Genomic DNA, 41,061 nt, shown 5'->3' on the forward strand with positions numbered 1-41,061 from the left:
CCCCCCGTGACCCGCCGCTGCCGCCGCGTTGGCCGCCGCCGGCAGGGCGGCGGCGATCTGCTCCAGAGCGGCGTCGTCCAGTGCCGCCGACACGAACCACGCCTCGAACGCGCTCGGCGGCAGGTAGACGCCGCCGGCGAGCATCGCGTGGAAGAACGCCTTGAAGGCCGGCACCTGCTGGGTGCGGGCGCTGTCGTAGTCGACCACGTCGGCATCGGTGAAGAAGATCGAGAACATGCTGCCCGCGTACGACAGCCGGTGCGGGACCCCGGCGGCGGCGAGCGCGTCGGCGGCGAGCTTGCTCACGACGGCGGCCGTCTCGTCGAGCCGGCGGTAGAGCGCGTCGTCGGCCAGCCGCAGGGTGGCCAGGCCGGCGGCGCAGGCGAGGGGGTTACCGGAGAGCGTGCCGGCCTGGTAGACGGGCCCGGCGGGGGCCAGTCGCTCCATGATCTCCGCGCGCCCGCCGAACGCCGCGGCCGGCAGCCCACCCCCCATGACCTTGCCGTACGTCCACAGGTCGGCGTCGGAGGCGTCGAGGCCGTGCCACCCGGCGCGGGAGACCCGGAACCCGGTCATCACCTCGTCGACGATGAGCAGCGCGCCGTGCGCGTGCGCGATCCGGGCGAGCTGCTGGTTGAACCCGTCGCGCGGGGCGACCACGCCCATGTTGCCGGCGGCGGCCTCGGTGATGATCGCGGCGATGTGCTGGCCCTCGGCGGCGAACGCCTGCTCCACGGCGGCGACGTCGTTGTACGGCAGCACGATCGTGTCGCCCGCCGCCGCTCCGGTCACGCCGGGCGAGTCGGGCAGGCCGAGGGTGGCCACGCCCGAACCGGCGGCGGCCAGCAGCGCGTCGGAGTGCCCGTGGTAGCAGCCGGCGAACTTGACGATCCGGGGGCGGCCGGTGAAGCCCCGGGCCAGCCGGATCGCCGACATGGTGGCCTCGGTGCCGGAGTTGACCAGCCGGACCTGCTCGACCGGGGTGCGGTCGACGATCTCGGCGGCCAGCTCGACCTCGCCCGGGGTGGGCGTGCCGAAGCTGGTGCCCCGGGCGGCGGCGGCCCGGATCGCGTCCACCACCTCGGGGTGCGCGTGGCCGAGGATCAGCGGGCCCCAGGAGGAGACCAGGTCGACGTAGCGCCGGTCGTCGGCGTCGTAGAGCCAGGGCCCCTCCCCCCGGACCATGAAGCGCGGGGTGCCGCCGACGGCACGGAAGGCGCGCACGGGGGAGTTCACCCCGCCGGGCACGATGGCCTTGGCGCGGTCGAACAGGGCCTCGGAGGCCGGCGCGTCGGCCGGGTAACGGCCGGATCCGGCGGGAAACATATCGGTCACGATGCCGCCATTGTGTCAGCGCCGGGCGGCGAATCGGCAGGCACCCCGCACCGGGGTTACCAGGCTCACCCGCCCCGACCGCCCGAGCGGTCTCGCCGGGCCCTTCCAGGGCTGCGGGTCGGCGGTGCTCCCGCTCGATGGGTGCGGCACCCCGGCTCGACAGGCCGGGTCGCCGGGATCGCGCTAGGCTGACCCGGTGGATCGTGCCGAACTGTCCATCACGCTACACCGGACGGGCGACGAAGCTGTGCTGCGCCTGGCCGGTGAGATCGACATGCTCACGGCCACCCAGCTGTCGACCGTCGTCAACGAGGTGCTCGCCGATCCGCCGCCGCGGATCGTGCTCGATCTCGGCGGCGTCACCTTCTGCGACTCGCAGGGCCTGGGCACCCTCGTCGTGCTCAGCCGGAAGGCCAGCCACGCGCAGAGCCTCCTGATGCTGACGAACGTCGGCGACTTCCTGCTCCGCGTCCTGGACATCACCGGCCTCCGCAGCGCCCTGATGATCCGCAACGACCAGACCACCGCCTGACCCACTCCCCCACCCCGCCCGCCCCGCCCCCGCCCCGGTGTCGGCCCCGGCGATCTTGCACTTTTGGCCCTTGAATTGTCCGCTTTTACGCTCTTTACCCGGGCAGGAAGTGCAAGATCGGCGCGGGGCCGGGGGGTGTGGGGGTGGCGAGATCGACGCGGAGGGGCCCCGGGGGGAAGGGGCGGAGTGGGTCAGGGGGTGTTGCCCCAGCGGGCCTGTTCGAGAAGGTCGACGGCGCGGTCGCGGGCGTCCGGGTCGTCCGTCCGCAGCATCGCGGTGGCCTCGTCGACCGCGTCGGTGAGCACCCGCCACTGCGCGTCGCGCTCTCGCACCAGATCCGACTGGGCCGCGAGCTGCCGGGTCTTCACCCACAGCTCCACGAATACCGACACCTTGGCCCGCAACACCCACGGGTCGAACGGCTTCGTGAGGTAGTCGACCGCGCCGACCGCGTAGCCGCGCAGCGCGAGCTGGGCGTCCCGGTCCGCGGCGGTGAGGAAGATGATCGGCACGTGCCGCGTACGCTCGCGCCGCTTGATGTGGCTCGCCGTCTCGAAGCCGTCCATGTCCGGCATCTGGGCGTCGAGCAGGATCACCGCGAAGTCGTCGACCAGCAGCTGCTTCAGTGCCGCCTCGCCGCTCTCCACGGCGACGGACTGGACCGGCAGCCCCTGGAGGATCGCCTCCAGCGCCATCAGGTTCTCCCGGCGGTCGTCCACCAGGAGCGCTTTGGCCATCTGGGTCACGAACTCTCCTCGGTTCGGCTGCCGCTGATCCAGGACGCCATGAGTTCGATCAACTCGTCCAGGTCGACGGGCTTGGTGATGTAGTCGGTTCCCCCGGCCGCCAGCGCCGACTCGCGGTCGCCGGGCATGGCCTTGGCGGTCAGGAAGACGATCGGCAGGTCGGCGAACCGGTGGTTGCGCCGGATCTGCCGGGTCGTCTCGTAACCGTCCTGGTCGGGCATCATCGCGTCCATCAGGACGATGTCGACCTCCGGATGCTCGGCCAGGAGGCGGACGCCGTCCGCCCCGTTGTCCGAGTACAACACGGTGAGCCCGTGCAGTTCCAACGCGCTGGTCAGCGCGAAGACGTTCCGGACGTCGTCGTCGACGATCAGCACGGTGGCCCCCTCCAGCCGCCGGGTGGCCGGCGTGGAGGCCGGCTCGGGCAGCTCCGGCGGCGGCATCAGCAGCGACGACGGCAGCCCGGCCCGGGCCGGCGACGGCGGCAGCGGCGCCACCACCGCGTCCGGCGCTAGCACGTCCGGCACGAAGAGGGTGAACGTCGAGCCCTGCCCGGGCGCCGACGACACGGCGATGCTGCCGCCCAGCAGCCGGGCCAGGTCCCGGCTGATGGACAGCCCCAGCCCCGTGCCGCCGTAGCGGCGACTGGTGGTGCCGTCGGCCTGCTGGAACGCCTCGAAGATCAGCGACAGCTTGTCGTCGGAGATGCCGATCCCGGTGTCGACCACCGTGAACGCGATGACCTGTTGCGCGTTGGTCAACGCCGGCACGTCGAAGGCCGTGTTCTCGGGCGCCGGCGCGATCCGCAGCGTCACCGCGCCGTTGTCGGTGAACTTGACCGCGTTGGAGAGCAGGTTGCGCAGGATCTGCTGCAGCCGCTGGGCGTCGGTGACCAGGGCCGGCGGCAGGTCCTTGCTGATCCGCACCTGGAAGTCCAGGCCCTTCTCTTCGGCCTGCGGCGCGAACGCCTGCTCCACGTAGCCGCGGATCTCGTCGAACCGCACCTCGGTGGGCTCGACGTCCATCCGCCCCGCCTCGATCTTGGACAGGTCCAGGATGTCGTCGATCAGCGACAGCAGGTCGGAGCCGGCGCCGTGGATGGTCCGGGCGAACTCGATCTGCTTCGGGGTGAGGTTCTGTTCCGAGTTCTCGACCAGCAGCCGGGCCAGCAGCAGCAGGGAGTTCAGCGGCGTACGCAGCTCGTGGCTCATGTTGGCCAGGAACTCCGACTTGTACGCCGACGCCCGGGTGAGCTGCTGGGCCTTCTCCTCCAGGCCGAGCCGGGCCAGCTCGATCTCGCGGTTCTTGGTCTCGATGTTGCCCTTCTGCTCGGAGAGCAGCTGCGCCTTGTCCTCCAGCTCGGCGTTGGTGCGCTGGAGCTCGGCCGACTGCTCCTGCAACTCGTGGGCGAGCCGCTGGGACTGCGCGAGCAGTTCCTCCGTACGCCGGTTGGCCTGGATGGTGTTGACGGCGATGCCGGTGGTGAGCACCAGCCGCTCCAGGAAGGACAGGTGCAGCTCGGAGAAGGGCGTCACGCTGGCGAACTCGATCACCCCGAGCAGCTCGCCCTCGAAGAGCACGGGCAGCACGACCAGGTCGGCCGGCGGGGTCTCGGCGAGCCCGGAGCGGAGCATCAGCCTGCCGTCCGGCGTCCCGCCCATCCGGATCGTCCGGCGGGAGAGGGCGGTCTGGCCGACCAGCCCCTCGCCGGGCCCGAAGGTGACGTCGTGCCCCCGGGCGACGTAGCCGTACGAGGCGGTCAGCCGCAGCCGCATCACGCCCTCGGAGGTGTCCGCCAGGAAGAACGCGCCGAGCTGCGCGTCGACCAGCGGGGTCACCTCCATCATGATCATGCGGCAGACCTCGCCGAGGTCGCGCTGGCCCTGGAGCAGTCCGCCGATGCGGGCCAGGTTCGAGTCGAGCCAGCCCTGCTCGGCGTTCTTCTTGGTCGTCTCCCGGAGGGTGACGATCATCTGGTTGATGTTGTCCTTCAGCTCGGCGACCTCGCCCTGCGCCTTGACCGCGATCCGCTGGGTCAGGTCGCCCCGGGTCACCGAGGTGGAGACCTGCGCGATGGCGCGCAGCTGGGTGGTGAGGGTCGAGGCGAGCTGGTTGACGTTCTCGGTGAGGTCCCGCCAGGTGCCGGAGACGCCCTTCACCTGCGCCTGGCCGCCCAGCTTGCCCTCGATGCCCACCTCGCGGGCGACGCGGGTCACCTCGTCGGCGAACGACGAGAGCTGGTCCACCATCGTGTTGACGGTGTTCTTCAGCTCCAGGATCTCGCCCTGCGCGTCGACCGTGATCTTCTGCGACAGGTCGCCGTTGGCGACGGCCGTGGTCACCGAGGCGATGTTGCGCACCTGCGACGTCAGGTTCGACGCCATCGAGTTCACGTTGTCCGTCAGGTCCCGCCACGTGCCGGAGACGCCCTTCACCTGGGCCTGACCGCCCAGCTTGCCCTCCGTACCCACCTCGCGGGCCACCCGGGTCACCTCGTCGGCGAACGACGAGAGCTGGTCCACCATCGTGTTCACGGTCGACTTCAGCTCCAGGATCTCGCCCTGCGCGTCGACCGTGATCTTCTGCGACAGGTCGCCCTTCGCGACGGCGGTGGAGACCTGGGCGATGTTGCGCACCTGGGCGGTCAGGTTGGACGCCATCGAGTTCACGTTGTCCGTCAGGTCGCGCCAGGTGCCGGCGACGCCACGCACCTGGGCCTGGCCGCCCAGCTTGCCCTCCGTACCCACCTCGCGGGCCACCCGGGTCACCTCGTCGGCGAACGACGAGAGCTGGTCCACCATCGTGTTGACCGTCGACTTCAGCGCCAGGATCTCGCCGCGGGCGTCCACGGTGATCTTCTGGGACAGGTCGCCCTTCGCCACCGCCGTGGTCACCGAGGCGATGTTGCGCACCTGCGACGTCAGGTTCGACGCCATCGAGTTCACGTTGTCCGTCAGGTCGCGCCACGTGCCGGAGACGCCCTTCACCTGGGCCTGACCGCCCAGCTTGCCCTCCGTACCCACCTCGCGGGCCACCCGGGTCACCTCGTCGGCGAACGACGAGAGCTGGTCCACCATCGTGTTGACGGTGTTCTTCAGCTCCAGGATCTCGCCCTGCGCGTCGACCGTGATCTTCTGCGACAGGTCGCCCTTGGCGACGGCGGTGGAGACCTGGGAGATGTTGCGCACCTGGCTGGTCAGGTTGCCCGCGAGCTGGTTGACGTTCTCCGTCAGGTCGCGCCAGGTGCCGGAGACGCCGCGCACCTGGGCCTGGCCGCCCAGCTTGCCCTCGATGCCCACCTCCCGCGCGACGCGGGTCACCTCGTCGGCGAACGACGAGAGCTGGTCCACCATCGTGTTGACGGTGTCCTTGAGCTCCAGGATCTCGCCCTGCGCCGCGACGGTGATCTTCTGCGACAGGTCGCCCCGCGCCACCGCCGTGGAGACCTGGGCGATGTTGCGCACCTGCGACGTCAGGTTCGACGCCATCGAGTTGACGCTGTCGGTGAGGTCCTTCCAGGTGCCCGCCACGTTCGGCACGTCGGCCTGGCCGCCCAGCTTGCCCTCGGTGCCCACCTCGCGAGCCACCCGCGTCACCTGCTCGGCGAAGAGCCGCAGGGTGTCGGTCAGGTAGTTCATCGTGTCGGCCAGCTCGGCGACCTCGCCGCGCGCCCCGACCGTGATCTTCTGCGACAGGTCGCCCTTGGCCACCGCCGTCGCCACCTGGGAGATCGACCGCACCTGGCCGGTCAGGTTCGACGCCATGGTGTTCACCGAGTCGGTGAGGTCCTTCCAGGTGCCGGCGACGCCGCGTACGTCGGCCTGGCCGCCCAGCTTGCCCTCGGTGCCCACCTCGCGGGCCACCCGGGTCACCTCGTCCGCGAACGACGAGAGCTGGTCCACCATCGTGTTCACGGTGCGCCCGATGCGCAGGTACTCCCCGCGCAGCGGCCGGCCGTCGATCTCCAGCGCCATGTGCTGGGACAGGTCGCCCTCGGCGACCGCCACGATGACCCGGGCGATCTCGGTGGTGGGCCGGCCGAGGTCGTCGATCAACGAGTTGACGGCCCGCTGGCCCTCCGCCCAGGAGCCGTCCAGCCCCTCGTCGTCCAGGCGCTCGGTGAGCCGGCCGTCCCGGCCGACGATCCGGCTGATCCGCCGCAGGTCGAGGTACTGCCGCTCCTGGAGCGAGACGACCTCGTTGAAGGCGTCCGCGACCTCACCGGCCCGGCCCGCCCGTCGGGGCAGCCGGACCTTGAGGTCGCCGCGGCCGACCCGCCGCAGCGCCTCGGTCAGTTCGACGAGGAGCGCCTCGTGGTCGGGCGCGGACGGATCCGCGGTCGCCGACTGTTTCGCCGTGGTCATCATTCCTCGCTCAGCTCGGGGCCACCGACTCCTGCGACGCAGGCCATCCCATCATTGTGCCCGCGACGTCGCCCGCGCCACGTCTGCGCGACCGCTCGCCACGCGCGGCAACCGTCCCGCCCGTCCCGTTCCGCCCCGTCCGCGCGGCGGATCGCCGCGCGCGACGACCATCCCCGCCCATCCGTTCCGCCCCGTCCGCGCGGCCGGTCGCCACCCGCGGCAACCGTCCCGTTCCGCCGCCGGCCGCCACGCCGGCCCGGCGCCCTCCGCTCCGCTCGTCCGGCACCGGCTTGGCAGCCGAGCGGACGGCGGTGGAGGATACGGGGGTGTCAGCGGAGACGGGGCCCGCGGAGACCAGGGGCCGAGACGAGCACGTCCGGCGCGTCCGGCTCCCCGCCGACCGGCGTACGCCCGCGGCGGCGCGGGCGCTGGTGCGGTCGGTGCTCACCGAGGCACACCTGGACGAGCTGGTCAACGAGGCGCTGCTGCTGACCACGGAACTCTCCACCAACGCGGTGGAGCACGCCCGCACCGAACTGGACATCGAGGTCGTCGCCGACCCGGACGGGCTCACCGTCACCGTCTCCGACTTCGCGGCCGGCCCGGTGGACGAGCTGACCGTCGGGGTCCGCAACGACACCACGGACATCGACGAGGTCTCCGAGCGCGGCCGGGGCCTGCTGCTGGTCGACCACTTCGCCAGCCGCTGGGGCACCACCTATCTGCCGACCGGCAAGGGCGTCTGGTTCCGGCTGGACCGGCCCGACCCGGGCGGCGACTGGGAGACCCACGCCGGGCGGGGGACGGCGCCGAGCGCCGCGGCCGCCGGGGGTGGCGCCGCCGCGACGGCGGAGAGCTCCGCGCCGAGCGCGGGGGCGATGAGCGAGTTGATGCAGACCACCCCCGACCCGTACGCCGAGGACCCGCTGCCCGACTTCGCGACCGGCCTGCTCACCCGGGTCGCCGAGATGGTCGGCGCGGCCGGCGGGGTGGTCCGGCTGGACCGGGGGGACGGACAGGGCGCACAGGTACTGGCCCGGTACGGCCGCCAGCCCCGGCCCGGCAACGAGCTGCTCCGGGTGCCGCTGGCGGTGCACCGGCCGTACAGCGGGGAGCTGGAGCTGGACGCGGCGCCGTCGGCGTACGCCCGGCCGCTGGCGGTGCTGATGGCCGAGCGGCTCTCGCTGCACCTGGAGAACGACCGGCTGCGCCGGGCGGACGTCCGCCGCCAGGCCTGGCTGACCTTCCTCGCGGAGGCCAGCGAGCTGCTCGCGCAGTCCCTGGACGTCGAGCTGACGATGGCGCTCATCCCGCAGCTCGTGGTGCCCCGGCTCGGGCAGTGGTGCGCGGTGCACACCACCGACGAGTGGGGCCGGCTGCGCCTCGCGGCGGCCAGCCATGCCGACGAGTCGGTGCTGCCCCACCTGCACAAGGTGCTCCAGGAGACCGGCCCGGAGTCGGTCCAGGCCCGGCTGCGGGAGGCGTCCCGCAACGGCACGCAGATGCCGCTCGGCGCGCCGATGGAGGGTTTCGCGGTGCCGCTGATCGCCCGGGGGCAGCGCCTCGGCACCCTGGCCGTCGGCCGGCACCAGCGGCACCGGCACGACCCGGACGAGGTCGCCGTGCTGGAGGATGTGGCGCGGCGGGCGGCGCTGGCGATCGAGAACGCCCGGATCCACGCCGAGCGCCGCCGGGTCGCGCAGACCCTCCAGCAGTCGCTGCTGCCGCCGGTGCTGCCCGTGGTCGAGGGCATCGGCTTCGCCGCCGAGTACGTCCCCACCGGTGACGACGCCGACGTCGGCGGCGACTTCTACGACGTGGTGCCGCTGCCGGACGGGCGCTGGCTGGTGGTGGTCGGCGACGTCTCGGGCAAGGGGGTGCAGGCGGCCACGGTGACCGGTCTGGTCCGCGACGTCATCCGGGTGCTGGTCGGCGACGGCAAGCCGCTGCCGGAGGCCCTGGCCCGGGTCAACGAGACGCTGGTCGAGCGGGGTGGCGGGCGGTACTGCACGCTGGCCCTCGCGGCGGTCGGGCCGGGCGACGGCACGCAGCTCGACGTGTCGTTGCACCTCGCCGGCCACGACCGGCCGGTGCTGCTGCGCTCCGGTGGCGGGGCCGCCTTCGTCGGCGCCGGCGGCACGGCGCTCGGGCTGCTCGACTCGATCACCTCGCCGACGGCGGAGATCCCGCTCGAACCGGGCGACTCGCTGGTCTTCTACACCGACGGGGTCACGGAGCGGCGGCGCGGCCGGGAGCTGTTCGGCAGCGACCGGCTGCGCGACGCCGCCGCCCCGCTCGCCGGCTACTCGGCCGACGTGGTGGCCGCCCGGCTGCGTTCGACCGCGCTCGGCTTCTCGGCCGAGGCGCCCCGCGACGACATCGCCATCCTGGTGCTCCGCAACGACGCCGCCTGATGGCGCGCCGGGCAGGATCGACACCGGTCGCGGCCGGGTCGCGGCACCCGGGGCGGATGTCCGACACCGCATGTTCGACGACCCGCCACGGGAAGGGCCGACACGACGCAACCGGGTCGGTCCCACCGTCCCGGGCGGATCGGGGCGGCCCCGGTCGGCGGACTTCGCTAGTTTGACGGCATGTCGAGCGTCGTCCATGAAGCCGCCGAGCGCCCGCCGCTGCTGCGTACCGTCGTCGCCGCCCAGTCGGCGCTCACCGCCGCCTTCGTCGTCGTCCTCACGCTCTGGGTGGGCCGGATGGTCGCTGCCGGGGTCGGCCCCGACGAGATGCACACTGGGGCGTACGACCCGAAGGATCTGGTGCCGTTCGGACTGAGCGGGGCGAACCCGTTCACCTGGCTCTACGGCGCCGTGTCGCTGCTCTACCTCTGCGGCCTGGCGGCCGGACCGCTGCTGGCGGTCTACTCCGTGGCGCTGCTGACCGGCTCTCGGCCGTCCATCTCCCGGCGCACGTGGCGGGTGCTGCTCGCCCTGACCGTGACTGCGGTGATCGTGGCCGCGATCCGTTTCGCGCCGATCGGTACCGACATGCAGCGCTGGTGGTTGGACTGAGGCCGGCTGGACGGTCACAGGCCGCCGGGGAGGCGGCCCGGGGCGAGGCGGTGGTGGGGGTCGAGGTGCTCCTTGGCCGCGCGCAGCCGGGGCAGCCCGGCCAGCTCGCCCCACAGGTCGACGGCCCGCCGGACGGCCGGCGGCGCGGAGAGCACCACGCACCGCCCCTGCCGGGCGAGGAGCACCCCGCGGACGGCGGCCAGGATCGAGGCCACCCGGTCGGGAGCCATGGCGCCGGGCAGGGCCGCGTGCACCACGCCCAGGCCGGCGGAGCCGCGCACCGGGACGGGAGCGCCGGCGGCGTCGCGCAGCGCGTAGACGGCGGCGTGCAGGTCGGCGATCGGCACCTCGATCCGCAGCGCCGTGTCGCCCGGGCCGAACGGGTAGCGACGCCACCACTCCGGCGCCGAGTGGCTGACCCCGGACCTGCCGCCGAGGAGCGTGACCAGGCGGTCGGCCCGCTCGGCGACGTCGGCCGGGCCGCCCTCCAGCAGCACCGCGAGCCGACCGGCACCGGCCGGGCCGAGCGCGGCGCGCCCCGCCATGGACGGGTGTCGTGCCATCGACTCGGCCCGGCCGTCCTGGCGCGGCCGGGGTCCCGCGCCGGCCGGCAGGTCCAGCTCGACCGCGGCCGGGTCGAGGCGCGCGGCGAGCACCCTGCGGACGAGGTCGTGCACCTCGAGCGGGGTCCAGACCGGCCGGGTGACCCAGATCCGGCCGGCCGGCACGGCCTGCACCCGCAGGGTCGCGGAGACCAGCACGCCGAGTGCCCCCTGCGAGCCGCAGAGCAGCCGGGCCAGCTCCAGCCCGTCGACGCCGCCGCCGGCGTTGACCAGCTCGCCGTCGGCGTCCAGGTAGCGCACGCCGAGGAGCTGGTCGCACGGGCTGCCGTGGCGGTGCCGCAGCGGGCCCGCCTCGCCGGCGGCGAGCACGCCGCCGAGGGTCGCGCCGGGCGAGGGGGCGTCGACCGCGAGCCGCTGCCCGGTGCGTTCGAGCGCGGCCTGCACCGCGCGCAGCGGGGTGCCCGCGCCGACCTCGGCGGTGGGCGCGCCGGTCGGCTGGTGCCCGATCCCGGCGAGCCGGCCGGTGTCGAGCATGATGTCGACCCGGTCGGGGGCGGCACCCCAGTCGATCTTCGTGCCGGCGCCGCGCGGCACGACGGTCAGGTCGTGCCGGGCCGCCAGCCGCAGCACCTCGGCGGCGGCGTGCGGACCGCCGGGCACGGCCACCCAGCGGGCCGGGCGCCCGGCCACCTCGTCGGCCGGGCCGGCGAGGCGGGCGAACGGCGGGCCGCAGATCTCCGTCAACCGCCGGGTGATGTCGAGGGCTCCGGGTCGGTCGGTGGAACTCGCTGCTGCCGCCATGCCGGTCATCGTACACATGTTCGAAAGATGTGGCGGCGGGTCGACCGACGAGACCACCCGGAGGGTGACCCGCGCCGGTAACGTGACGCCGTGACCACCGAGACCCCCGTGCCCACGGCGAAGCGGGTGCCCAGCGAGCGCACCCACCACGGCGACACCGTCATCGACGAGTACGCGTGGCTGGCCACCAAGGACGATCCGGCGACGATCGCCTACCTGACCACCGAGAACGCGTACACGGAGGCCCGGACGGCGCATCTCGACGGGTTGCGCGCCGACCTGTTCGAGGAGACCCGCCGGCGCACCCAGGAGACCGACCTGTCGGTGCCCAGCCGCAAGGGCGGCTACTGGTACTACACCCGCACGGTCGAGGGGCAGCAGTACGGCGTGCAGTGCCGCCGGGCCGTCCGGGACGGCGAGACCGACCCGCCGGTCAGCGCGGACGGCGCGCCGCTGGAGGGCGAGGAGGTGCTGCTCGACGGCAACCTGCTCGCCGAGGGGCACGACTTCTTCGCGCTCGGCGCGTTCGACGTCAGCCCCGACGGGCGGTGGCTCGCATACTCGACGGACTTCTCCGGCGACGAGCGGTTCACGCTGCGGGTCAAGGACCTCTCCACCGGCGAGTTGCTGCCCGACGAGGTGCCCGACACCTTCTACGGCACCGCCTGGTCCGCCGACGCCTCCGTGCTGTTCTACGTGACCGTCGACGAGGCGTGGCGGCCCAACCGGGTCTGGCGGCACACCCTGGGCACCCCGTCGAGCGAGGACGTGGTGGTCCACCAGGAGGACGACGAGCGCTTCTGGGTCGGCGTCGAGCTGACCCGCTCCGAGAAGTTCGTCCTCGTCGACATCCACAGCAAGATCACCAGTGAGGTGCTGGTGATCCCGGCCGGCAACCCGACCGGCGCGCCCGCGTCCGTGACGCCCCGGCGGCAGGGCGTGGAATACACCGTCGAGCACCACGGCCACCGCTTCCTGATCCTGCACAACGACGGCGCCGAGGACTTCGCGCTGGCGTACACCTCGGCGGACGCGCCCGGCGACTGGGTGCCGCTGATCGAGCACTCGCCCGGCACCCGACTGGAGGCGGTGGACGCCTTCGCCGACCACCTGGTCGTCTCGCTGCGCAGCAACGGGCTGACCGGGCTGCGGGTGCTGCCGATCGGCGGCGGCGACGCCTTCGACATCGACTTCCCGGAGCCGCTCTACAGCGTCGGCCTGGACAGCAACCCGGAATACCAGACCAGGCAGATCCGGCTGCGCTACACCTCGCTGGTCACCCCCGACTCGGTCTACGACTACGACCTGGTCACCCGGCAGATGGTGCTGCGCCGGCAGAAGCCGGTGAAGCCCGGGCCGGACGGTCGGGCGTACGACCCGGCCGACTACGAGCAGCACCGCGACTGGGCACTCGCCGACGACGGGACGCGGGTGCCGATCTCGCTGGTCTGCCGGGCCGGCACGCCGAAGGACGGCTCCGCCCCCTGCGTCATCTACGGCTACGGCTCGTACGAGGCGAGCATGGACCCGTGGTTCTCCATCGCCCGGCTGTCCCTGCTGGACCGGGGCGTCATCTTCGCCGTGGCGCACATCCGCGGCGGCGGCGAACTGGGCCGCCGCTGGTACGACCAGGGCAAACTGCTGGCCAAGAAGAACACGTTCACCGACTTCGTCGCCTGCGCCCGGCACCTGGTCAAGGCCGGCTGGACGGCGGGCGACCGGCTCGTCGCCCGGGGCGCCTCGGCCGGCGGGCTGCTGATGGGCGCGGTGGCCAACCTCGCCCCGGACGCGTTCGCCGGGATCGTCGCGCAGGTGCCCTTCGTGGACGCGCTCACCTCGATCCTGGACCCGTCGCTGCCGCTGACCGTCACCGAGTGGGAGGAGTGGGGCAACCCCCTCGACGACCCGGAGGTCTACGCGTACATGAAGTCCTACACCCCGTACGAGAACGTGCGGGCGGTGGACTACCCGGCGATCCTGGCGGTGACCAGCCTCAACGACACCCGCGTGCTCTACCACGAGCCGGCGAAGTGGATCGCCCGGCTGCGGGCGGTCGCCCCGCAGGGCGACTACCTGCTCAAGACCGAGATGGGCGCCGGCCACGGCGGGCCGAGCGGCCGCTACGACGCGTGGCGCGAGGAGGCGTTCATCAACGCCTGGATCCTCGACCGCCTCGGCCGCGCCTGAGCCACGGCGGAGTGACCGGAACGCACGGGAGCCGGGCGGCGGACGATCCGCCCGGCTCCCCGGACGGAGACGGCGACCGGGGCGATGCGGCGGCGGAGCCGGGCGTGGCCCGGCGCGGGCCGACCTGGGTGATCCTCGCGGTGGTCGCCGCCGCGCTGCTGGTCTGCTGCTGCTCGGCGGTGCTCGGGCTGGCCCTCTCCTGGTCCGCCGGCCTGTTCGGTCCGCGCTGACGGTCCGGGCGGCCGGCACGCCGCCGGATCACCGTCTCCGCCCGCCGGTCTCGGTCGGGCGGGTCAGCGGGGTGTGGGGAGCAGGGCGGCGGCCTCGCCGGTGCGTGCCATCCGCTGCCAGCGCAGCCGGTTTCCGATCAGCGCGGTGACCACCGACTGCACCACCACCAGGTACATCAGCTGCCGGTAGATCAACTGCTGGAACGGCAGGCTCCACAGCGGGCCAAAGCGTTCCCGGTCCAGCCGCAGCGCGTACGCGGCGGTGGCCCCTTGGAGCAGCAACAGCCCCGCCCAGGCCAGCACCAGCGTCGACCAGGGCAGGAACAGCAGGCCGTAGACGGCGTAGACGTCCACCGCCGGGGCGGCCAGCGGCAGCACGATCTGGAACACGGTCAGGTACGGCAGGCCGCGCCGGCCGAGCTTGCCGCCGGCGCCCCGCTCGCGCAGCGCGTGCCGGTGCTTCCACATCGCCTGCATGGTGCCGTAGCACCAGCGGTAGCGCTGCCGCCAGAGCTGCCGCAGCGAGGAGGGCGCCTCGGTCCAGGCGATGGCGGCCTCCTCGTAGACCACCCGCCAGCCGGCCCGCAGCACCTTCATGGTGAGGTCGGTGTCCTCCGCCAGCGTGTCCGCGGGCACCCCGCCGACGGCGAACAGCACCTCGCGGCGGAACGCCCCGATCGCGCCGGGGATGGTCGGCATGCACTCCAGCACGTCGTACATCCGGCGGTCGAGGTTGAAGCCGATCACGTACTCCAGGTGCTGCCAGCGGCCGAGCAGCCGGCGCCGGTTGGCGACCTTGGTGTTGCCGGAGATCGCGCCGACCGTCGGGTCGGCGAAGCCCTGCACCAGCCGGTGGACGGTGTCGGGCTGGAAGACGGTGTCGCCGTCGACCAGCACCAGCAGGTCGGCGCGGGCGGCCCGGATGCCGGTGTTCAGCGCCGCCGGCTTACCGGCGTTGGCCTGCCGGATGACCCGCACCCCGCGCAGCCCGAGCCGCTCGACGATGCCGGCGGTGTCGTCGCCGGATCCGTCGTCCACGACGATCACCTCCAGCGCCGGGTAGTCGCTGGCCACCAGCGACCGGACGGTCGCGGCGATGTTCGCGGCCTCGTTGTACGCGGGCACGATCACCGACACCGGCGCGGTGATCGCCGGCCGTGCCCGCCCCGGTCGGCGGACCCGCCGCACGTGCACCTGGGCGCAGACCACCTGCACGACCAGCCGGGCCACGCCCAGCACCAGCGCGAGCCCGAGCAGCACGTCCATCGCCCCGGCCAGCCAGCCGGCGCCGGCCTGGGTCCACCGGAGGGCGTGGCCGCCGAGCCGGCTGCCCCCGCCCGCCGGCACCATGGAGGCCGGTGCGTCGATCCCCTCCGAGACCGTGGTGAACCGGTAGCCCTGCCGGGTCAGCGCGGGCAACAGCCGGTCGAGGGCGGCCACCGTCTGGGCCCGGTCGCCGCCCCCGTCGTGCATCAGCACCACCGCGCCGCGCCCCCGCTCCGGGGTGGCGGCCTCGACGATGGCCGGCACGCCGGGCCGCTGCCAGTCCCTGGTGTCCCGGTCGGCGAGCACGGCGACGTGGCCGGTGCCGGCGGCAGCACGCAGCGCGGCGTACTCGGGGCCGGTCAGCGCCGACGGGTGCGACGAGAACGGCGGCCGGAGCAGGGTGACCTCGCGGCCGGCCGCCCCGGCGACGGCCTTGCGGGTGAGCGAGAGTTCCAGGTCCCGCCGCCAGTCGGCGGCGGCGCCGAGGTCGGCGTGGGTGAAGCTGTGCGAGCCCAGCTCGTGTCCCTCGGCGAGGATCCGGCGAACCAACTCGGGGTGCTCGTTGACCCGGGCGCCGACCACGAAGAAGGTGGCGCGCGCGCCGTGCCGGCGCAGCACGTCGAGCACCTGCGGCGTCCACCGCGGGTCCGGCCCGTCGTCGAAGGTCAGCGCGATCGTCCGGTCGGGCATGACCCGGCTGACCGGCCGATCCTGGTCGAGCCGCAGCACCGGCCCGCCGGTGGCGACCTCCTTCGGCACCGCCGGCCCGGCGGACGTGTCGGCCCGCGCCCCGCCGGAGCCGCCGGCGAGCCCGGTCACCAGGCCGTTGACGGTGAGCGCCGCGAGCAGCAGCGCCAACCCGAGCAGGAGCAGGATCCAGTGCGCCCGCGGGTCACGGCGGGCGACGTGCCGCGCCACCGCTAGCTCGGCTTGCCCGGGGAGCGGCTCGGCTTGGCGGTCCGCCGCTCGTCGCCCTGGCCGGGCTGCTCGGACCGGCTCGGCCGGGCGGCGGGAGCGCCGGTGGCCGGGGTGGTGCCGATGCCGGCCGTGCGGGTGGGCGCCGGGGCCGAGGTGCTGGTCGCGGGCGACGGGCGGGGGCCGGTCGGCGACGCGCCGCCCAGCTCGCCGCGACCGTCCACCTCGGCTTCGAGCGGTGCCGCCGGGCGGCTGTCCGACCAGCCGGGCAGCGACACCGACGAGTCCATGAAGAGGCCGGCGGCGATCAGGCCGAGGCTGGTGAGCAGGCCCAGACCCATCGCCGTGCCGGCGATCACCGTGAGCCGGCGGCGACGCCCGGTCCGGTCGACGAACACCGGCGGCGAGCCGCCCGGCTGGTTGTGCATCTGTTGAACTCCCGCTGCCACGCGCGACGGGCCTTCCGGCCCGGGCCAGGGCCCGATCCGGCCGGGCCTCCAGGGCGAACAGCGCCCACGTCGCCACCGGCGTTACACAGCTCAGGTTCCCCAAAGTTTCTCCACCGCCGGGCACCGAGGAACAGCAGGCCGGAGGCCCGTGCGGCGGCGAGCCGCGCAGCCGGTGTTGCTCAGGCGGCCGGGGGCCAGCCGGGGTCGCGGCCGGTGTGGCAGAGCAGCCGGTCGAACTCCGGCAGGTCGGCGGCGCTCGACACCGGTTCCGCGAAGACGCCCATCTTCCGGGCCTGCGGCCCGAGCTGCCCCACCAGCTCGTGCAGCGCGGCCGTCGCCTCCGGGGCGGGCCGGAACGGCTGGCCGGTGGCGACGGCGAGGTCCCAGCCGTGCACCGTCAGGTCCAGCAGCACCATGCCGCCGACCGTGCTCTGCGGCAGGCCCATCCCCGGCGAGACGCCTTCCAGGGCGGACGGGTCGGACCAGGCGTCGACCAGCCGCCGCGTCTCGGCCTCGAACCGGTCGCGCCAACCGTCCGTGAGACGGCCGGGCTTGTCCGCCCATTCGACGGGGCGCTTCGCCGCGAGGGCCTGGAAGTTCACCACCACCTGGAACAGGTGGTCGAGCAGGTCGCGCACCGCGTACTCGCGGCAGGGCGTCGGCAGGTCGAGCTGGTCGTCGGCGATGCCACGCACCACCGCCACGGTCGGCGGCGCGGCCGCCGCCAGCAGGTCACTAGTCTGGGTTGCCATACGGCCAGCGTATGAGGATGGTCTTGAAGAAATGCGACAGCAGCCGCGCGGGGACAGCCGGGGCATCCTGGACCCGGCCCGGCTGCTGCGCCAGGTCCGCTTCCGCCGGCACCTGCCCGCCGTGGCGCTCCGGCCGTACGTCGAGCACTACTGGCTCGTCGACTGGGAGCTGACCGAGCCGCTCACGCAGCAGGTCGTGCCGCACCCGGCGGTGAACGTGGTGTTCCGGCGCGACGGCGACGGCCCGGAGACCGCCGAGGTGGCCGGCGTGGGGCGGAAACTGTTCTCGATCACGCTGTCCGGCGTCGGCCGGGTCAGCGGGGTCCAGTTCCGGCCGGGCGGCTTCCGGCCGTTCTGGCGCGGGCGGTCGGTCGCCGAGCTCACCGGGCGGCGGTGGCCGGTCCCGTCGCTCGCCGACCGCTGGCCGCCGGCCGCCGCCCTGGTCGCCGCCGCGTCGGCCGCCGAGGGGCCGCCGCCCGCCGGCCGCTGCGACGGTACGGACGCCGAGCGCTGCCGAGCGCTGGACGACCTGCTGCTCGGCTGGGCGCCGGCGGCCGACCCGGTCACCGACGAGGTGATCGGCCTGGTCGAGGCGATCCGCGCCGACCGGACGGTGCTGCGGGTGGACGACTTCGCCCGGCGGCACGGGCTCTCCGTCCGCCGGCTGCAACGCCTGTTCCTCGCGCACGTCGGCGTCGGCCCGAAGTGGGTGATCCGTCGGTACCGGCTCCAGGAGGCCGTCGAGCAGGCCGCGGGCGGCCCGCCGGACTGGGCGGCGCTCGCGGCGGACCTCGGCTACAGCGACCAGGCCCACCTGGTCCGCGAGTTCACCGCCGTCATCGGCGTGTCGCCTGCCGCGTACGCCCGCTCGGTCGGCTGACCCGGGCGCGGCTGCCGGAGTTAGGAAGGGCCCCTTCCACAGCGCCAGGCGTTAACAAGGTGCCCTTCCTTACACGTCAGCGGCGGCGGAGGGCGACCACGGCGACGTCGTCCTGGATCTCCGGCGGGGCCAGCTCGACCAGGAGCCGCTCGCAGAACCGGTCCAGGTCGTCGTCGATCCGCCCGGCGGCCACGGCCAGGGCGGCCAGCCCGTCGTCGATCGTGGTGTCCCGCCGCTCGATCAGGCCGTCGGTGTAGAACACCAGCGTCGCCCCGGCCGGCAGCACGAACTCCAGGTCGGGCGGTCGCTGGGCGCGCACCCCGAGCAGCGGCGCCGAGTGCTGCACGAACTCCACCTTGCCGTCCAGGCTGAGCACCGGCGGCAGGTGCCCGGCGCTGGCCAGCCGGACCCGGCCGGTGGGCGGGTGCAGCAGCAGCAGGCAGATCGTGGCCAGCTCCGTGGGGAGCAGGGTGCGCATCAGCTCGTTGACCCGCTCCAGGATCTCGCCCGGCTGGTGTCCCTCCACCGCGTACGCCCGCACCGCGTGCCGCAGCTCGGCCATCACGGTCGCGGCGTGCAGCGAGTGGCCGGCCACGTCGCCGATCGCCAGCAGCAGGTGGCCGTCGAGCATCACCAGCTCGTAGAAGTCGCCACCCACCTCGGTCTGCGCGCTCGCCGGCTCGTAGCGCACGGCCAGGTCGAGCCCGTTGATCTCGGGAATCCGGCGCGGCAGCAGGCTGCGCTGGAGGGTGACCGCGATGCGGTGCTCCTCGTCGAAGGAGCGCTGCGCCTCCACCGCCGACGCGACGGCCTGGGCGAGCTGCACCAGCACGGGGGTGCGGGCGGTCTGCGTCGCGGTGGGCACGACGACGTAGAGCGGCGGGCGGTCCTCGCGGAGCCGGGCGGCGGCCACCGTGACCGTGTCCCCCGCCGGCCAGTCGACCAGGCCCCAGCCGGCCGGGTCGTCCACCCGGACCATCGTCCCGATCGGCACGCCGCTGTCGTCCACGAGCCACGGGACGATCGTGGCCGTGCCGCCGGGGCCGCCCGCGACCCCGGCGACGCAGTCGCCGTCGAACGTCTCGGCGACCACCGCGGCGGGGCTCTTGAAGATCTGGGCCGCCCCGGCCGCCGCCGTCTCCAGCAGCCGCGCGAAGTTGGGCGCGGAGTGCATCGCCACTGTGGTGTCGGCCAGCCCGAGCAGCCGTTCGGCGAGCAGCTCCGCCCGCTGCCGCGCCCGGTAGTAGCGCAGCACCGCGTGCGCGGTGGCGACCAACTCCTCCGGCTCGATGGGCTCGGCCAGGTACGCGTCCGCGCCCCGGGTCAGCCCCTGCGCCCGGTCCACGACGTCGACCGCGTGCGCGGACACGTGGATCACCGGCATCGCCGGGTGCGCGGCCTTGATCCGTTCGCAGACCTCGAACCCGCTCAGGTCGGGCAGCCGCACGTCGAGCACCACGAGGTCGATCGGGTCCACGCCGACGCGGGCCAGGGCCTCGCCGCCGGTCTCCGCCTCCAGCACCGTGAAACCCGCGCGGGAGAGCCAGCTGACCAGCAGGTACCGCTTGGTGCGACTGTCGTCGACCACCAGCACGGTCGCCGGGCCGACCTCCACCGTCACGCTCCGCCCACGGGCAGGCTGACGGTGAACGTGCTGCCCCGCCCGGGCTCGCTGGCCAGCTCCAGGGTGCCGCCGAGCAGGGTCACCAGCCGCCGCGCGTACGGCAGGCCGAGGCCCGTGCCGCCCACCCGGGTCGCGCCGGGCACCTGGTAGAACTCCTCGAAGATCCGGTCGTGCTGCTCGGGCGCGATGCCCGGGCCGGTGTCCGAGGCGGACAGCAGCCAACGGTCGCCCCGCCGCTCCGCCCGCAGCCGGACCTCCCCGCGCTCGGTGAACTTGAGCCCGTTGTGCAGGAGGTTGCGCAGCACCTGGGCGAGCAGCACCTCGTCGGTGCGCAGCGTGGCCGGGGCCGGCGGCTCCTCCACCACCAGTTCGACCTCCGGCCGGGTGGCCAGGGCCCGCAGCGTGCCGCGCAGCTGGCCGAAGATCGGCCGCAGGTCCACCTCGGCCCAGTCGGGCTCGATCCGGCCGGACTCGGCCTTGGCCAGGTCGAGCAGCTCGTTGACCAGCGTGAGCAGGTCGCTCGCCGAGGAGCGGATCAGCCCGACCTGGCGGGCCTGCTCGGCGGTGAGCGGGTCGGAGGCGGAGTCGCCCAGCAGCCGGCCGAGTCCCATGATCGCGGTGACGGGGGCGCGCAGCTCGTGGCTGACGTTCGCCAGGAACCGGCTCTTCGACTCGCTGGCCGCCCGCAACTGGGCGGACTTCTCGTCCAGCTCGGCGTAGAGCGCGACCACGCCGCGGTTGGTCTCCTCCAGCTCCTCGGTGAGCTGGTTGTAGAGCGCCATCACGCCGCGGTTGGTCTCGGCCAGTTCCTCGTTGAGCACGGCCAGCTCGTCGCGCTGGCTGCGTACCTCGTCGAGGGCTGCGATCAGTTGCGCGTTCTGCGCGGCCAACTCGTCGAGGGCGCTGCCCGGGGCGTTCCGGCCGAGTTCGGCGCGCAGCTCGGCGAGACGCTCCGGGGTCAGCACCTCGGCGGTGACCGGGACACGTCGGGACATCCTCACGACCGTATCCCCCTCCCCGGTCACGACGCCCAACATGTCCACCAACCGCGCCACCGCACCCGACTGCGGCTCGTACCGCCCGTCGGGCAGCGGGCGCACCGGGAGGAGGTCCACCCGCAGGTGCCGCCCACCACCAACGGCGTCGTGGACCAGGGTGAATGTCACGTCCGCCCCGCCGACCGCGCGCAGCAGGTCCCGGGCCACCTCGCTGAGCGCCGTGGCGACGCGTACCTGGTCCTGGTGCTCCAGCCCGACCGCGGCGGCGACCTCGCGGCCCCGCTGCCGGACCACGAAGATGTCGTGTTCGACCCGCAGCACCATCTGGAGCAGCGGCACCGCCCCGGTCGGCCCGGTCACGACCACGCCCGGGCGACCAGGACGCACGCGTCGTCGCGGCGGGTGCCGGCGTCCCGCAGCAGCGACGCGGCCACCACGACGGGCGACCGGTCGGCGAGACCGGGACAGTCGGCGAGCTGCCAGCGGTCGACCACGCCGTCACTGTGCATCACCAGCAGGGCGCCGGCCTCGAAGGGGTAGTCGTACTCCCGGACCGGGGGACGCTGGTGCCCGGCGATGCCGGGCAGCGAGACCAGGCCCCGGCGCTGGCCGGCCGCGCCGACGACCGCGGCGGAGATGTTGCCCAGCCCGGCGTAGCGCAGCACCCCGGCCGACGGGTCCGGCTCCGCGACGGCCAGCGCCGCGCCCCGGGTGTGGGTCATCGACCGGTGCAGGTGCTGGACCACTGCGGCCGGCGGCCCCGCCGGCGCCCGGCGGAACGCGTCGAGCGCGGCGTCGGTGGCGGCGGCGGCGAGCGGCCCGTGCCCCAGGCCGTCGCAGACCAGCACCTGCCGCCGGCCCTCCACGATCCGCCAGGCGTACCCGTCGCCGCTGACCGGTTCCCCGGTCAGCGGCCGGGTGAGCGCGCCGGCCCAGGGCCGCTCCCGCCCACCGGCGCGGTCCGGCCAGACCTGGACGGCGAGGACCGTGCCCCGCCCCGGCCGGGAGTAGCCGTCGAACCAGCTGGCCTGCCGGACGATCGCGCCGAGACCGATGCCGAGCGTGCCCGTGGTGGAGTGCCCGTCCTGCGAGGAGACGGTCAGGTCGGCCATCCCCGGCCCGGCGTCGATCGCGATCAGCTCCACGCCGGCCTCCCGCTCGTGCCGGGCGGGCCGCAGCAGCAGCATGCCGTCCTCGGCGTGCTTGACCAGGTTGCTGGTCAGCTCGGCGGCGACGATCGCGAGGTCGGCGGTGCGGGCCTCCCCCAGGTCGAGCTGGTCGCCGAGCCGCTCGGCGGCCCGGCGCACCGCGCTGGCGGCGCTGCCGGTCTCCACCCGGAACCAGATGCCACGGTCGGGGACCACGTCCTCGGTCATCTGGACCACTTGGTGACCGTGATGCGGGTGCCCTCACCCACCGCCGTCTGGATGTCGAACTCGTCGACCAGCCGGCGCGCGCCGCTGAGCCCGAGGCCGAGCCCGCCCCCGGTCGTGTAGCCGTCGGTCAGTGCCAGGTCGAGGTCGGCGATGCCCGGGCCGCGGTCGGCGAAGACGATGCGTACGCCCCGCCGCGTCCCGTTGTCCACCGTGCCCACCTCGACGGTGCCGCCGCCGCCGTACACCAGGGTGTTGCGGGCCAGCTCGCTCGCCGCGGTGACCACCTTGGTCTGGTCGACCAGCGAGAGCTTGACCGCCACCGCCACCGTACGCACCAGCTGCCGGACGCGCACCACGTCCTCGTCGCCGCGGATCGCCTGCGCCTGCGGCTGGCCCAGGTCGACGCCCGCGGTCATGAGGAGGCCGTCGTATCGGCGTCCGGTTCGTCGTCGAACGCGAACTCGTGCTCGTCCGCGCGCGCCGCCGCGATCAGCTCCATGCCCCGTTCGACGTTGAGCGCCGTCCGGATGCCGTTGAGGGACAGGCCCAGCTCGACGAGGGTGATGGCGACGGCGGGCCGCATTCCGACCACCACCGTCTCGGCGTCGAGCACCCTGGAGATCGAGGCGATGGTCGACAGCATCCGCCCGACGAAGGAGTCCACGATGTCCAGGGCGGTGATGTCGATGATCACGCCGTGGCAGCCGGTCGCGACGATCCGCTCCGCGAGGTCCTCCTGGAGCTGGACCGCCGTCTGGTCGGACATGTCGACCTGGATGGAGACCAGCAGGATCTCGCCGATCTTGAGGATCGGCACCCGCTCCATCACGCCTCCCGGCGCGGCAGCCGGCGGGCGGTCTCGACCCCGGTGAGCCGGAGCACGTGCCGCAGCGCGTCGGCGAGGCTGGCCTTGGTGGCGATGTCGCCGAACTCGATGCCCAGGGCCACGATGGTCTGCGCGATCTGTGGCCGGATGCCGGAGATGATGCAGTCCGCGCCCATCAGCCGGGCGGCCACCACGGTCTTCAGGATGTGCTGGGCGACCTGGGTGTCCACCGCCGGTACGCCGGTGATGTCGATGATCGCGTACGGCGAGCCGGTGTCGACCAGGGTCTGGAGCAGCCGCTCCATCACCACCTGGGCGCGGGCCGAGTCGAGGGTGCCGACCAGCGGCACGGCGACGACGCCCTCCCAGAGCTTCACCACCGGGGTGGAGAGTTCGAGCAGTTGTTCCGCCTGGTCGGCGATGAGGCTCTCGCGGGTGCGGACGAAGCTCTCGAAGGTGAACAGGCCCATCTGGTCGATCAGCCCGGAGAAGGCGACGTAGTCGCGGAGCGTCCCGGAGCCGCCCTCGGCCTCCATCAGCTCCAGCAGCGCCTCCTTGACCGCGAACACGCTGATCGCGGTCTCGGAGGCGGAGAAGCCCTGTCGGGCCCGGCCCCGCGACAGCTCGGCGAGCACGGCGCGCAGCTCGGTGGCCTGCTCGGCGTCGAGGTCGACGGCCCCGTGCTCGGCGGCGGTCACCATGCTGCCGTGCAGCTCCTGCACCTGCCGGCGCAGTTCCCCCTGGCTGAGTCGCCCGCGCAGCGACCCGGCGACGATCTCTGTCCAACGCTGCGTGATCCGCTCGGCATGACCTGTCAGCAGACTCGCGAGCCGGCCGCTCTCCTCGGCGCTCAGCGCCATGGCAACCCCCTTCGACCTGGACCGGCGGACTCTATCACCGGAGGCCGGGTCGCTAGTTGCTGCACGGCAAGCGAATGACGGTGACCACCGGATACCGGTTCCCGTTCTGCGTACCACCCCGATCGTGGGATACCGTTTCCCCGATAACGGGAGGTCTGGCGAATGTCCTTGACGGTGCACACGGAACAGCGCGGCGACGTGGTCGTCGTGTCGGTCGCGGGCGAGTTGGACATGGCGACCGCACCGCAGTTGCAGGACCAGATCACCGACCTGCTCGACAAGGGCCGCAGCCGGCTCGTCTTCGACCTGGCGAACGTCTCGTTCTGCGACTCCACCGGGTTGTCGGTGTTCGTCCGCGCCAAGAACAGCTGCGACGAGGCCGGGGGCGTGGTGCGGCTGGCCGCCCCGCAGCGGGGGGTGCTCCGCATCCTCGAGGTGAGCGGCCTCGTCGAGGTGCTGCACACCTACCCGACGGTCGACCAGGCCGTGGCGGGCGACCCCACGCCGGCCTCCTCCTGACCGTTCCTCCTCACGCCTCGTCCTCGATGTGCCGGGGGCGGGCGATCACCAGGCCCGCGGCGGTCTGCACGGCCAGCGCCGCCAGCAGGAACCCGATCGGGGCGGTCCATCCGCCGGTCGCCTCGTAGAGGATGCCCACCAGCAGCGGCCCCAGCGCGGCGATGACGTAGCCCGTGCTCTGCGCGAAGGCCGACAGCGCGACGGTTCCCTCGGCGGTCCGGGCCCGCAGGCCGATCACCGTCAGGATCAACGGGAACGCGCCCTGCCCGATCGCCAGCAGGGCCACCCAGAGCAGCGCCGCGCCGTGCGGGGCCAGGGCGAGCCCCAGGTAGGCCAGGGTCGACGCAGCGGTCAGCGAGAGCACCAGCGGGCGCAGCGTCCGCAGCCGGCCGGCCAGCGTCGGCATCAGCAGGGCGATGGGCACGCCGAGGGCGGTCACCCCGGCGAGCAGCAGCCCGGCCGTCTCGGGGTGGTAGCCGGCGTCCCGGAACAGCTGGGCCAGCCAGCCCATGATCGCGTATCCGCTGAGCGACTGCGCTCCGAAGTAGACCGCCATCGCCCAGCCGAGCCGGGTGCGGCCGGGCCGGATCCGGGTGCGGGGGGCGACGGCCTCCGTCGGGGTGGCCCGCCGCGCGGCGGCACGCGCCCGCAGCGCCAGCGGCACCCACGGGAGCACGGCCACTGCGGCCAGCCCGGCCCAGACCCCGAGCCCGACCCGCCAGGAGCCGAAGGCGTGCGCCACCGGCACCGCAGACGCGGCGGCCACCGACGTGCCCAGGGTCAGCGCCATCGTGTACGCCCCGGTGACGAGCCCGGTGCGGTGCGGGAAGTGCTGCTTGACCAGCATCGGCAGCAGGATGTTCGCCACCGCGATGCCGGCCAGCGCCAGCGCGCTGGTGAGCACGAAGACCAGGGCGGAGTCGGTGACCACCCGCAGCACCTGACCGGCGGCGAGCGCGAGCATCGCGACCACCAGCACCCGGGCCGGGGCGAACCGGCGGACCAGCCACGGGGTGAGCGCGCCGAGCCCCGCGAAGGCGATGGTGGGCAGGGTGGTGACGAGGCCGGCCATCGCCCCGGAGAGCCCCAGGCCGTCCCGCACCTCGTCGAGCAGCGCCCCGAGGCTGGTCACGGCGGCCCGCAGGTTCACCGCGACCAGCAGCATCCCGACCAGCACCAGCACGCCCCCGGTGGCCGGGTGCGCGGGCCGGCCCGGCTTCGCCCGCTCCACCGCGGGGGCGACCGGCACGCCGTCCGGGGCCGGGATCGGGTCGGCGGCGGTGGCGGTGGCGGTGGCGGTGGGCGGTGGCGGGGTCATACCGTTGAACCTACAATCATGGGATGAATTCCGGGCAGGAGTTGTAACCAGTGCCACCGTCGGTTGATTCCGCCACCGCGCCGCCCCGTGGGCACCGCGTTCGGCAGACCATCGCGCAGCTCAGGGAGCGGATCCTCGGCGGCGAGTGGCCGGTGGGCGGTCGGATCCCCACCGAGCCGCAGCTGGTAGCGGCGCTCGGCGTGGGGCGGAACACGGTCCGCGAGGCCGTGCGGGCGCTGGTGCACGCCGGGGTGCTGGAGTGCCGGCAGGGCTCCGGGACGTACGTGGTGTCGACCGACGAGCTGGCCCCGGTGGTGGCCCGCCGGCTCACCGTCGACCGGGCGGCCGAGGTCGTCGAGGTGCGGCGCGCCTTCGAGGTGGAGGCGGCCCGGCTCGCCGCGCTGCGGCGTACGCCCGAGGACCTGGCCGCGCTCGACGACGCGCTCGCCGTGCGCGAGGCGGCCTGGCTCGGCGGCCGGGTCGACGAGTTCGTGGAGGCCGACGCCGCGCTGCACACCGCCGTGGTGGCGGCCGCGCACAACGGCATGCTCGCCGAGCTGTACGCCTCGGTCGGCGCCGCGCTGCGCAGCACGATCACCCAGTCGATGGGCGGCGCGCTGGAGCCGGAGCGCTACGTCGACCACTCCCGGCTGGTCGAGGCGATCCGCGCCGGCGACCCGGGCCGGGCGGCGATCGAGGCCGGTGCTTTTCTGGAGCCGCCACCCGGGGCATAGGTTGTGCCGGACGGAAGACCGGACACCTCGGGAGTACGGATGCTCAAGGGCTTCAAAGACTTCATCATGCGCGGGAACGTCGTCGACCTGGCGGTCGGCGTCGTCATCGGCGCCGCGTTCACGGCGGTGGTCACGCAGCTCACCAACTCGTTCCTCAAGCCGCTGATCGCGTTGATCACGCTCGTGGCCACGGGCCGTGAGGGCGGCCTTCAGGGCGCGGCGTGGAAGGTCCGGGGTGTCGAGTTCGACTGGATCAGCTTCATCAACGCGATCATCACCTTCGCGCTCACCGCGGCGGCGCTCTACTTCCTGGTCGTCTACCCGATGAACAGGCTGGCCGAGCGGCGCAAGCGGGGCGAGGAGCCGCCGCCGAAGGCGCCGAGCGAGGAGGTCAAGCTGCTCACCGAGATCCGGGACGCCCTGGTCGCCGCCGGCCACACCACCCCCGGGCAGCAGCGCGGCGCGCTCGACGACGTGCTCGGCCGCCGGCCGGAACCGCCCACTCCGCGCTGAATCCGGCACAGGCACATCGGCCCCTGCGGGAATCCCGCGGGGGCCGCACTTTTTCGTACGCATGTTCGATAGAGTCCCCGCCATGGAGCAGCGGAAGCACTGGTGGAACGGGAAATGGGGCCGGCTGGCGCGGCGGGACGTCTTCCTCCGGGTGGACGCCGACCGGTGGCACGTCGAGCAGCGCGCCGGCGGCTCCGAGGGCGTCTCCCAGTTCTACGAGTACGACAGCGCCGAGGAGGCCGAGGAGACGGTCCGGGCGCTGCTCCAGGGCACCGACAGCTGGCGCGAACTCTCCCCCCGGCCACCGAGCGCCTGGTCCCCCGAGCTGTGAGGAAGGCCGGACGGGCGGGTACGGGGCACGGCGCGGGCGGTTTAGCCGGAGCGGGGGCCGGGAACCGCGCCAGAATGAATCAGGGCACCGAGCGGCAGGCGATGGTTTCCCGGGTCACCACGGGCATGCGGGTGGTCGACGTCGACGGCACCGAGGTCGGCACGGTCGACCTCGTGCAGCGGGGCGACCCGAACGCGGTGACCGTGCAGGCGCCGACCGCCGATCCGGGCAGCAGCCTGGACGAGCTGATCGAGTCGACGGCGGTCGAGGAGCCGGACGTGCCGGCCGACCTGGCGGCCCGGCTGCTGCACAGCGGCTACCTGAAGGTCTCCACCGACCTGGCGCGCACCGGCGCGGTCTACGTGCTCGCCGAGCAGATCGCCACCGTCGCCGACGGCCGGGTACGCCTCGACGTCCCCGCCGGCGCCCTGCCCCCGGAGGAGTGACGCCGGCGCCCGGTCAGCCCCGGGCCGGTACGCCCGCACGCCGTCGAGCTGATGTCGTGGACGATCCGGCCCGACAGGGCGCGGAGGGTCAGTCGCCGTCGACCCGGGCGCGGAGGGTCAGCCGCCGCCGACCCGGGCGCGGAGGGTCAGCCGCCGCCGACCCGGGCGCGGAGGGTCAGTCGCCGCCGACCCGGGCGCGGAGGGTCAGCCGCCGTCGACCCGGGCGCCGCGCGGCGACGCGGCGCCGGCGGGGAAGTCCGACCCGACCGGAGCCGGCCGGAGCGACACGGCCACCGGCTCGGGCGCGGTAGCCGGCTCGGGCGCGGTAGCCGGCTCGGGCGGGGCGGGCTGCGACGCGGCCGGGTCGTCGGAGCGGCGGCGGAAGAGCAGGAGCATCAGCCCGCCGGCGACCAGGCCCCAGAACGCGCCGCCCACGCCGAGCAGGGTCACCCCGGAGGCGGTGACCACGAACGTGACCACCGCGGCCTCCCGGGCGGCCGGCTCGGCCAGCGCCGAGGTGAGCGCGGTGGCCAGCGCGCCGAGCAGCGCCAGCCCGGCGACCGCCTCGATCAGCACCGGCGGGGCGAGCGCGATCAACGCGGTGGCCGCCCCGGCGCCCAGGCCGAGCAGGGCCAGCCCCGTGCCGGCGGTGACCGAGGCGATCCAGCGCCGGTCCGGGTCGGGGTGGGCGTCCGGGCCGGCGGCCAGCGCGGCGGTGATGGCCGCGAGGTTGACCGCGTGCCCGCCGGCGGGCGCGGCGGCCAGGCTGGTCAGCCCGGTCGCCCGCAGCGCGGCCCCGAACGGCGGCCGGTAGCCGTAGCCGACCAGCACCGCCATCCCGGGCACGTTCTGCGCGGCCATGGTGACCAGGAAGAGCGGCAGCGCCAGGCCGACCAGGGCGGAGACGCTCCAGGCCGGCGCGGTCAGCTCGACGGCGGGCAGCAGCCGCGCGCCGCCGAGGCCGGCGACCGGGGCGGTCAGCGCGATCGCCGCCACCGCCACGACCAGCGCGCCCGGCACCGCCCAGCGGCGCGCGAACCGGTGCAGCAGCAGCCAGGCCAGTACCACGGGCGCGGCCAGCCGGGGCACCTCGACCAGCGCGCGGACCGGGGCGGTGCACAGCGGCAGCAGGACGCCGGCCAGCATGGCGCCCGCGATCGGCCGGGGGATCGCCGCGACGGCCCGACCGAGCGCCGGGAACAGCCCGGCGGCCACGATCAGCACGCCTGAGACGAGGAACGCCCCGACGGCGACGGGCCACCCGCCGGGCATCGGGCCGGTGGCGACCAGCAGCGCCGCGCCCGGGGTGGACCAGGCGACGCTCATCGGGATCCGGTGCCGCAGGCCCAGCCAGACGGCGGAGATCCCGGACGCGACGCAGACCGCGAGCAGCCCGGAGGCGGCCTGCGCGTCGGTGGCGCCGACGGCCCGCAGGCCGGCCAGCACCACGGTGAACGAGCTGGCGAACCCCACCAGCGCGGTCACCACGCCCGCCAGCAACGGTTGTGTCCGTCCCGCCATCCCACCCCCCGATCGTTCCGTTTACGGAACAAGAACCTGTAGCACGATAGCGGGGTGCCGCACCCGTCACCAGCCCGCCCACCGCACCCCGATCCGGGAGCCGACGCCGTCGGCCGCCGGGTACGCGCGCTGCGCGAGGAACGGGGGATGTCCCTGTCGACCCTCGCCCGGCTGGCCGGGGTGGGGAAGGCGACGCTCTCCGGGCTGGAGAACGGCACCCGCAACCCGACCCTGGAGACGCTCTACGCGATCACGGCACAGCTCGGCGTGCCGCTGACGGCCGTGCTCTCGGGACCGGCCGCCGGACCGACCGTCCGCGGCGCGGCGGTCACCGCCGTCCTGCTGGAGGTCTTCGAGGACACCGACGCCACCTACGAGCTGTACCGGATGCTGGTCGCGCCCGGCCCGGAGCAGCTCTCCCCCGCGCACCAGCCGGGCGTCACCGAGCACATCGCCGTCTTCGCGGGCGTGCTGCGCGCCGGCCCGGTGGACGCGCCGCTGACGGCCGCCGCCGGCGAGCACCTGCGCTGGACGTCGGACGTGCCGCACGTGTACGCCGCCGTCGGCGACGAGGAGGTCGCCGCCAGCCTCCTGCTCCGCTATCCCCGCCGCTGACCCCGCAGCACCGACGGCACCGGGGCGGCCGGCCGGCGGCGGGGTCGGGCGCGGCGGCTCAACGGCCCGGCCACGCACGATGGGGCCGGCCGGCCCGGCGGTCCGGTCGCGCGGGGCGGCTCAGCCGTCGACCGGCGTCCGCGCCGGCAACCGCCGCCGCACCGCCCAGATCGCCGCCTCCGTACGCGACGCCGACCCGGTCTTGCGCAGCAGGTTGGACACGTGCACGGTGACCGTCCGCACCGAGATGCCGAGCGCCCGCGCGGCCTGCTTGTTGGACATCCCGGCGACCAGGCAGCCCAGCACCTCGATCTCCCGCCCGGTCAGCTCGGCGTCGACCGGGTCGGCCGGCCGGGGCGCCACCGCCGCCGACCACGCCGGTGCCGACCGGGCCGCCGTGGGCCGGGCCGCCGCCGTGGGCCGGGCCGCCGCCGTCGACCGGGCCGGTGGTGCCGGCGGCGGCGGGCGGAGCAACGCCTCGGGCCCCTGGCCGGCGTGCGCGGCGAGCAGTTCGGTCAGCGCGTACGGGTTGCCGCCGGTGCGCCGCCAGACCGCGCGCGCCAGGCGACCGGACGGGCGCGGGTCGGCGTACACCTGGGTCAGCACCTCGGCGACCTCGGCCGGGAGCAGCGGTCCGAGGTGTTGGCGGACGGCGCCCCGGACGCCGCAGAGCCGGGCCAGCGCGCGGACCGCGAGGTCCGGCGCGACCGCGTCGGCGGCGGGCCGGGTGGCCACGACCAGCAGCGCCGGCAGGTCGGCGGCGGTGGCCAGCTCGCCGACCAGGTTCAGGCTGGCCGGGTCGAGGGCGTGCAGGTCCTCCACCACCAGCACGGCCGGGCCGGTGCCGACCAGCAGCCGGACGACCCGCACCGCGAGCCGGAGCAGGGTGCCCGGCGCGTAGCGCTCGCGCGGCGCGGTGGGCTGCTGGGCCAGCCAGGCCAGCGCGTCCGGCGGCAGGTCGAGCCCGCTCGTGTCCCGACCCGTGAGAACGGCGGCCAGCCAGTCGTACGGGGCGGGGCTGTGCACCCGGGCCGCGCCGGAGAGCACCACCGCCGGGCGCGGGGCGAAGGCGTCCAGGGCGGCCGCGACCAGCAGTGACTTGCCCACCCCGGCCTCACCGGTGATCACCGCGACGGCCGGCGCGGAGCGCCGGGAATCGGCCACGGTGGACCACGCCCGGTCGAGCTCGGCCAGCTCACCGGCGCGCCCGACCATGGACACCGGCATCATTCCCACACCCTACGCAGTAGTGCGTAGAGACGGCGGCAGGGTGTTCTTGGCAAGCTTGACCCCATGACGCTGATCCTCCGCTCGGCCATCCTCAACGACATCGGCCTGGTCCGCACCAACAACGAGGACTCCGCCCTCGCCGGTGACCGCCTCGTCGCGGTCGCGGACGGCATGGGCGGCCTGCCCGCGGGCGAGGTGGCGAGCGAGATCGTCATCCGCATCCTCGACGAGCTGAGCCCGCCGACCACCCCCGACGAGGCCGCCGACGCGCTGCGGGCCGTGGTGAGCACCGCCAACCAGCGCATCCACGCCGCCATCACCGTCGACCCGGCCCGTGACGGCATGGGTACGACGCTCACCGCCGCCCTGCTCGCCGGGGACGCGCTGGTGCTGGCCCAGGTCGGCGACTCCCGCTGCTACCTGCTGCGCGACGCCCGGCTCACCCAGCTCACCCGGGACGACACCTTCGTCCAGGCGCTGGTGGACCAGGGGGCGCTCTCGCCGGAGCAGGCACGCCACCACCCGCAGCGGTCGCTGGTGACCCGGGCGGTGCAGGGCGCGGACACGCCGCCCGCGATCGGGATGCTGACCGTGGCCGCCGGCGACCGGCTGCTGCTGTGCAGCGACGGCCTGTCCGACTACGTCGAGGACGCCACGATCGCCGCGGCGCTGACCACGTACGCCGACCGCCAGCAGTGCGGCGAGCAGCTCGTCAAGCTCGCCCACCAGGCCGGCGCGCCGGACAACGTCACCGTCGTAATCTCCGACGTCACCGCCGTCTGACGCGGCCCGGTTTCCCGTACGCGAGAATCCGGGCCGGCCGGGTGGTGTCAGGTGCCGATCGGCGGCCCCGCGGCGAGGCGCGGTCCCGGCCGTTCCCCGGATTACGGTTGCGTCGACCGGGAAGCCGGGATGGGATTGGCGGATGACCATCCGCCGGGTGCACTCCGAAGAGCGCCTGACCACCAGCTTCCCGCTCCAGGCGTACGCGTTCGAGACGTCGCCGGCCCGCGCCGGCCGGACGGAGGAGTACCGCGACTACCTGCCGTACAACGAGGGCAACCGGACGCTGGTCGCGGAGGCCGACGGCACGACGGTGGCCGCCGCCTCGGCGGTGCCCATGCGGCAGAACCTGCGCGGCACGGTGCTGCCGATGGCCGGCGTCGCCGGGGTGGCCACCCACCCGCTGGCCCGCCGGCAGGGACACGTCCGGGCCCTGCTGCACCAGTTGCTCGACGAGATGCGCGACGAGGGGCACGCGCTGACCGCGCTCTGGCCGTTCCGGTCGTCGTTCTACGCCCGGTTCGGCTACGTCGGGCTGCCGAAGGCCCGCACGGCCACCTTCTCGCCGGCCGACCTCGGCGAACTGCTCCGCGCCGACCTGCCGGGCGAGGTGGGCTGGGAGCGGATCGGCGCGGGCTACCCGACCTGGCGCGAGTTCACCGAGCGCTGTCTGCGCGAGCGGCACGGCTTCGCGATCTTCCCCGACTACCGGGCCGTCGGGCTGCGCGACCGCGACGAGCGGTGGCTGCTCACCGCCCGGGTCGGCGGGACGGTCACGGGCGCGGTGACCTACCGGATCGACGACCACGGCGGCACGCTGGTCGCCGACGACCTGCTCGTCACCGACCCGGTGGCCCGCGCGCTGCTGTTGCGGTTCTTCGCCCAGCACGTCGACCAGGTGGAGCGGGTGAGCGTCCTGCTCCCCGTCGACGAGGCGCCGGAGCTGTGGCTGACCGACCTGGCCGTGCACGTCGAGGCGCGGGTGGCCCGGCCGGGCTCGTCGGCGCCGATGGCCCGGCTGCTGTCGGTGGACGCGCTGGCCGGGCTGCCCACGGGGCCGGGCCGGGTGCGCGTCGAGCTGACCGGTGACCGCTGGCTGGCCGGGTCGTACCTGCTGGACGGCACGACCGGCGCGCTGGAACTGGTCACCGGCGCCGCCGCCACCGCCGGGGAGCCGCCCACCGCCACGCTGACCGCCGCCGGGATCTCGGCCCTGGCGTACGGGGTGCTCGACCCGGTGGAGGTGGGCCTGCGGGGGCTGGGCGAGGTGCCGGCGGACGCGGCGGCGGAGCTGCGCCGCCTCTTCCCGCGTCACCTGCCGTACCTGTTCGCCGACTTCTGACCCCGGTTGGCGGGCGCACCGACGGGGTACGGTCCCGGGAATGCCGGAGTGGTTGCAGGCGGGTGGGTGGGGGCTGCTGGCCGGGTCCGCCCTGTTGCTCGGGGCGGCCGTGGGCTGGTTCGCCCGGGTGCCGCAGCGGGTCATCGCGTCGGTCATGGCGTTCGGGGCGGGGGTGCTGCTCTCCGCCGTCTCGTTCGAGCTGATCGCGGAGGCGCACGAGAAGGGCGGCCTGCTGCCCACGACACTCGGCGCGGCCGGTGGCGCGCTGGCCTACACCCTGGCGAACGTGCTGCTCGCCCGGTGGGGCGCGCGGCACCGCAAGCGCTCCGGCGACCGGCAGCCCTCCGAGGGCGAGCGGCCCGGCTCGGGTTCCGCGATCGCGGTCGGCGCGCTGCTGGACGGCGTACCCGAATCGGTGGTGATCGGGGCCAGCCTGCTGGCGGGCGGGCCGGTCAGCCTGGTCACCGTGGTCGCGGTCTTCCTCAGCAACGTGCCGGAGGGCCTGTCCAGCGCGGCCGGCATGCGCCGGGCCGGCCGCTCCCGGCGGTACGTCTTCGCGCTCTGGTCGGCGATCGCCCTGGTCAGCGGCGTGGCGGCGGTGGCGGGCTTCACGCTGCTCGGCGACGCCCCGCCGGCGGCGCTCGCGGCGATCACCGCGCTGGCGGCCGGCGCCATCCTCGCGATGATCACCGACACCATGGTCCCGGAGGCGTTCGAGGACGCCCACCTGCTGGTCGGCCTCGTCACCGTGGCCGGATTCCTGACCGCCTTCGCCCTCTCCCGCCCGTGACCCGTCCCCGGCGGGGCGTCCGCCCCTGCTTCCCGGGGCCGGTCGGGGCGGCGTGCGTCAGTAGGGGTTGCCGTGGCCGGCGGGGCGGCCCCGCAGCAGCGCGGCGGGGCGGCCACCTGCGGCGGACATCGCCGGGCTGGCGGTGCGCGCGCCGTCGGCTATCCCGGCGAAGAGTTCCTTCAGCGCGCTGACCGCGTCGTGCCGAGGCTGCCAGCCCAGCTCCGCCTCGGCACGCTCGCTCGACATCAGCGGCGCGTTCAGTGCCAGCTCCACCCAGCCGGCGTCGATCGGTTGCAGCCGCGCCCGCCAGGTGAGCGCGGCGGCGGCGCGCAGCACCGGGGCGGCCACGGGCACCGTCCAGCCGTGGAAGTGTCGGGCCACCAGCTCCGGGGTCAGCACCGGGTCCGCCGCGACGTTGAACGGACCGCGCGCGTCGCCCAGGACCGCCCGGGCGTACGCGTCGGCGACGTCGTCGGTGTGCACCGCCTGCATCCGCAGCCGCCGGTGCGTCGGCACCAGCGGGATGCGGCCGAAGCGGAGCAGCCGGACCGGCGCGAACGGGCCGAGGAAGTAGCGGGTGATCTCGGTGGCCGCCGCCCGCTGGAAGTTCAGGCCGGGCCGCACCCGCACGACGCGCAGCCCCGGGTGCTCCCGCTCGGCCCGGTCCAGCAACGCCTCCACCTCGGCCTTGTCCCGGCTGTACGACGAGCCGGGCACCCCGGTCGCCGGCCAGCGCTCGGAGACCGGGTGGTCCTTCGGGCCGGGCGCGTACGCGCCGACCGACGAGGCGACCACCAGGGCCGGCACGTTCGCGCGGACCACCGCGTTGACCACCGCCGCACTGCCGCCGACGTTGGTCCGGCGCAGCACCCGCTGGTCGTGGCTGGGCTGGATCTGCCAGGCCAGGTGCACCACCGCGTCGGCCCCGGCGAGGACCTCCGCGAGCTGGTCGGCCGCGCCCGGCAGCCCGACGTCGCAGGAGTGCCACTCCACCTGGTCGTACGGCTCACCGGCGTCCGGCCCCGGCAGCCGGCGCGCCACCCCGACGAGATCCACTCCGCGTTCCCGGCGCAGCCGGCGCAACAGGGCGGTGCCGGCGTTGCCGGTCGCGCCCACCACCACGATCCGCATGCCCGACCCCGTACCCGGTCAGCCGCCCGCCAATCGCCGCGCCCGGCAGCCATCAGGGGCGGCGTCAGGGGCGGGACGGCCGTCAGGGGCGGGGCGACCGTCAGGGGCGGGGCGACCGTCAGGGGCGGGGCGAGTGGCGCACCCAGCTCTTCTTCTCGTCCCGGCGCCGGCCGTCCGAGGCGGCCAGGCAGCGCGGGCAGATCCAGCCGACCGGGTCCGCCTCGGTGAGCACGTCCGTCGACCGGTACTCGAACCGCACGTGGGGGAAGCGGCGCAGCCGGGTCCGGCTGAGCGGGAGCCCGCAGACGGTCTGGTTCTGGCCCGGCAGCCAGGCGTGCACCTCGCCGGCCGGCTCCCGTACGCCGTCGGGGCCGGTCTCCTCGCCGGAGGCCGCGACGGCCGGGGTGCTGCTGATCCTCATGCGGGCACGGTTCCCCCGCGCCGGCCCGCCCATGCCTGCCGGCCTCCCGGCCTGCCGGCCTCCTGGCGGTGGCGGGTGGCGGGTGACGGGCGGTGCCGGCGTGCCGGGCCGGGCGGTCAACCGCGCCGGGTCAGCAGGGCGCCGATCAGGCAGGCGAACGCGGCCACCGATGAGAGCGTGCGGATCAGATTCCAGCGCACCCAGGCCACCTCGAACCAGGCCCGCACCTCGGCCAGGTCGCCGATCCGGTCCACCGGGCCGGCGGCCTCCAGCCGGTCGTTCAGCGGCACGTTGAGGCGTACGGTGACGACGAAGGTGACCAGGTAGCAGGCCAGCGCGGCGACGGTCCAGAGCAGGGCCGGGCCGCCCCGGGTCAGGTGCAGGGCGGCGGCCAGGGCGAGCAGCAGCAGCGCGCCGAGGAACGCGCCCAGGAACCAGCCGTTGAGGATCTTCCGGTTGATCGACTGCATGGTGCCGATCAGCGTCCGGTCGTCGGTCGCGCCGAGACCCGGCATGACCGCGCAGGTGAACGCGAAGAACAGCCCCGCCATCAGCCCGGTGGTCAGGGTCGCCCCGGCCAGGGCGGCCGTGCGGATCGTCTCGAACACAGGTGTTCCTCCCCCGTCGTCGTCCCCGCCAGTCAACCGGGGCGTGATCCTCCCGGCCATGGCCGGACCGCTCGACCCGATAAGCGAGCGTCCACCGCACGACGAGGGGACCGCCCGGACCGGCCCACGGGAAGACCGGCCCGGGCGGGATCAGGGGGCGGCCTACCCGCGCGGGCGGGCCCAGCCGGTGAAACGCTCGGCCAGGTCGGTGCACGACCGCTCGCCGTCCAGCTCCGCGAGCTGCCCGGCCGCCTCGGCCTGAAGGGTGCCGAGATAGATCAGCAGCGCGGTCCGGTCGGTGCGGTACTCGCCGAGCAGCCGCAGCTTCGCCGCCGAGCAGGGCCAGGCGATCCCGCAGGCCGCGCAGCGCCAGGTGGGCCGGGACGGCAGGTGGTCGCGGCGGCGGGTCACCGCGCCGGCACCGTGACGACGGTCGCCCGGTCCACCCGGACGAAGGCGTACCGCTCGCGTGGCCGGAGCGTGCCGTCCGGGGTCAGCTCCCGACCGCGCAGCTCGACCCACTCCGCGCCCTCGAACGGCCCCCGGCTGAGGATCTCGGTGACGTACAGCGTGAGGATCCCGGTGCCGAACCGGTAGGAGTCCTCCGGCACGCGGATGACCTCGCCCGTCACGATCGCGCCCTCCCGGCGCGGCCTGTTGCCCGTCACGCCCGCCTCCCATCCGTCGCCTGTCCGTGGCCTGTCCGGTGCTCGACGGGGGCCGCCGACGGATGCTCAACTCCGGGGGGCGGCCCCCCGCGAGGACCGCCCCCGGCCAGTGCTCCACGAGCGGCCCTCGCTGGTGACACTCTGCTGTGGAGGCGACTACGCTCGGAAGGCTCTGCGGGCGTCCGGGTGGGGCTGGCCGAAGCCGCGCCCGGCGGGTGGCGCCCTGGGTAGTCGATCTTCAAACTGGGAGGCCCTGAATGGCCGACGTGCCGAGTCCGCTCGCCGCCTTCGTCGTGGCCGAGATCCGCCGCGCCCGAGGTGGTGCCGGCATGACGCAGGAGACGTTCGGCCGGGGTGCCGGGTTCAGCGCGTCGCACGTCAGCGCCGTCGAGGGCGGCACCCGCGCCCTGACGATGGACTTCATCAAGGGCGCCGACCGGGCGCTCAAGACCGGCGGGCTCTTCGAACGGCTCGTCGCCAGCGTCGGCGCGCCCTCCTGGTTCCTCCCCTGGCTCGACGCCGAACGCGCGGCGACCCAACTCCGCTACTTCGAGCCGAACCTGATCCCCGGTCTGCTTCAAACGGAGGACTACGCCCGCACCGTGCTTCGGTCAGTCGACATCCTCACCACTGACGAGGTGGAGCAGCGCGTGTCGGCTCGGGTGGAGCGACAGAAAATCCTGACGAGCGATCGACCACCCCAGTTCGTCGCGGTACTCGACGAGTCAGCGCTGCGCCGCTACGGCGACGGCATCGGTGCCGTCATGGCGCAGCAGATCGCCCACCTGATCGCTCTCGCCGAGCTGCCACACATCCATGTCCACGTCATCCCTGCGTCGAGCGGGCTGCATGTGGGCCTGTCGGGACCGTTCGCCCTGGCACGCTCCAGGGAGGGCGTGTGGGTCGGGCACCTGGAGAACCAGCTTGCCGGTGTCGTCATCGACAAAGACGATGACGTAGCTACGCTTCAAGCTCGGTGGGAAAGTGTGCGTAACGAGGCTCTGCCCCGCCGGCAGTCCATCGACCTGCTCAAGGAAGTAGAGAGCCAACATGGACCTCAGTAACGCCCGCTGGCGCAAGGCAACCCGTAGCGGAGCGAGCGGCGGGAACTGCGTCGAGGTGGCCGACAACCTGCCCGGCGTGGTCGCCGTCCGCGACTCGAAGGACCCGACCGGCCCGGCCCTGACCTTCGCCCCCACGGCCTGGCGCGCCTTCGTCGCCCGGACCGCCGGGCGAGCCTGACCGCCTCCTGTACGCCCGGATGCGCCCGTCCCCGACCGGGGCGGGTGCCTCCGTGGCCGCACCTCGGCGCACCCTCGGTGAGCTGCATGTATCGACGGCGGCGCGGAAGCCGAGAGCCGCCGCCGTCCGACGTCCGGTAACCTGATCGCGCGGGCCGCTAGCTCAATGGCAGAGCTGTGGACTTTTAATCCATAGGTTCAGGGTTCGAGTCCCTGGCGGCCCACTACAAACCGCCCCTGAGCTGTGAGAACGTCGGACGAAGATCATCGGGCACAACCAGGGCACAACTCAACTCCGATCTTGGTGTCGCCACACCAAGCCGGAGCCTTGACCGTCCAGACCCGCCAACCGCCCCGATCTTCTCGGACCCCGAAGCGCCACGGATGCCGGCTGCGACTGCGATAGCTGGTCGTGCCACCAAACCGCGTAGACCTCGGTGACCACCAGGGCGACACCGTCGCGGAGGTGGTCGACCTGCAACGGACCCGATTCCAGCTTGCTGGGCGGCATGGCGGACCCTGACATTTGCGCCCGGTAAGCGCGCCACTGACGCACCAGCTCGTCACGGCGATCGTCGGTAAGCACTCGACGCAGCCCGCCATCATTCCCGCTACTCAGCCGCAGCAAATAGACAGCCACTGCCGCATCGGGGGCGCGCTCTCCCTGTTCCGCCTCAACCTAAACTTTCACCGCCCACGCTGCAGGAACGGCCAGCGCACCTGTGCACGCCATGGCGATGAAGGACAAGAGAACCCAGGGCCACCGCCTTGAAAGGGCTTCCCGCGTCACGTCAGGCACTCTAATAATCTTGCTCGGACTTGATCGACTTCGATGCTCAGCCAAAATCATCGGACACAGATCCGGCACGACTGAGCTTGGAAATCCCTGTAAAACGTCGAGAAGCGATGAGGGCCGCCCTGGTCAGGGAGGTGCGGGAGAATAGGAAACCGGAGAAGCAGCCGGAGCTGAGCCGCCAGCGTTGACGAGCACCAGGAGCACCCGCCGCCCCGGGACAAGCCTCAGGGGGGTCAAGAGTGCTGGTCACGGCAGGAACCCTGGGTAGCACACTCGCCGGATCGGCGCCCCCGCTACAGGCACGAGGTTGATTGCCTTGTACGGGCATGATTCCACAGTGTGACGAGACGTCTGAGTGTTCTTCTGATCGCTGTCGGTGTGGCGGGGTTGCTCGGTGTGATGCTGCTCCACGTTCCCGCATCGTGGTGGCGTGTCCTGGCCTCTGGGTGGTCGGTGCTACTGCCGGCAACAGTGAGCCTGGCGCTGTTGCTCTTAGGCGCACGGCTGTGGTGGCGGACCAACCAGGAAGGTCACCAGGCGTCGGCGGCACCGACACCACCGGACCGGCAGGTGCGGCCGTTGCGGGCGTGGGTGATCTTGGTCGGAGCGGTTGTCGTGGCAGTAGTCACTGGGGCGGCGGTGCTCTGGTTGCAGAACACCCTGCCCGCAGTCGGTGACCAGGTGCAGCGGGCTCGGTTGCGGGTGGACAGTATCCGGACCGGTCTGACCATCGGAGCCGCCGTCACCGGTGCATTTGCTCTACTGCTGGCAGTTCGCCGGCAGCAGCTGGCAGAGCGCACCCAGCAGGCCACCGAGTACGACGCCGGCGAGAAGAGAGTCACCGAGCTGTATGTCAAGGCGGCCGACCAACTCGGCGCCGACAAGGCCCCGGTGCGCCTCGCCGGCCTGTACGCCCTCGAACGCCTCGCTCAAGACAACCCGGTCCACCGGCAGAGCATCGTCGAGGTCATATGCGCCTACCTACGCATGCCGTACACCCCACCCGACGACCAGCCTTCACCCGGCACCAATAACGCACCGGCTGCAGGGGAAACATCGACCCCACACAAGCCACCGGTGCAAGCCACCGGCACCAAGGACCCCGACAAGCCAGCCACCGAACCCCGCGAAGAACGTCAGGTCCGCCTTGCAGCCCAACGCATTCTCGCCCGACACCTACGACCCGAAATCGAAAACGAAGACGTCAATCCCGCCTACTGGGGCCCAAAGATCGTTCTGGACCTTACGGAGGCAACCCTCATAGACGCCGACTTCACCAAATGCCACCTCTACAATGCAGACTTCAGCAGAGCAACGTTCAGCGGCGGCATCTGGTTCGGCCAGGCGACGTTCAGCGGCGATGCCTGGTTCAACAAGGCGACGTTCAGCGACGACTTCTGGTTCGGCCAGGCGACGTTCAGCGGCCGCGCATGGTTCGACCGAGCAACGTTCAACGGCCACGCCTGGTTCGGCCAGGCGACGTTCAGCAGCGACGTCTGGTTCGGCGATACGACGTTCAGCTGCGGTGCCGGGTTCGACAGGGCGACGTTCAGCGGCGACGCCGGGTTCGACAGGGCGACGTTCAGCGGCGACGCCAGGTTCGACAGGGCGACGTTCAGCGGCGACGCCAGGTTCGACAGGGCGACGTTCAGCGGCGACGCCAGGTTCGAGGGGGCGACGCTCCGTGGGAGCAGATATGAAGGCCCCACGAATCGCGAGCGACCTCGACATCGGTGAGCGAACGGACGACGAAGCTCCTCCGGCGGGGGCCTCATGCTCGGGGATGGCCGGGGACTGAGCGGCGGTTACGGTACGGGGCGGCTGAGGGGGATGCCATCCCGTCACCGTCGTCCCATGCAAAGCCGAGCAGACCAGGGCCCGCTCCACCGTGGTGTGGGACGACGGTGACGGGATGGCAGCGGTGCGGCGGCGGCCGCCGTCGAGGCCATGATCATCGGGCACAGATCCGGCACAACTGAGGCCGGAAAACCCTGTAAGACGTCGAGAAGCGATGAGGATTGACGTCCTGCTCAACGGCCAGATGTGTCCGAATCGGGATGATCTATCGGCGGCCCTTCGGAAAGCCCGTGTCATCGACCACCCACGCCACCGGCTTGACCACGTCGAGAGCCCGGCGGGCCAGCCGCATCCGCACCCCCGTGGTGTCCCACGTCGAGGTCGTCACGAACTGCTGCAACCCCTGATGATCCACCCCCAGCCGCTGCGCCATCGGCTGCATCGACTTCCGCCGCCCATCCAGCAACAGCCCCCGCAGATACGTCTCACCCTTCGCCCGCTGATCCGACCGAGCCAACGGGGTGAAC

General features: G+C 73.8%; 39 protein-coding genes, 1 tRNA gene and 1 pseudogene (1 of these 41 only partly in view). 19 read left to right on the forward strand and 22 right to left on the reverse strand.

From position 1 onward, the window contains the following. Positions 1-1,335: the 5' portion of a glutamate-1-semialdehyde 2,1-aminomutase gene (gene hemL, locus ACGFZ2_RS14900; protein WP_393257386.1), read on the reverse strand. It extends 3 nt beyond the left edge of the window; only the first 1,335 of its 1,338 coding nucleotides appear in the window; its start codon is at positions 1,333-1,335; the stop codon falls past the left edge of the window. 196 nt (positions 1,336-1,531) lie between these two features. Between hemL and ACGFZ2_RS14905 the strand changes: the two genes are divergently transcribed. Then, the gene (locus ACGFZ2_RS14905; RefSeq protein WP_393257384.1) at positions 1,532-1,867 is read left to right on the forward strand and encodes an STAS domain-containing protein; all 336 of its coding nucleotides are present in this window, start codon (positions 1,532-1,534) and stop codon (positions 1,865-1,867) included. Between the two features lie 191 nt (positions 1,868-2,058). Here ACGFZ2_RS14905 and ACGFZ2_RS14910 read toward each other — a convergent pair whose 3' ends face one another. Further along, a complete protein-coding gene (locus tag ACGFZ2_RS14910) occupies positions 2,059-2,613 on the reverse strand; it encodes a response regulator (RefSeq protein ID WP_357449459.1) in 555 nt (184 codons plus the stop codon). Next, the gene (locus ACGFZ2_RS14915) at positions 2,610-6,977 is read right to left on the reverse strand and encodes a HAMP domain-containing protein (RefSeq protein ID WP_393257381.1); all 4,368 of its coding nucleotides are present in this window, start codon (positions 6,975-6,977) and stop codon (positions 2,610-2,612) included. The genes ACGFZ2_RS14910 and ACGFZ2_RS14915 overlap by 4 nt, the downstream gene beginning before the upstream one ends. Positions 6,978-7,303: 326 nt before the next feature. On the opposite strand from ACGFZ2_RS14915, the gene ACGFZ2_RS14920 reads away from it, so the two are divergent. Continuing rightward, entirely contained in the window at positions 7,304-9,391 is a 2,088-nt protein-coding gene (locus ACGFZ2_RS14920) for a SpoIIE family protein phosphatase (protein WP_393257379.1), read from the forward strand. 180 nt (positions 9,392-9,571) lie between these two features. Then, positions 9,572-10,003 carry a hypothetical protein gene (locus tag ACGFZ2_RS14925; protein WP_393257377.1) on the forward strand — a complete coding sequence of 144 codons (432 nt, stop codon included), beginning with the start codon at positions 9,572-9,574 and terminating at the stop codon, positions 10,001-10,003. Positions 10,004-10,017: 14 nt separating this feature from the next. Here ACGFZ2_RS14925 and ACGFZ2_RS14930 read toward each other — a convergent pair whose 3' ends face one another. Next, entirely contained in the window at positions 10,018-11,367 is a 1,350-nt protein-coding gene (locus tag ACGFZ2_RS14930; protein ID WP_393453576.1) for an FAD-binding oxidoreductase, read from the reverse strand. Between the two features lie 90 nt (positions 11,368-11,457). On the opposite strand from ACGFZ2_RS14930, the gene ACGFZ2_RS14935 reads away from it, so the two are divergent. After that, positions 11,458-13,554, forward strand: coding sequence for a S9 family peptidase (locus ACGFZ2_RS14935; protein WP_393453579.1), 2,097 nt, complete (start codon positions 11,458-11,460; stop codon positions 13,552-13,554). Between the two features lie 11 nt (positions 13,555-13,565). Then, positions 13,566-13,784 carry a hypothetical protein gene (locus ACGFZ2_RS14940; protein WP_393453582.1) on the forward strand — a complete coding sequence of 73 codons (219 nt, stop codon included), beginning with the start codon at positions 13,566-13,568 and terminating at the stop codon, positions 13,782-13,784. Positions 13,785-13,847: 63 nt separating this feature from the next. On the opposite strand, the gene ACGFZ2_RS14945 is transcribed toward ACGFZ2_RS14940, so the two are convergent. The 3 genes from ACGFZ2_RS14945 to ACGFZ2_RS14955 form a co-directional block, all read right to left on the reverse strand. Beyond that, positions 13,848-15,968, reverse strand: a complete 2,121-nt coding sequence (locus ACGFZ2_RS14945; protein ID WP_393453585.1) for a bifunctional polysaccharide deacetylase/glycosyltransferase family 2 protein — start codon at positions 15,966-15,968, stop codon at positions 13,848-13,850. A 2-nt stretch (positions 15,969-15,970) separates the two neighbouring features. Then, positions 15,971-16,393: a hypothetical protein gene (locus ACGFZ2_RS14950; RefSeq protein ID WP_393453588.1), complete on the reverse strand. Its 423-nt coding sequence runs from the start codon at positions 16,391-16,393 to the stop codon at positions 15,971-15,973. Between the two features lie 200 nt (positions 16,394-16,593). Then, positions 16,594-17,166, reverse strand: a complete 573-nt coding sequence (locus tag ACGFZ2_RS14955) for a TIGR03086 family metal-binding protein (protein ID WP_393453591.1) — start codon at positions 17,164-17,166, stop codon at positions 16,594-16,596. 31 nt (positions 17,167-17,197) lie between these two features. Between ACGFZ2_RS14955 and ACGFZ2_RS14960 the strand changes: the two genes are divergently transcribed. Beyond that, positions 17,198-18,046 (forward strand): DUF6597 domain-containing transcriptional factor, encoded by an 849-nt coding sequence (locus ACGFZ2_RS14960; protein WP_393453593.1) that lies wholly within the window; start codon positions 17,198-17,200, stop codon positions 18,044-18,046. Positions 18,047-18,122: 76 nt separating this feature from the next. Here ACGFZ2_RS14960 and ACGFZ2_RS14965 read toward each other — a convergent pair whose 3' ends face one another. From ACGFZ2_RS14965 to ACGFZ2_RS14990, 6 genes are read right to left on the reverse strand one after another with little or no spacing between them, the layout of a single operon-like run. Continuing rightward, on the reverse strand, positions 18,123-19,661 hold the full coding sequence (locus ACGFZ2_RS14965; RefSeq protein WP_393453596.1) for a SpoIIE family protein phosphatase: 1,539 nt from the start codon (positions 19,659-19,661) through the stop codon (positions 18,123-18,125). Positions 19,662-19,663: 2 nt separating this feature from the next. Continuing rightward, positions 19,664-20,992 (reverse strand): sensor histidine kinase, encoded by a 1,329-nt coding sequence (locus ACGFZ2_RS14970; RefSeq protein ID WP_393453707.1) that lies wholly within the window; start codon positions 20,990-20,992, stop codon positions 19,664-19,666. Between the two features lie 32 nt (positions 20,993-21,024). After that, positions 21,025-22,044, reverse strand: a complete 1,020-nt coding sequence (locus ACGFZ2_RS14975; RefSeq protein ID WP_393257359.1) for a SpoIIE family protein phosphatase — start codon at positions 22,042-22,044, stop codon at positions 21,025-21,027. Continuing rightward, positions 22,041-22,460 carry an ATP-binding protein gene (locus ACGFZ2_RS14980; protein ID WP_393257357.1) on the reverse strand — a complete coding sequence of 140 codons (420 nt, stop codon included), beginning with the start codon at positions 22,458-22,460 and terminating at the stop codon, positions 22,041-22,043. The genes ACGFZ2_RS14975 and ACGFZ2_RS14980 overlap by 4 nt, the downstream gene beginning before the upstream one ends. After that, the gene (locus tag ACGFZ2_RS14985; RefSeq protein ID WP_393453599.1) at positions 22,457-22,870 is read right to left on the reverse strand and encodes an STAS domain-containing protein; all 414 of its coding nucleotides are present in this window, start codon (positions 22,868-22,870) and stop codon (positions 22,457-22,459) included. Before ACGFZ2_RS14985 ends, ACGFZ2_RS14980 begins: the two co-directional genes overlap by 4 nt. Continuing rightward, the gene (locus ACGFZ2_RS14990) at positions 22,870-23,730 is read right to left on the reverse strand and encodes an STAS domain-containing protein (RefSeq protein ID WP_393453602.1); all 861 of its coding nucleotides are present in this window, start codon (positions 23,728-23,730) and stop codon (positions 22,870-22,872) included. The genes ACGFZ2_RS14985 and ACGFZ2_RS14990 overlap by 1 nt, the downstream gene beginning before the upstream one ends. A 162-nt stretch (positions 23,731-23,892) precedes the next feature. Between ACGFZ2_RS14990 and ACGFZ2_RS14995 the strand changes: the two genes are divergently transcribed. After that, complete coding sequence (locus ACGFZ2_RS14995) at positions 23,893-24,249, forward strand: STAS domain-containing protein (protein ID WP_092381119.1); 357 nt, start codon at positions 23,893-23,895, stop codon at positions 24,247-24,249. 10 nt (positions 24,250-24,259) lie between these two features. On the opposite strand, the gene ACGFZ2_RS15000 is transcribed toward ACGFZ2_RS14995, so the two are convergent. After that, positions 24,260-25,567: an MFS transporter gene (locus ACGFZ2_RS15000; RefSeq protein WP_393453605.1), complete on the reverse strand. Its 1,308-nt coding sequence runs from the start codon at positions 25,565-25,567 to the stop codon at positions 24,260-24,262. 50 nt (positions 25,568-25,617) lie between these two features. Between ACGFZ2_RS15000 and ACGFZ2_RS15005 the strand changes: the two genes are divergently transcribed. The 4 genes from ACGFZ2_RS15005 to ACGFZ2_RS15020 all read left to right on the forward strand — a co-directional run bounded on the left by ACGFZ2_RS15005 (position 25,618) and on the right by ACGFZ2_RS15020 (position 27,591). After that, the gene (locus ACGFZ2_RS15005) at positions 25,618-26,301 is read left to right on the forward strand and encodes an FCD domain-containing protein (RefSeq protein ID WP_350701991.1); all 684 of its coding nucleotides are present in this window, start codon (positions 25,618-25,620) and stop codon (positions 26,299-26,301) included. Positions 26,302-26,340: 39 nt separating this feature from the next. Then, complete coding sequence (gene mscL / locus ACGFZ2_RS15010) at positions 26,341-26,814, forward strand: large conductance mechanosensitive channel protein MscL (protein ID WP_393257349.1); 474 nt, start codon at positions 26,341-26,343, stop codon at positions 26,812-26,814. Positions 26,815-26,896: 82 nt separating this feature from the next. Continuing rightward, positions 26,897-27,145: a hypothetical protein gene (locus ACGFZ2_RS15015; protein WP_393257347.1), complete on the forward strand. Its 249-nt coding sequence runs from the start codon at positions 26,897-26,899 to the stop codon at positions 27,143-27,145. A 74-nt stretch (positions 27,146-27,219) separates the two neighbouring features. Beyond that, a complete protein-coding gene (locus tag ACGFZ2_RS15020; protein ID WP_393257345.1) occupies positions 27,220-27,591 on the forward strand; it encodes a hypothetical protein in 372 nt (123 codons plus the stop codon). A 204-nt stretch (positions 27,592-27,795) separates the two neighbouring features. On the opposite strand, the gene ACGFZ2_RS15025 is transcribed toward ACGFZ2_RS15020, so the two are convergent. Beyond that, entirely contained in the window at positions 27,796-29,112 is a 1,317-nt protein-coding gene (locus ACGFZ2_RS15025) for a benzoate/H(+) symporter BenE family transporter (protein ID WP_393453608.1), read from the reverse strand. Between the two features lie 147 nt (positions 29,113-29,259). Here ACGFZ2_RS15025 and ACGFZ2_RS15030 point away from each other — a divergent pair, with 147 nt between their 5' ends. Beyond that, complete coding sequence (locus ACGFZ2_RS15030) at positions 29,260-29,727, forward strand: helix-turn-helix domain-containing protein (protein WP_393453611.1); 468 nt, start codon at positions 29,260-29,262, stop codon at positions 29,725-29,727. A gap of 120 nt (positions 29,728-29,847) precedes the next feature. On the opposite strand, the gene ACGFZ2_RS15035 is transcribed toward ACGFZ2_RS15030, so the two are convergent. Further along, entirely contained in the window at positions 29,848-30,957 is a 1,110-nt protein-coding gene (locus ACGFZ2_RS15035) for an AAA family ATPase (protein ID WP_393257339.1), read from the reverse strand. A 63-nt stretch (positions 30,958-31,020) separates the two neighbouring features. On the opposite strand from ACGFZ2_RS15035, the gene ACGFZ2_RS15040 reads away from it, so the two are divergent. The 3 genes from ACGFZ2_RS15040 to ACGFZ2_RS15050 all read left to right on the forward strand — a co-directional run bounded on the left by ACGFZ2_RS15040 (position 31,021) and on the right by ACGFZ2_RS15050 (position 33,872). Then, positions 31,021-31,740 (forward strand): PP2C family protein-serine/threonine phosphatase, encoded by a 720-nt coding sequence (locus ACGFZ2_RS15040; protein ID WP_393453614.1) that lies wholly within the window; start codon positions 31,021-31,023, stop codon positions 31,738-31,740. Positions 31,741-31,882: 142 nt separating this feature from the next. Beyond that, positions 31,883-33,082, forward strand: coding sequence for an enhanced intracellular survival protein Eis (gene eis, locus ACGFZ2_RS15045; RefSeq protein WP_393453617.1), 1,200 nt, complete (start codon positions 31,883-31,885; stop codon positions 33,080-33,082). A gap of 40 nt (positions 33,083-33,122) precedes the next feature. Next, on the forward strand, positions 33,123-33,872 hold the full coding sequence (locus tag ACGFZ2_RS15050; RefSeq protein ID WP_357699100.1) for a ZIP family zinc transporter: 750 nt from the start codon (positions 33,123-33,125) through the stop codon (positions 33,870-33,872). 57 nt (positions 33,873-33,929) lie between these two features. Here the strand turns inward: ACGFZ2_RS15050 and ACGFZ2_RS15055 are convergent, their stop codons facing one another. The 5 genes from ACGFZ2_RS15055 to ACGFZ2_RS15075 all read right to left on the reverse strand — a co-directional run bounded on the left by ACGFZ2_RS15055 (position 33,930) and on the right by ACGFZ2_RS15075 (position 36,700). Further along, on the reverse strand, positions 33,930-35,003 hold the full coding sequence (locus ACGFZ2_RS15055; protein WP_393453621.1) for an NAD-dependent epimerase/dehydratase family protein: 1,074 nt from the start codon (positions 35,001-35,003) through the stop codon (positions 33,930-33,932). A gap of 118 nt (positions 35,004-35,121) precedes the next feature. After that, the gene (locus ACGFZ2_RS15060; protein WP_393453624.1) at positions 35,122-35,424 is read right to left on the reverse strand and encodes a hypothetical protein; all 303 of its coding nucleotides are present in this window, start codon (positions 35,422-35,424) and stop codon (positions 35,122-35,124) included. A 116-nt stretch (positions 35,425-35,540) separates the two neighbouring features. Continuing rightward, positions 35,541-36,032: a DUF1772 domain-containing protein gene (locus ACGFZ2_RS15065; RefSeq protein WP_393453627.1), complete on the reverse strand. Its 492-nt coding sequence runs from the start codon at positions 36,030-36,032 to the stop codon at positions 35,541-35,543. Positions 36,033-36,194: 162 nt separating this feature from the next. Beyond that, complete coding sequence (locus ACGFZ2_RS15070) at positions 36,195-36,443, reverse strand: flavin reductase (protein WP_393453630.1); 249 nt, start codon at positions 36,441-36,443, stop codon at positions 36,195-36,197. After that, a complete protein-coding gene (locus ACGFZ2_RS15075) occupies positions 36,440-36,700 on the reverse strand; it encodes a hypothetical protein (RefSeq protein WP_393257324.1) in 261 nt (86 codons plus the stop codon). The genes ACGFZ2_RS15070 and ACGFZ2_RS15075 overlap by 4 nt, the downstream gene beginning before the upstream one ends. A 257-nt stretch (positions 36,701-36,957) precedes the next feature. Between ACGFZ2_RS15075 and ACGFZ2_RS15080 the strand changes: the two genes are divergently transcribed. The 4 genes from ACGFZ2_RS15080 (at position 36,958) to ACGFZ2_RS15095 (ending at position 40,474) form a co-directional block, all read left to right on the forward strand. Next, on the forward strand, positions 36,958-37,764 hold the full coding sequence (locus ACGFZ2_RS15080) for a helix-turn-helix transcriptional regulator (protein WP_393257322.1): 807 nt from the start codon (positions 36,958-36,960) through the stop codon (positions 37,762-37,764). Next, positions 37,751-37,942 (forward strand): DUF397 domain-containing protein, encoded by a 192-nt coding sequence (locus tag ACGFZ2_RS15085; protein WP_363702472.1) that lies wholly within the window; start codon positions 37,751-37,753, stop codon positions 37,940-37,942. Before ACGFZ2_RS15080 ends, ACGFZ2_RS15085 begins: the two co-directional genes overlap by 14 nt. Before the next feature lie 151 nt (positions 37,943-38,093). Beyond that, a tRNA-Lys gene (locus ACGFZ2_RS15090) sits at positions 38,094-38,165 on the forward strand. 911 nt (positions 38,166-39,076) lie between these two features. Then, positions 39,077-40,474, forward strand: a complete 1,398-nt coding sequence (locus ACGFZ2_RS15095) for a pentapeptide repeat-containing protein (RefSeq protein WP_393453633.1) — start codon at positions 39,077-39,079, stop codon at positions 40,472-40,474. Between the two features lie 337 nt (positions 40,475-40,811). Here ACGFZ2_RS15095 and ACGFZ2_RS15100 read toward each other — a convergent pair. Beyond that, positions 40,812-41,061 (reverse strand): annotated as a pseudogene (locus ACGFZ2_RS15100) (transposase); the annotation flags it as partial.

The organism is Micromonospora sp. NPDC048063 (genome assembly GCF_043202855.1).
Classification (GTDB): Bacteria; Actinomycetota; Actinomycetes; order Mycobacteriales; family Micromonosporaceae; genus Micromonospora.

Bases quoted from the DNA above. Each gene is read 5' to 3' on its own strand.
- ACGFZ2_RS14915 (WP_393257381.1), bottom strand. From the start codon at position 6,977: ATGACCACGGCGAAACAGTCGGCGACCGCGGATCCGTCCGCGCCCGAC.
- ACGFZ2_RS14925 (WP_393257377.1), top strand. From the start codon at position 9,572: ATGTCGAGCGTCGTCCATGAAGCCGCCGAGCGCCCGCCGCTGCTGCGT.
- ACGFZ2_RS14930 (WP_393453576.1), bottom strand. From the start codon at position 11,367: ATGGCGGCAGCAGCGAGTTCCACCGACCGACCCGGAGCCCTCGACATC.
- ACGFZ2_RS14950 (WP_393453588.1), bottom strand. From the start codon at position 16,393: ATGCACAACCAGCCGGGCGGCTCGCCGCCGGTGTTCGTCGACCGGACC.
- ACGFZ2_RS14955 (WP_393453591.1), bottom strand. From the start codon at position 17,166: ATGGCAACCCAGACTAGTGACCTGCTGGCGGCGGCCGCGCCGCCGACC.
- ACGFZ2_RS14960 (WP_393453593.1), top strand. From the start codon at position 17,198: ATGCGACAGCAGCCGCGCGGGGACAGCCGGGGCATCCTGGACCCGGCC.
- ACGFZ2_RS14970 (WP_393453707.1), bottom strand. From the start codon at position 20,992: ATGGTGCTGCGGGTCGAACACGACATCTTCGTGGTCCGGCAGCGGGGC.
- ACGFZ2_RS14975 (WP_393257359.1), bottom strand. From the start codon at position 22,044: ATGACCGAGGACGTGGTCCCCGACCGTGGCATCTGGTTCCGGGTGGAG.
- ACGFZ2_RS14980 (WP_393257357.1), bottom strand. From the start codon at position 22,460: ATGACCGCGGGCGTCGACCTGGGCCAGCCGCAGGCGCAGGCGATCCGC.
- ACGFZ2_RS14985 (WP_393453599.1), bottom strand. From the start codon at position 22,870: ATGGAGCGGGTGCCGATCCTCAAGATCGGCGAGATCCTGCTGGTCTCC.
- ACGFZ2_RS14990 (WP_393453602.1), bottom strand. From the start codon at position 23,730: ATGGCGCTGAGCGCCGAGGAGAGCGGCCGGCTCGCGAGTCTGCTGACA.
- ACGFZ2_RS14995 (WP_092381119.1), top strand. From the start codon at position 23,893: ATGTCCTTGACGGTGCACACGGAACAGCGCGGCGACGTGGTCGTCGTG.
- ACGFZ2_RS15000 (WP_393453605.1), bottom strand. From the start codon at position 25,567: ATGACCCCGCCACCGCCCACCGCCACCGCCACCGCCACCGCCGCCGAC.
- mscL (WP_393257349.1), top strand. From the start codon at position 26,341: ATGCTCAAGGGCTTCAAAGACTTCATCATGCGCGGGAACGTCGTCGAC.
- ACGFZ2_RS15015 (WP_393257347.1), top strand. From the start codon at position 26,897: ATGGAGCAGCGGAAGCACTGGTGGAACGGGAAATGGGGCCGGCTGGCG.
- ACGFZ2_RS15020 (WP_393257345.1), top strand. From the start codon at position 27,220: ATGAATCAGGGCACCGAGCGGCAGGCGATGGTTTCCCGGGTCACCACG.
- ACGFZ2_RS15025 (WP_393453608.1), bottom strand. From the start codon at position 29,112: ATGGCGGGACGGACACAACCGTTGCTGGCGGGCGTGGTGACCGCGCTG.
- ACGFZ2_RS15030 (WP_393453611.1), top strand. From the start codon at position 29,260: ATGTCCCTGTCGACCCTCGCCCGGCTGGCCGGGGTGGGGAAGGCGACG.
- ACGFZ2_RS15035 (WP_393257339.1), bottom strand. From the start codon at position 30,957: ATGATGCCGGTGTCCATGGTCGGGCGCGCCGGTGAGCTGGCCGAGCTC.
- ACGFZ2_RS15040 (WP_393453614.1), top strand. From the start codon at position 31,021: ATGACGCTGATCCTCCGCTCGGCCATCCTCAACGACATCGGCCTGGTC.
- eis (WP_393453617.1), top strand. From the start codon at position 31,883: ATGACCATCCGCCGGGTGCACTCCGAAGAGCGCCTGACCACCAGCTTC.
- ACGFZ2_RS15050 (WP_357699100.1), top strand. From the start codon at position 33,123: ATGCCGGAGTGGTTGCAGGCGGGTGGGTGGGGGCTGCTGGCCGGGTCC.
- ACGFZ2_RS15055 (WP_393453621.1), bottom strand. From the start codon at position 35,003: ATGCGGATCGTGGTGGTGGGCGCGACCGGCAACGCCGGCACCGCCCTG.
- ACGFZ2_RS15060 (WP_393453624.1), bottom strand. From the start codon at position 35,424: ATGAGGATCAGCAGCACCCCGGCCGTCGCGGCCTCCGGCGAGGAGACC.
- ACGFZ2_RS15080 (WP_393257322.1), top strand. From the start codon at position 36,958: ATGGCCGACGTGCCGAGTCCGCTCGCCGCCTTCGTCGTGGCCGAGATC.
- ACGFZ2_RS15085 (WP_363702472.1), top strand. From the start codon at position 37,751: ATGGACCTCAGTAACGCCCGCTGGCGCAAGGCAACCCGTAGCGGAGCG.